The organism is Proteus sp. MB838 (genome assembly GCF_054767435.1).
Map to the genome: position 1 here is coordinate 1 of NZ_BAABMO010000021.1, position 57,671 is coordinate 57,671.

General features: G+C 40.8%; 46 protein-coding genes, 1 other RNA gene, 4 pseudogenes and 1 other annotated feature (1 of these 52 running past the window's edge). Of the genes and pseudogenes, 26 read left to right on the top strand and 25 right to left on the bottom strand.

Annotation, left to right across the window (positions count from 1 at the left end):
- Positions 1 to 654: amino acid kinase family protein (locus ACYUCW_RS10505; RefSeq protein ID WP_460408556.1), on the bottom strand; the 654-nt coding region annotated here is incomplete at its 3' end.
- A 21-nt stretch (positions 655 to 675) separates the two neighbouring features.
- Positions 676 to 794 (bottom strand) — a sequence feature (Thr leader region).
- A 678-nt stretch (positions 795 to 1,472) separates the two neighbouring features.
- Here ACYUCW_RS10505 and arcA point away from each other — a divergent pair.
- Positions 1,473 to 2,189, top strand: coding sequence for a two-component system response regulator ArcA (arcA, locus tag ACYUCW_RS10510; protein ID WP_004245226.1), 717 nt, complete (start codon positions 1,473 to 1,475; stop codon positions 2,187 to 2,189).
- Between the two features lie 183 nt (positions 2,190 to 2,372).
- Here the strand turns inward: arcA and creA are convergent, their stop codons facing one another.
- On the bottom strand, positions 2,373 to 2,849 hold the full coding sequence (gene creA, locus ACYUCW_RS10515) for a protein CreA (RefSeq protein ID WP_004248955.1): 477 nt from the start codon (positions 2,847 to 2,849) through the stop codon (positions 2,373 to 2,375).
- Positions 2,850 to 3,050: 201 nt separating this feature from the next.
- Between creA and robA the strand changes: the two genes are divergently transcribed.
- Entirely contained in the window at positions 3,051 to 3,953 is a 903-nt protein-coding gene (gene robA, locus ACYUCW_RS10520; RefSeq protein WP_017628237.1) for an MDR efflux pump AcrAB transcriptional activator RobA, read from the top strand.
- A gap of 43 nt (positions 3,954 to 3,996) precedes the next feature.
- Here robA and gpmB read toward each other — a convergent pair whose 3' ends face one another.
- On the bottom strand, positions 3,997 to 4,644 hold the full coding sequence (gene gpmB, locus ACYUCW_RS10525) for a 2,3-diphosphoglycerate-dependent phosphoglycerate mutase GpmB (protein ID WP_004245229.1): 648 nt from the start codon (positions 4,642 to 4,644) through the stop codon (positions 3,997 to 3,999).
- A gap of 51 nt (positions 4,645 to 4,695) precedes the next feature.
- On the opposite strand from gpmB, the gene yjjX reads away from it, so the two are divergent.
- Entirely contained in the window at positions 4,696 to 5,235 is a 540-nt protein-coding gene (yjjX, locus tag ACYUCW_RS10530) for an inosine/xanthosine triphosphatase (protein ID WP_004248953.1), read from the top strand.
- Positions 5,236 to 5,324: 89 nt separating this feature from the next.
- On the opposite strand, the gene trpR is transcribed toward yjjX, so the two are convergent.
- Together trpR and sltY are read right to left on the bottom strand one after the other, a co-directional pair.
- Entirely contained in the window at positions 5,325 to 5,636 is a 312-nt protein-coding gene (gene trpR / locus ACYUCW_RS10535) for a trp operon repressor (protein WP_004248952.1), read from the bottom strand.
- Between the two features lie 101 nt (positions 5,637 to 5,737).
- Positions 5,738 to 7,657 carry a murein transglycosylase gene (sltY, locus tag ACYUCW_RS10540; protein ID WP_004248951.1) on the bottom strand — a complete coding sequence of 640 codons (1,920 nt, stop codon included), beginning with the start codon at positions 7,655 to 7,657 and terminating at the stop codon, positions 5,738 to 5,740.
- 341 nt (positions 7,658 to 7,998) lie between these two features.
- Here sltY and ettA point away from each other — a divergent pair, with 341 nt between their 5' ends.
- On the top strand, positions 7,999 to 9,666 hold the full coding sequence (ettA, locus tag ACYUCW_RS10545; RefSeq protein ID WP_004248950.1) for an energy-dependent translational throttle protein EttA: 1,668 nt from the start codon (positions 7,999 to 8,001) through the stop codon (positions 9,664 to 9,666).
- Positions 9,667 to 9,762: 96 nt separating this feature from the next.
- Here the strand turns inward: ettA and ACYUCW_RS10550 are convergent, their stop codons facing one another.
- Complete coding sequence (locus ACYUCW_RS10550; protein ID WP_004248948.1) at positions 9,763 to 10,554, bottom strand: energy transducer TonB; 792 nt, start codon at positions 10,552 to 10,554, stop codon at positions 9,763 to 9,765.
- A 171-nt stretch (positions 10,555 to 10,725) separates the two neighbouring features.
- On the opposite strand from ACYUCW_RS10550, the gene ACYUCW_RS10555 reads away from it, so the two are divergent.
- From ACYUCW_RS10555 to ACYUCW_RS10575, 5 genes are all read left to right on the top strand, one after another.
- Positions 10,726 to 11,274, top strand: coding sequence for an RNA polymerase sigma factor (locus ACYUCW_RS10555; protein WP_049203181.1), 549 nt, complete (start codon positions 10,726 to 10,728; stop codon positions 11,272 to 11,274).
- Entirely contained in the window at positions 11,264 to 12,277 is a 1,014-nt protein-coding gene (locus ACYUCW_RS10560) for a FecR family protein (protein ID WP_012368855.1), read from the top strand. Before ACYUCW_RS10555 ends, ACYUCW_RS10560 begins: the two co-directional genes overlap by 11 nt.
- A 103-nt stretch (positions 12,278 to 12,380) precedes the next feature.
- The gene (locus ACYUCW_RS10565; protein ID WP_004248945.1) at positions 12,381 to 15,131 is read left to right on the top strand and encodes a TonB-dependent receptor; all 2,751 of its coding nucleotides are present in this window, start codon (positions 12,381 to 12,383) and stop codon (positions 15,129 to 15,131) included.
- A gap of 62 nt (positions 15,132 to 15,193) precedes the next feature.
- On the top strand, positions 15,194 to 16,903 hold the full coding sequence (locus tag ACYUCW_RS10570) for an ABC transporter ATP-binding protein/permease (protein ID WP_004248944.1): 1,710 nt from the start codon (positions 15,194 to 15,196) through the stop codon (positions 16,901 to 16,903).
- Complete coding sequence (locus ACYUCW_RS10575) at positions 16,893 to 19,691, top strand: M16 family metallopeptidase (RefSeq protein ID WP_004252659.1); 2,799 nt, start codon at positions 16,893 to 16,895, stop codon at positions 19,689 to 19,691. Before ACYUCW_RS10570 ends, ACYUCW_RS10575 begins: the two co-directional genes overlap by 11 nt.
- 116 nt (positions 19,692 to 19,807) lie before the next feature.
- Here the strand turns inward: ACYUCW_RS10575 and ACYUCW_RS10580 are convergent, their stop codons facing one another.
- Positions 19,808 to 20,224, bottom strand: a complete 417-nt coding sequence (locus tag ACYUCW_RS10580) for a DoxX family protein (protein WP_004245241.1) — start codon at positions 20,222 to 20,224, stop codon at positions 19,808 to 19,810.
- 269 nt (positions 20,225 to 20,493) lie between these two features.
- Between ACYUCW_RS10580 and ACYUCW_RS10585 the strand changes: the two genes are divergently transcribed.
- Positions 20,494 to 22,512 (top strand): oxidoreductase, encoded by a 2,019-nt coding sequence (locus ACYUCW_RS10585; protein WP_460408559.1) that lies wholly within the window; start codon positions 20,494 to 20,496, stop codon positions 22,510 to 22,512.
- 139 nt (positions 22,513 to 22,651) lie between these two features.
- On the opposite strand, the pseudogene sstT reads toward ACYUCW_RS10585, so the two are convergent.
- A pseudogene (gene sstT / locus ACYUCW_RS10590) lies at positions 22,652 to 23,904 on the bottom strand (serine/threonine transporter SstT).
- 723 nt (positions 23,905 to 24,627) lie between these two features.
- On the opposite strand from sstT, the gene ACYUCW_RS10595 reads away from it, so the two are divergent.
- The 5 genes from ACYUCW_RS10595 to ACYUCW_RS10615 all read left to right on the top strand — a co-directional run bounded on the left by ACYUCW_RS10595 (position 24,628) and on the right by ACYUCW_RS10615 (position 27,116).
- Positions 24,628 to 25,296 carry a DedA family protein gene (locus tag ACYUCW_RS10595; RefSeq protein ID WP_143475662.1) on the top strand — a complete coding sequence of 223 codons (669 nt, stop codon included), beginning with the start codon at positions 24,628 to 24,630 and terminating at the stop codon, positions 25,294 to 25,296.
- Between the two features lie 244 nt (positions 25,297 to 25,540).
- The gene (locus ACYUCW_RS10600) at positions 25,541 to 25,846 is read left to right on the top strand and encodes an ElaB/YgaM/YqjD family protein (protein ID WP_004245246.1); all 306 of its coding nucleotides are present in this window, start codon (positions 25,541 to 25,543) and stop codon (positions 25,844 to 25,846) included.
- Positions 25,847 to 25,852: 6 nt separating this feature from the next.
- On the top strand, positions 25,853 to 26,263 hold the full coding sequence (locus tag ACYUCW_RS10605; RefSeq protein WP_004248939.1) for a phage holin family protein: 411 nt from the start codon (positions 25,853 to 25,855) through the stop codon (positions 26,261 to 26,263).
- A complete protein-coding gene (locus ACYUCW_RS10610; protein ID WP_004245248.1) occupies positions 26,247 to 26,552 on the top strand; it encodes a YqjK-like family protein in 306 nt (101 codons plus the stop codon). The genes ACYUCW_RS10605 and ACYUCW_RS10610 overlap by 17 nt, the downstream gene beginning before the upstream one ends.
- Positions 26,553 to 26,723: 171 nt before the next feature.
- On the top strand, positions 26,724 to 27,116 hold the full coding sequence (locus tag ACYUCW_RS10615; protein ID WP_004245249.1) for a DoxX family protein: 393 nt from the start codon (positions 26,724 to 26,726) through the stop codon (positions 27,114 to 27,116).
- 72 nt (positions 27,117 to 27,188) lie between these two features.
- Here ACYUCW_RS10615 and ACYUCW_RS10620 read toward each other — a convergent pair whose 3' ends face one another.
- Positions 27,189 to 28,091: a LysR family transcriptional regulator gene (locus ACYUCW_RS10620; RefSeq protein WP_004245250.1), complete on the bottom strand. Its 903-nt coding sequence runs from the start codon at positions 28,089 to 28,091 to the stop codon at positions 27,189 to 27,191.
- A gap of 114 nt (positions 28,092 to 28,205) precedes the next feature.
- Between ACYUCW_RS10620 and ACYUCW_RS10625 the strand changes: the two genes are divergently transcribed.
- The gene (locus ACYUCW_RS10625; RefSeq protein ID WP_108717134.1) at positions 28,206 to 28,910 is read left to right on the top strand and encodes a pirin family protein; all 705 of its coding nucleotides are present in this window, start codon (positions 28,206 to 28,208) and stop codon (positions 28,908 to 28,910) included.
- A gap of 99 nt (positions 28,911 to 29,009) precedes the next feature.
- Here ACYUCW_RS10625 and rnpB read toward each other — a convergent pair.
- An RNA gene (gene rnpB / locus ACYUCW_RS10630) (RNase P RNA component class A) lies at positions 29,010 to 29,384 on the bottom strand.
- A 59-nt stretch (positions 29,385 to 29,443) separates the two neighbouring features.
- Positions 29,444 to 30,322, bottom strand: coding sequence for a 16S rRNA (cytidine(1402)-2'-O)-methyltransferase (gene rsmI, locus ACYUCW_RS10635; RefSeq protein ID WP_004245252.1), 879 nt, complete (start codon positions 30,320 to 30,322; stop codon positions 29,444 to 29,446).
- A 61-nt stretch (positions 30,323 to 30,383) separates the two neighbouring features.
- Between rsmI and ACYUCW_RS10640 the strand changes: the two genes are divergently transcribed.
- The 4 genes from ACYUCW_RS10640 (at position 30,384) to dolP (ending at position 33,843) form a co-directional block, all read left to right on the top strand.
- Complete coding sequence (locus ACYUCW_RS10640) at positions 30,384 to 32,156, top strand: penicillin-binding protein activator (RefSeq protein ID WP_004252667.1); 1,773 nt, start codon at positions 30,384 to 30,386, stop codon at positions 32,154 to 32,156.
- A 108-nt stretch (positions 32,157 to 32,264) separates the two neighbouring features.
- Positions 32,265 to 32,642 carry a YraN family protein gene (locus tag ACYUCW_RS10645; protein ID WP_004245256.1) on the top strand — a complete coding sequence of 126 codons (378 nt, stop codon included), beginning with the start codon at positions 32,265 to 32,267 and terminating at the stop codon, positions 32,640 to 32,642.
- 22 nt (positions 32,643 to 32,664) lie between these two features.
- Positions 32,665 to 33,255, top strand: a complete 591-nt coding sequence (diaA, locus tag ACYUCW_RS10650) for a DnaA initiator-associating protein DiaA (protein ID WP_004245257.1) — start codon at positions 32,665 to 32,667, stop codon at positions 33,253 to 33,255.
- Positions 33,256 to 33,264: 9 nt separating this feature from the next.
- A complete protein-coding gene (dolP, locus tag ACYUCW_RS10655) occupies positions 33,265 to 33,843 on the top strand; it encodes a division/outer membrane stress-associated lipid-binding lipoprotein (protein ID WP_004248935.1) in 579 nt (192 codons plus the stop codon).
- 94 nt (positions 33,844 to 33,937) lie between these two features.
- On the opposite strand, the pseudogene ureG reads toward dolP, so the two are convergent.
- The 7 genes and pseudogenes from ureG to ACYUCW_RS10690 all read right to left on the bottom strand — a co-directional run bounded on the left by ureG (position 33,938) and on the right by ACYUCW_RS10690 (position 38,958).
- Positions 33,938 to 34,557 (bottom strand): annotated as a pseudogene (gene ureG / locus ACYUCW_RS10660) (urease accessory protein UreG).
- 9 nt (positions 34,558 to 34,566) lie between these two features.
- Positions 34,567 to 35,235: an urease accessory protein UreF gene (locus ACYUCW_RS10665; protein WP_017628230.1), complete on the bottom strand. Its 669-nt coding sequence runs from the start codon at positions 35,233 to 35,235 to the stop codon at positions 34,567 to 34,569.
- 27 nt (positions 35,236 to 35,262) lie between these two features.
- Positions 35,263 to 35,748, bottom strand: coding sequence for an urease accessory protein UreE (gene ureE, locus ACYUCW_RS10670; protein ID WP_004245261.1), 486 nt, complete (start codon positions 35,746 to 35,748; stop codon positions 35,263 to 35,265).
- A gap of 27 nt (positions 35,749 to 35,775) precedes the next feature.
- Positions 35,776 to 37,478, bottom strand: a pseudogene (ureC, locus tag ACYUCW_RS10675) (urease subunit alpha).
- Positions 37,475 to 37,801, bottom strand: a complete 327-nt coding sequence (locus ACYUCW_RS10680) for an urease subunit beta (protein ID WP_004245263.1) — start codon at positions 37,799 to 37,801, stop codon at positions 37,475 to 37,477. The pseudogene ureC and the gene ACYUCW_RS10680 overlap by 4 nt, the downstream one beginning before the upstream one ends.
- A gap of 8 nt (positions 37,802 to 37,809) precedes the next feature.
- Positions 37,810 to 38,112, bottom strand: coding sequence for an urease subunit gamma (gene ureA, locus ACYUCW_RS10685; protein WP_004245265.1), 303 nt, complete (start codon positions 38,110 to 38,112; stop codon positions 37,810 to 37,812).
- A 21-nt stretch (positions 38,113 to 38,133) separates the two neighbouring features.
- Positions 38,134 to 38,958, bottom strand: a complete 825-nt coding sequence (locus tag ACYUCW_RS10690) for an urease accessory protein UreD (RefSeq protein WP_004248933.1) — start codon at positions 38,956 to 38,958, stop codon at positions 38,134 to 38,136.
- A gap of 493 nt (positions 38,959 to 39,451) precedes the next feature.
- Here ACYUCW_RS10690 and ACYUCW_RS10695 point away from each other — a divergent pair, with 493 nt between their 5' ends.
- The gene (locus ACYUCW_RS10695) at positions 39,452 to 40,333 is read left to right on the top strand and encodes a helix-turn-helix transcriptional regulator (protein ID WP_004245268.1); all 882 of its coding nucleotides are present in this window, start codon (positions 39,452 to 39,454) and stop codon (positions 40,331 to 40,333) included.
- A 3-nt stretch (positions 40,334 to 40,336) separates the two neighbouring features.
- Here the strand turns inward: ACYUCW_RS10695 and mtgA are convergent, their stop codons facing one another.
- From mtgA to arcB, 3 genes are all read right to left on the bottom strand, one after another.
- Positions 40,337 to 41,038, bottom strand: a complete 702-nt coding sequence (mtgA, locus tag ACYUCW_RS10700) for a monofunctional biosynthetic peptidoglycan transglycosylase (RefSeq protein WP_004252674.1) — start codon at positions 41,036 to 41,038, stop codon at positions 40,337 to 40,339.
- Between the two features lie 20 nt (positions 41,039 to 41,058).
- Complete coding sequence (gene elbB / locus ACYUCW_RS10705) at positions 41,059 to 41,709, bottom strand: isoprenoid biosynthesis glyoxalase ElbB (protein ID WP_012368845.1); 651 nt, start codon at positions 41,707 to 41,709, stop codon at positions 41,059 to 41,061.
- Positions 41,710 to 41,945: 236 nt separating this feature from the next.
- Positions 41,946 to 44,282, bottom strand: a complete 2,337-nt coding sequence (gene arcB / locus ACYUCW_RS10710; protein WP_004245272.1) for an aerobic respiration two-component sensor histidine kinase ArcB — start codon at positions 44,280 to 44,282, stop codon at positions 41,946 to 41,948.
- Positions 44,283 to 44,946: 664 nt separating this feature from the next.
- On the opposite strand from arcB, the gene gltB reads away from it, so the two are divergent.
- The 5 genes and pseudogenes from gltB to ACYUCW_RS10735 all read left to right on the top strand — a co-directional run bounded on the left by gltB (position 44,947) and on the right by ACYUCW_RS10735 (position 55,067).
- Positions 44,947 to 49,404: a glutamate synthase large subunit gene (gene gltB / locus ACYUCW_RS10715; RefSeq protein ID WP_460408565.1), complete on the top strand. Its 4,458-nt coding sequence runs from the start codon at positions 44,947 to 44,949 to the stop codon at positions 49,402 to 49,404.
- A 10-nt stretch (positions 49,405 to 49,414) separates the two neighbouring features.
- Entirely contained in the window at positions 49,415 to 50,812 is a 1,398-nt protein-coding gene (locus ACYUCW_RS10720; RefSeq protein ID WP_026090455.1) for an FAD-dependent oxidoreductase, read from the top strand.
- Positions 50,813 to 51,336: 524 nt separating this feature from the next.
- Complete coding sequence (dcuC, locus tag ACYUCW_RS10725; RefSeq protein ID WP_004245277.1) at positions 51,337 to 52,611, top strand: C4-dicarboxylate transporter DcuC; 1,275 nt, start codon at positions 51,337 to 51,339, stop codon at positions 52,609 to 52,611.
- Positions 52,612 to 52,625: 14 nt separating this feature from the next.
- Positions 52,626 to 53,892, top strand: a pseudogene (locus ACYUCW_RS10730) (amidohydrolase).
- 149 nt (positions 53,893 to 54,041) lie between these two features.
- Positions 54,042 to 55,067 (top strand): MerR family transcriptional regulator, encoded by a 1,026-nt coding sequence (locus ACYUCW_RS10735; RefSeq protein WP_004248926.1) that lies wholly within the window; start codon positions 54,042 to 54,044, stop codon positions 55,065 to 55,067.
- Positions 55,068 to 55,145: 78 nt separating this feature from the next.
- On the opposite strand, the gene sspB is transcribed toward ACYUCW_RS10735, so the two are convergent.
- The 4 genes from sspB to rplM all read right to left on the bottom strand — a co-directional run.
- Positions 55,146 to 55,655, bottom strand: a complete 510-nt coding sequence (gene sspB, locus ACYUCW_RS10740; RefSeq protein WP_004245280.1) for a ClpXP protease specificity-enhancing factor — start codon at positions 55,653 to 55,655, stop codon at positions 55,146 to 55,148.
- A 6-nt stretch (positions 55,656 to 55,661) separates the two neighbouring features.
- Positions 55,662 to 56,303, bottom strand: coding sequence for a stringent starvation protein SspA (gene sspA / locus ACYUCW_RS10745; protein ID WP_460408569.1), 642 nt, complete (start codon positions 56,301 to 56,303; stop codon positions 55,662 to 55,664).
- Between the two features lie 635 nt (positions 56,304 to 56,938).
- Entirely contained in the window at positions 56,939 to 57,331 is a 393-nt protein-coding gene (gene rpsI, locus ACYUCW_RS10750) for a 30S ribosomal protein S9 (protein WP_004245284.1), read from the bottom strand.
- Between the two features lie 15 nt (positions 57,332 to 57,346).
- Positions 57,347 to 57,671: the 3' portion of a 50S ribosomal protein L13 gene (gene rplM / locus ACYUCW_RS10755; protein WP_004245285.1), read on the bottom strand. Its footprint extends 104 nt past the window's final position; the window shows 325 of its 429 coding nt (coding positions 105-429); its start codon lies beyond the right edge, outside the window — the gene reads right to left on this strand; it ends in the stop codon at positions 57,347 to 57,349.

A 57,671-nucleotide genomic window follows, 5' to 3' on the forward strand; every position in this document is an offset into this window, starting at 1 on the left:
TAAACACGCGGCTAATACGGCGGCTGAATAATCTGAGCCATTACGACCGAGAACCACAAGCTCATTTTTTTCATTACCGGCAGTGAAACCTGCCATCAAGATCATATGATCTTTCGGAATATTAAGAGCGGAAATACGGCGAGTTGATTCAGGAATATCCACTGTCGATTCGAGATAATGACCTTGAGCAAGGAGATTTTTAACCGGATCAATGACGGTAACGTTATATCCTCTAGCTTGTAACACCGACTCCATAATGGCAATCGAAAGCTTTTCACCACGACAAATCATCGCAGCATTGATGCTATCAGGACATTGCCCTAATAGGGAGATACCATGCAGGATATGTTTAATCTCAGCAAACTCACGCTCAACTTTGTCTTTTAAGCCTTGGTAATCAAAACCAGGTTGATTTTCTCGTAAACCTTGCAATAGATTAGCGAAGATTTGCTCTGCTTCTCGTACTTGAGTGAGAGGTTCTTCTCCTTCTGCCGTTTTTTCAATCATTGCCACCAAGTAATTCGTTATCTTGGCAGGTGCTGATAATACCAGAGCGACTTGTCCCTGCTCTCGTTTTTTCTCAGCGATATCAGCAACATTCAGCACCCTTTCTGCATTGGCAACTGAAGTTCCCCCAAATTTTAACACTCGCATACAGCTCTCCTGATTTTTCGCCAAAAAAAAGCCCGCATTTCTCAATGCGGGCTTTTTCGTTTTTTGTTTTTTATATGCGACAGCCCGCCCCGCAATATAAAATTCCGGTGGTGGTGGTGGTAATAATTGTATTCATAGTCACTGGGCTGTAAGTACGCATAACAATCCTGTCTGTCTCAAAATTAGTTTGACCCTATACTGGTTAAAGCAAAGCGAGAGAGATGTCAAATTTTTTCTTTTCTATTGCCTCAATTTACCTACAATTTAAATAAAATTTATTCGAGCATTACTTATATTGTAGTATACATATTACTACTAATAAGGGGGAGTTACAGAAAATAACGCTACCATTTAAGAGTTACTTAGACATTTGTACTTTTACAAATAATAAGGTATTTTATTTCACTTCTTTTTTTGTAACAAAACTGGTAAAAAGATAAAATCTCACTATATTTAACATATATTTTTCTTTTGCATTACATAAATCAAATTATATAGTTAACTATTGAAATCAAGGTTAAGCTGTTATCTTGATTTTGATATGTGTCAACAAAAGTTAGCTTTTTAGATGGTATTTAATACAACAGGTGTTATATTGCTGTTAATAGACTATGGGCATTTTACATTCTGATTTTAACGTCCATTGTCAGTAAAATAGGTCATGTTTGTAATTAATAACGTGATGGTTATTTATCGAATTTTCATCTGGGTCTAATTTTGGCGTGCTAATAACAAAAATGAATAACCACACACCTTGCACACACAGAAGTTACACACAGATATCCTTTTTCTATTTTTGGTAATTTTAGGTAGCAAATATGCAAACCCCGCACATTCTGATTGTTGAAGATGAAGTAGTTACTCGTAATACCCTGAAAAGCATATTCGAAGCTGAAGGGTATATCGTACACGAAGCCACTGATGGCAACGAGATGCATAATATTCTGTCCGACCATGATATCAATCTGGTTATTATGGATATTAATCTTCCTGGTAAAAACGGTCTTCTATTAGCCCGTGAATTACGTGAACAGGTAAGTGTTGCATTAATGTTCCTAACAGGTCGTGATAATGAAGTTGATAAAATCTTAGGCCTTGAAATTGGTGCCGATGATTACATCACTAAACCATTTAATCCTCGTGAATTAACTATCCGTGCTCGTAACTTATTGTCACGCACTATGAATTTAGCGAATGGCACAGAAGAGCGTCGTTTAGTTGAAAGCTATAAATTTAATGGTTGGGAGCTAGATATTAATAGTCGCTCTCTTATTAGCCCTACAGGTGAACAGTATAAATTACCTCGTAGTGAGTTTCGTGCGATGTTACATTTCTGCGAAAACCCAGGAAAAATCCAAACTCGTGCAGAATTACTGAAAAAAATGACGGGTCGTGAATTAAAACCTCATGATCGTACTGTAGACGTTACCATTCGTCGTATTCGTAAACACTTTGAATCAACCCCTGATACACCTGAGATTATCGCTACTATCCATGGTGAAGGTTATCGTTTCTGTGGTGATTTAGACGAGTGATATCAGTGTTACCCTAGTAAAAAATAATGCTAAAAACCCCGGATTTCAGTTTCGGGGTTTTTCTTTATTAAAGCATAAAAGATAAAAATTGATCTTAGCGACTATTTTAAATAGAAACTAATTTATCAACTAAAAAAATTTCTTACACTTAATCTTATTAATTTTGTTAATTAATTAAAAAAATTACTCTTTCCATGGCATGATGGGTACTGCACTAATGGCATTTTTCGGTGAGCCATCGATAACCTTATCAGAGTAAGTAAGATATATCAGTGCATGGCGGTTTTTATCGTAAAAACGCACCACTTGTAGCTTTTTAAAGACTAGTGACGTTCTTTTTTGAAAAACAACATCACCACGATTTTTACCTTTTAAGACTTTTTCGCTTAATTCGATTGGCCCTACTTGTTGGCAAGAAATAGCTGCATCGGCGGTATCTTCAGCAAGCCCTAAACTACCGGAAATGCCCCCTGTTTTAGCACGGCTTAAATAGCAAGTGACATTTTTGACTTCAGGATCATCAAAAGCTTCAATGACAATTTTATGATTGGCACCAAAAAACTTAAAAACCGTATCGACATAACCAATTTCTTCAGCTTTCACCATTATTGACATAGGAAGCAAGATAGAAAGTGCGAGTATCTTTTTGAAATTAAACATATTAAATTTATTCCATAAAAAGAAGAAAGAATGATTTTGTCTAGGATAAAGCAAACTTTTGTTAACTGGTAGAATAATTTGTATACATGACTCATTGAAAAAGACTATATTTCATCTTTATCTAACAATATAACTTGTTATAGACGTTCAGGCTATTTACCATCTACAGCATAAATAAACGAATATGACTAAGGGAGATGTATGGATCAAACCAACATCATACGTGATTTACTCGCCTGGCTTGACAATAATCTGGATCAGCCACTATCCCTCGATAATGTCGCAACTAAAGCGGGTTACTCTAAGTGGCACCTACAACGCATGTTTAAAGAAGTAACAGGGCAGGCGATTGGTTCTTATATTCGTTCGAGGCGTCTATCTCGCGCGGCTGTGGCATTGCGTTTAACAAGTCGTCCTATCTTAGATATCGCTTTACAATATCGTTTTGATTCTCAACAAACATTTACTCGCGCCTTTAAAAAGCAGTTTGATAGAACTCCAGCCCTATATCGCCGTTCTGATGAGTGGTGTGCTGTAGGTATTTGTCCTCCAATAAAATTAGATCCTCAGCCTTTGCCTAAATGGGAATATGTGCAATTACCGGAGATAAAATTGATTGGTATTGAACAAACTTGTAGCCATACACTAGAACAATGGGCCAATGCTTGTTCCGATATGCGTCAGACATTTTGGCAAAATTATATTACTAAGGTAAACACTATCCCCCATGAGGTTTATGGTTTGCACCATACACAACACAGTGATGAGCATGAAGATGAACAGCGCGTTATCTACACCACCGCCGTTGAGCCTGCTTATGCGAGTTTTGTAGAAGATGATACTGCTTATGAAGTCATATTAGAGGCTGGCGATTATATTCGCTTTGACTTCGAGGGAGAGGCCAAACGAGGTGCCATGCAGGAATTTTTATTCTTAATTTATGGTGTTTGCTTGCCAACCATGGGGCTTACTCGCCGTAAAGGACATGATATTGAAAAGTATTATCTTAAAGAAGTGCACTATGACAATGTGATGACCGCCGAGCCACAAGATCATATTAAGCGTTTTGAGTATTATATTCCCATTAAACGCGAAATGGCCTAACAATAAGACTCTCTTTTACAGCAAAGAGAGTCTGTTATTGTCATTAGCGCTGTACTTCATCAAGAGCGATATCAGTAAGATGACTCACATCCCCTGCTGTTTCGATTACCCATCCATTAGCGAGCCAAGGACTGTTTTGATAGTCTACTCGTGAAATTGAACAGTTACGTAGTCTTAAACGTCGTTCAGCGTAAGCAGGTAGGCCTAACACAGTACTTAGCAGGCAACCTAATGCAATACCGTGACTCACCAGTAAAGGACGGCTATGCTCTGGTAACGCCAAGCAACTGTTTAAAGCAGCCTGCATACGATTAGCTAATTCCACCATGGATTCTCCTTGGGGAATTCGTCCATCAGGTGTACCATCAATTAAACTCTTGCGCCAAGCTTCTTCTTGTGTATTTAATGTGGCGATCTCTCGCTGTTCAAGAACGCCCATATCAAGTTCACGCAAACGGGGATCCGTGATTACGTCACAGCGACAAGCTTGTGCAATAATCTCTGCCGTCTGACAAGTCCGGCCAAGATCACTAGAAATTATGTGGGTAATACCTGCTGATTTTACTCTTTCAGCAACTTGTTGTGCCTGTCGCACACCCATTGCTGTTAGTGGGCTATCAGATTGCCCTTGTATACGTCTCGCCACGTTCCACTCAGTTTCACCGTGGCGAACAAGATAGACCTGTAACATACATTTTTTCCGTTATACTGCTCTAATTTTTCAAAGGATGATTAACTCATTATGTATCATGTCATTGCAGCCACTACGAATCCAGCAAAAATCAACGCGATCAAACTCGCCTTTGAGCAAGTGTTCGGTAAAGATACCTTTGATATTGAAGATATTAATGTCGATAGCCGCGTTCCACAGCAACCTATTGGAAATACAGAAACGAGAACTGGCGCACGCCAACGTGTGATGGCCGCAAGACAAGTACGTCCAGAAGCTGACTTTTGGGTAGGTGTTGAAGCGGGTATTGAAGACGATATGACTTTTGCTTGGATTGTTATCGAACACGAGCAAATTCGCGGTGAATCTCGCTCAGCCAGTTTAATGCTACCGGAACAGATCTTAAAAGGTGTTCGTGAAGGTCGTGAACTTGGCGATGAAATGGCATTTTTAACCAAGATTGATAATATTAAGCAAAAAGGTGGCGCTATTGGTTATTTTACTGATGGTTTATTAAGTCGCACTTCTGTTTACCAACAAGCGATTGTATTAGCTTTAGTCCCCGTCACTCATGATATTTATAAACAACTTAACAAAAAAGATGATGAATGAGTGATTAAATAGTCCTCTTGTCGCTATTTTAGAAAAATGCCATTTAACCAACTGATTAAATGGCATTTTTATTTCTAACGAATAGGCAATTATTTTTTTATCATAAGCTCTTTTTCAAGCCATAATTTCACATCATGGGGTGCTGTTTTTAAGCTATTAGAACCTCTGGTAATAGTGGCGATGCCAACCCCTAATAGCTCTTTTAGCTCTCGCTGACTTAATTCCCCACGCATTAATTCTTGAACAATACGCACTCTTGTTGCTAATGCACTGCGCTCATCCGGTGTCATTAAAAGTTGTAAAACAGGAAATTCAACTCCCTGTTCAAACGCTTGGCGTAATAACTCAACAAAACGTACCCAGTGTTCATTCTCCTCTGGTGATAATGCAGGATCTAGCATAGTGGGAACCTCTTCTAGCCACACTCATAAACTAGTACAAACTATAGCATATTTTATCCTGTAACAAAGAGGTTCCATTAATAAATCGCTTAATTATCTCATTAATAACGACTATTCCACTCAGTTTGAGTTAATACCGGTTGTTGCTCTCCGGCAAAATAGCTATAAAATACCGCAAATGAGAGTACATTTTTGACATAACCGCGCGTTTCTGCGAATGGAATACTCTCAATAAAAGCAATAGCATCTAGTTGGTTATTAGCATCAGATAACCAACGGTCAACCCGTGCAGGACCTGCATTATAGGCTGCACTAGATAAAATACGGTTTTGATTAAAACGCTGATAAACAGAATCAAGATAAGCGGTACCAATTTCAATATTTTTAACCGGATCTGTCAGTTGCGCACTACTTGCATACCCGGTAATACCTGCTTGTTTTACCGTGAACTCTGCGGTTTTCGGCATCACTTGCATAAGACCCGTTGCCCCTGCTGAAGAGCGAGCTTGTGGGTTCCATGCACTTTCTTGGCGAGCGATCGCCATCGCATAATTGCGATCTATCGCTTTATCTTTCGTATATCGTTCAAATTCATTTTGCCATGCAAGTGGGAAGCGCTCTTCTAAATGGTTCCACATTTTACCAGTAATCGTTGCTTGTACTGCTAAGTCAGCCCATTGTTGCTCAAAAGCATAACGCGCTAGTTGAGATTGTGTGGTAGCAGGCTGGGTGGCAACATAATTTGCCCACTCAGTACGCGCTAAATTATCCATTTGCCAATACATTAATTCGCGTACTCGTTGCACTTCAGGTTGCTGTGGAATTGTGGGTGAAACACTTGGCGCTTTGTCTATTACCATAACATAAGGTTTACCTAGCTTTTCAGCCGCCACCATAGGATAAAAACCGCGATGTTGTGTTAGTTCTTGTAAAAGCGCTTGTGCTTCACTGTTTTTACCTTGCGATTGCAACACCATCGCTCGCCAATAACGCCACTCCTCTTTATTTTTACTTTCAGGTGATAATCTTTCTAACCATAAAGCTAATTCTGCGGGCTGATTTTGGCTTAACGCTAAACGCACACGACGCTCACGCAGGGTATCTGAAGCGGTATCTTGTATCACACTATCACGCCATTTAGCCTGCTCTGGTGTGGCATATGGCATATATTGCCAAGCGACCGTATCACGCATTAATTGGCGTTCAGCTGTCGTCATTTTTTGAGCTCTGGCAATACTATCAAGCTGTGCTCTTGCACTATCGGCATCTTTTCGCGCCCAACGTGAAAATGCGGCTTGTACAATATTACGCGTAAAATCTGTTGGTGAAAGTTGTGTGGCATAACGAGCAACCAGATTAGGGTGATCTTGTAGTTCAACAATGGCATCGTTAATCGTTTGATAATCCATCGGCAATCGCTTAGCTAAATAAGTTGCTAACCCAGTATTACCACTTTTTATTGCTAAATTAATCCGCTCTAACACTAATTCAATGCTTAAATTTCCTGCTTTTTGCCACTCATCAAATAGCGGATCACAGCTTGAAGGCATAGAAGTACCGTTTAACCACGCTTCTTTTGCACCAACCCACGCCGTTTGTTTATCCCCTGTCGCCCATTTAGCATAATAGTAGTTACACCTTGCTGCTTTAGGCTTAGGAGGATTAGGACTAAAAGTCAGTAAGTTTTGCCACTCTTGACGTTTTGCTAATTCATTAACAAACAAAGAAGGTAGTGCTTTCGCGGGTGGCAAAGTTGGATATTTTTCGACAAATTCAGTCACCACAGCCGGAGCGACCACATCAAGATTGTCGGTAATTTGGCGATATTCAAGATAGGGATAAAGAGGATAATCTTGTAATGTCGGTAATAATTTTTCAACTTGTGCTGTATCTTTAGCATCCCAAGCTGCTTTAATTTCTTGGTAACGTGTTCGTTGTTCACTTAATGAATCTGCTTGTGCCCACGCAGAGAAACACAATGTACTAATTGCCAAGACGAAGGACCACTTTTGCTTAACCACGTTACCTCTCCCACCTCAAATTTAAACATCCAAAGAATAAATACATTAGCTAATATGATAATCATTAACAATGTTAGTTCCCTCTTTAAATGAAATTTTCCTCACTTTTCTAACAAGCACTCAAGGATGATAAAAACCTCTCTTTTACCTAAGGTTTTCTTTTATAAATCGGGTATACTGGCGACTTTCATCGTTTTCGGGTCTTTGGCAAAATACTGACATTGACTTTACTATTGTTCATTTAGGTGTCATATATTCATTGCTTATTTACATTTTTTTGTGTTTAACGCAAAAACTGACACTTCAGATAAAATCTCTTTTATAATCAAAGGGTAATTATAGTGGCTCAATACGTTTATAGTATGTTGCGTGTCGGGAAAGTTGTTCCCCCTAAGCGACATATCCTTAAAAACATCTCACTCAGCTTCTTTCCGGGCGCGAAAATTGGTGTGCTTGGTCTAAATGGTGCCGGTAAATCAACCTTACTGCGTATCATGGCCGGTATCGATACCGATATCGAAGGTGAAGCACGTCCACAACCGGGTCTAAAAATTGGCTACTTGCCACAAGAGCCAAAATTAAACCCACAACAAACAGTGCGTGAAGCCGTTGAAGAAGCGGTAAGCGAAGTCAAAAATGCACTCAATCGTCTTGATGAAGTGTATGCAGCTTATGCTGATCCTGATGCTGATTTTGACCAACTGGCAAAAGAGCAAGGTCAACTAGAAGCGATTATTCAATCTCACGATGGTCATAATCTTGATAACCAATTAGAGCGTGCAGCAGAAGCACTACGTTTACCAGATTGGGATGCCAAAATTGAACATCTTTCTGGTGGTGAACGTCGCCGTGTGGCTATCTGCCGTTTACTGTTAGAAAAGCCAGATATGCTGTTGTTAGATGAACCGACTAACCACTTGGATGCTGAGTCTGTTGCTTGGTTAGAACGCTTCTTACATGATTATGAAGGCACTGTTGTGGCGATTACCCACGACCGTTACTTCCTTGATAATGTCGCAGGATGGATCTTAGAACTTGACCGCGGTGAAGGTATTCCGTGGGAAGGTAACTACTCCTCTTGGTTAGAGCAAAAAGATGCGCGTCTTGAACAAGAAGCAGCCACTGAAGCCGCTCGCCATAAATCGATTCAAAAAGAACTTGAGTGGATCCGCCAAAATCCTAAAGGTCGTCAGGCTAAAGGTAAAGCTCGTCTTGCTCGCTTTGAAGAACTCAATAGCGTTGATTATCAAAAACGTAATGAAACCAGTGAGCTATTTATTCCACCTGGACCTCGTTTAGGGGATAAAGTGCTAGAAGTGAGTCACCTCACTAAATCTTATGGTGATCGCGTTCTGATTGATGATTTAAGTTTCTCCATTCCTAAAGGCGCTATCGTCGGTATTATCGGTCCAAATGGTGCCGGTAAATCAACGCTGTTCCGTATGATCTCAGGTCAAGAACAACCTGATTCAGGAACCGTGACTTTAGGGGAGACGGTGAAACTGGCCTCTGTTGATCAGTTCCGCGATAGTATGGATGACAGCAAAACGGTTTGGGAAGAAGTTTCTGGTGGTCAAGATATTATGCGCATTGGTAACTTTGAAATCCCAAGTCGCGCTTATGTGGGCCGCTTTAACTTTAAAGGCGTTGACCAAGGTAAACGCGTTGGCGAACTGTCCGGAGGTGAGCGTGGACGTTTACACCTTGCGAAACTTCTCCAAGTCGGCGGCAATATGTTGCTGCTCGATGAACCGACCAATGATCTGGATGTTGAAACGCTACGCGCCTTGGAAAATGCGCTATTAGAATTCCCAGGTTGTGCTATGGTCATTTCCCATGACCGTTGGTTCCTAGACCGTATCGCCACTCATATCATCGATTATCAAGATGAAGGTAAAGTCGAATTCTTTGAAGGTAACTTTACTGAATATGAAGAGTATAAAAAACGGACATTAGGTAACGAAGCTATCCAACCTCGTCGCATGAAATATAAACGCATCACTAAGTAATCATTATTTAGCTGAACGCAAAAAAGCAGAGCTCACCCTCTGCTTTTTTATTCTCTCTCTTTACGTTTTATTGGCTTACACTATTCAATGACGATATTAACTACTTTGCCGATAGTCAAAGCTCAAGGGCGCAATAAATGAAAAAGAGCCGTTAACTAAACGGTGGCTTTCAGGTGCCGGAAATGGCGATGCCCGTTTAATAGTATTAATCGCTTCTTTATCAAGGATACGATTACCAGACGAGGTTTGTATACTCACATCTAATAACTCACCTTTTGCATTGAGCGAAATTTCAACTTGTGTCACTCCTGTCGCTTTAAAACGTAATGCTGCACGAGGGTAACGTTTATACATATCAATATGGCTATGGACTAAACTTTCCCACCCCATTTGGCCACTGCGAGATGATGAAGCGGTACTGGTAAAATCAGCACTACTGGTCGCGTTCTCACCCGATAACGGGGCGGTTGTGGTATCTGCTGGCGCTTGAGAAACGGGAAGATCATCAGGCACTTTTACCACGACAGGCTTAGGCTTAACCACGGGTTTCACCTTTGGCTTTTCCGCAACTCGCTCATAAGTTCCCTGTTCGACTACAGGCATTTTAGGCACATCAAGTTGCTCTTTCATCGGCTCTGGCTCGGCAGCTTCTGGAACTGACATCACCTGTTCAGGCCCAACAGGAACCTCTTTGGGCTCTGCTTTTGCCAATTGATAAAGCCCCACTTGCATCGTCATTGCTGGAGGTAAAACCGCATATTGCTCATCTTTCGTCGTTATCCAACCTATAGCAACAACAACCAAGGTGACATGAAACACAATACTGGCAGTTAACCCACCAATAGAAAAGGACCAACGGCGTGGAAAAGTCGCCGACATACTACTCATAATTCTTGCCTCTGATTTTCTTTCTAATGAATTATAGGCATAATACAAACACAAATGATATTGCTTATTATTAATAATACAATAAAAAATTAGCTAAATATTGATTATAAAAATTCCTTATTAGAAGCAGTAAGAGCTTATTATTTCACTCTTTTTTAGACACCAGAGACTATGACTAGCGATAAATCATTAGCACAAAAAATCAGTTGTGCCTACCAATCAACCTATGGTCAGCTTGTACGTTTTTTCCAAAAACGTACGGGTAATCACCATGATGCGGATGATTTGTCTCAAGATGTGTTTACACTATGGCTAAATCGAAAAGAACAAACTCCTGTCCAAGAGCAGCGTGCTTTTTTATTTAAAATAGCGAACCACGTTTTGATCGATCATTGGAGGAAAAACCAAAAACAAAAATATATCTATCAAGAAGATTATCAATTAGAAGATGCGGTACAGACCTATACGACAGAGCTTGATCCCGGGTACGTCCTTGAGCATCAACAGCGTTTAGATTTACTGACACAAGCTATTGATACTCTTCCTCCCCGCCGTCGAGAAGCTTTTATTCTTTATCGCTTTGATGGATTATCACAAAGCGAAATTGCAGAACAAATGGAAATTTCGATAAGCATGGTAGAGAAACATATTGCCGCAGCACTATTACATTGTAAAAGATATGTCGATGCAGGACAGGAGAAATGCACCAATGACGAGTAAGTCGGGAAATCAACCTCACACAGATGAGGCGCCTGCAACGCTTTTGGCAGATACCCATGATCAATTAAGCCAGCAATCTATTGATGAACAAGCTGCGCTTTGGTTCACCCGTCAACATAGTCAGCAAATGAGTTCACAGCAACGACAAGCCTTTAAACAGTGGGTAGCAGATAAAGATAATCAACAAGCTTATCAAGCTATCGCGGAAATTTGGCATAGTTGTGAAGCCTTACCACGCCCTACTATTGTGCCTATAGAAAAAAGGAAATCTTCACTCTGGCGCCCCTTTATTCACACTACAGCCGCACTCTGTTTAGTTGCTGTGTTATATCTTCCTTATAGTCATTTACCTGCCCTGTTAATGGATAATATGACCTTAGCCACCAGCAATTTTCCTAAAGAGATGACCCTCGCTGATGGCTCTAAAGTTTTTTTAAATAGAAATACACAGGTACGCGTCTCGTATGTCCAAACCCAAAGACGCCTTTGGTTAGATAAAGGTGAGGCTTATTTTAAAGTAAAACCCAATCCTTATCGGCCATTTTATGTCCATGCTGATGAGCGATTAATTAAAGTTGTCGGTACTGAATTTGAAGTGAGTCGTTATCAAAATAATCAAATTAGTGTCGCCGTACATGAAGGCATTGTTGAAGTTAAAGCCACAGAAAAATCCCCTGCGACTTACCTATATGCTGGCTCTCAAGCAATTAGCCAATCAACCGATAATCAATTTGTCATTTCCTCAGTCAATGCTGATTCTGTAGGAAGCTGGCGTTTTGGGCAACTCCATTTCTTTGAACAACCACTTGGTGACGTGATCACTAAATTAAAACCTTATCTGGATATCAACGTTCATATCTCATCAGCCGATGTAGCCAAAATAAAGGTATCAGGTGTGGCAAATATTAATGACGCGAAAAGCTTTATTACTGCACTTCCGCTACTTTTACCGGTTAATGTTATTTTTACTGATAAAAATAATGTGTTAATTATCAATAAGTAAAAATAAACATGAAAAATATTCTTTTTTACAGGTGAGGATAATTCTCATTTCATCCTCTTACTTAGTAACAAAAATTATTAAGTCTATGAATGGGATTGGTGAAATGAGAATAAATAATAAAAAAAGGCCTCTAAAAAGGTCGCTACTCACATTATTAATAACGGCTACCGTGGCAGCCCCTTATAGTTATGCAGCAACGCTATCAGTCTCTTTACCAGAGCAATCTTTAGCTGATTCTTTAAACACTATCGCTAAACAAGGTCAGGTACAAATTCTGTTTGATGCCAACGCAATAAAAAACTTACGGGCTCCTGCACTCTCTGGTCAATATGAAACCCATACCGCATTACAAAAGGTGTTAATCGGTAGTGGTATGGAAATTATTTCACAGGGAAATGGCTTTGTTATTCGTCCATTAGCAACAAGCAGTACGATTGTGATCCCTGAAGTTAAAGTCACAGGGGTGGGAAGCAGTTATCATCCTGCTACAGATGTTGTTTCAGCACCACAATACATCACCTCTGAAGAGATAAAGCAACGTAATACTGGCGATGGCAATGTCACCGACTTACTTAAAAGTAACCCTGCGGTTCAATTTGCAAATAACGATAGCAACTCGATGAACCAAGGTGAAATTAAGCCCTCACGTATTTCTATTCATGGCTCCAGTAGCTATCAAAATGCCTATAAACTTGATGGCGTCAGTTTTAATAATGACTTTGATCCGGCCAATTCGGGCAATGGTGAAACCAATACCCGTATTACCAGTGATGAGCAAGGGATGTATCTTGATAGTCGACTTATTGATAGTGTCACCGTTTACGATAACAATATTCCCGTTGAATTTGGCGGATTTACTGGAGGCACAGTTGAAGTACAAAGTCGTCGTTGGTCTGGTGAAACCCATGCCAATGCCTATTACCGTACTACCCGTTCAAGCTGGAATAATATTTTCACCGATCCCAAATTAAAATTTGATACTGCAAATAATGATTTTAGTAATCCAGCCCGTTTCCAGAAAAAATATGATAAACAAAACTATGGCGGTTGGTTTGAAACAGGTTTAACGGAAAATACAGGATTAATTTTCTCAGCTTCTCGTCGGGAATCAACCATTCCGATGATGATAAGTGCTGAAGGGGGAATTGTTCACACCCCTGAAGGCGAATTAGAGCATGTATTACAAAGCCCACATTATCGTGATCAAACGCGTACTTCAGATAACTACTTTATCAAATATTCTTGGAATATCTCTGATAAACAATCTTTTGATCTATCAAGTAATATTGCCCGTTATAAGAGCTATCTGTTCTCCAGCTCTGTGTATAACTCCGGTTATGATAATGAACATAATGGACTCAGTTTTACCGCCCTTTATAAGCATCAACTTGCGCTAGGAACCTTAGAGTTAACCGCAGGTTATCAAAATCTGGAAGATAAACGCACCAATGATCAAGACTACTTTATCAAAGTAGAAGATTACACTGATTGGCAACACCCTAATCAAGTCTCCAGTGGTGGTCAAGGTGATCTGCGTAGTAAACAAGAAACCTATAGCGCCAAGAGTATTATGCGTTTTGATCCCATCGTGTGGGGTACCGTCACTCATCGCCCCACCACCGGATTTGAAATTAGCCGCACCAAAGGCGCTTATATTCGTGATAAAACCTATTACAACTATACCTATCGCGGCATGACGGTCAATGATGAATGGATGGGAAGCTTATCACAAACGACGCGTTTTCTAGCGGGTACCCATAATGCGTCTTATACCAATTATTCATTTTTTATTGACGATAATATTCAATATAAACGCCTCACCTTACGTCCCGGTGTACGTTTAGATCGTGATGATTTTGTACAAAAAAACAATCTCTCACCTCGTTTAAGTGCTACTTACGATATTTGGGGCACAGGTAATACTTTAATTATTGGTGGGGTAAACCGTTACTATGGACGTTCAATGCTCACTTACGCCCTTTATGGTGCGCAAAATGCCGGTTTACAACACTGCTATTTTGACTGTCAAACATCGGAGGAAAAGTGGACTAATCGTACCGACTTTGATGGTGTTGATTCACTAAAAACCCCTTATAACGATGAATTCACTTTAGGTCTACAACAAGAGATAGCCTCAACCACTTGGCGTTTACAATATGTGCATCGCAATGGTCGTGATGAGGTGCGTAGTGATACTAAATATCCAGACTCAACCATTGATGAAAAACGTGCTATTCGGCACTTCAATAATAATGGCCGTAGTACACACGATACCTTAACGCTCTCCGTGAGAAATAGCCAACCATGGGAGCTTGCTAAAGCCGACCACGTCTTTAATGCTTCGATTAGCTGGCAAAAAAGCAAAACCAATACGCCAAAAGACTCAGGTTATGCCAATTTTGATCCCAGCGTTCAAGGGATGAACTATGACAAGGTGTGGTATGGCGGAAAAATTATCAATGCCAAAGACTTACCCTCTGACAACTTTAACTCGCCGTTAAAAGTGACCGCTGAGCTAACCAGTGTTTGGGATGATGTAGGAGTGACTTGGTTTAACCGTTTGCAATGGAATGGAGCTCGTTCACAAGCAGAGAAAGCCAATAATGGTGCGCCAAAACCAAGTGAGTACGGCCCGCTATTTGAATATAAAAAACGTCATTACAGTAGCCGTTTTACTTGGGATACCAAGCTCAGTTGGCAGCCTGAATTTGCTTACGGTGTAGGTATTTCCGTTGAAGTGAATAACGTACTCAATACCAAAAATGTCAATGATTACATTACCTATCAAGATAAAGAGTACAAATCTTACGAGCCAGGTCGACAGTTCTGGCTACAAGTCAGCTATGACTATTAAAAATTGATGAAGTTAATGTGAGCAACCGAGTCAATAAACAATAAAAACATGACAAATAAGCAATGAAAACAATAAAACAATTTTTCTATTTGGTTTCACCTTTTTGGGGGCGGCGTACCGCCCTTTACTGCTGGTTCCTATTAATTCTCTCTTTAACGTTAACCCTCTCATCCGTTTGGTTTAACGTCAAAATGAATGAATGGAATGGCAGCTTCTATAACGCCCTACAACAACTCGATGGGCAAGCCTTATATAAACTGCTTCAACAGTTTGTGATTATTATTGCCGGATTAATTACCGTAGTCGTGATGGGTGATTTCTTACGCCAAAAAATGATCATTCGCTGGCGTGAAGGTATGACAGAGCAAGTGCTTGAGCGCTGGCTATCAAAAAATAGTAAACACTATATGTTGCGGTTAACCTCGCAAGAGCCAGACAACCCCGACCAACGAATTGCTGAAGATATTCGTTTACTGATTGAATCGACAATGCGCTTAACGGTGACCTTTTTACATTCACTGTTAACGCTTATCTCTTTTGCCACTATTTTATGGTCACTCTCTGGTGCGCTCTCTTTCTCTTTAGCAGGCAAAGAGTGGAATATACCGGGTTATATGTTCTGGGCCTGTATTATTTATACCCTTATCGGGATCACCATCACCCAGCTCATTGGTTCTCCATTACGTAAAATCAATATGGATAAACAGCGTAAAGAGGCAGATTACCGTACTGCGCTTATCACACGTAAACAACATGGTGATGCTATTGCTGGTCAACGGGGTGAAATGAGCGATCGTCATGAACTGATGGGACGCTTTTTAGGGGTGATCCGCAACTGGAATAACCTTATCCGTTATGAAAGAAACCTTGCTTTCTTTACTGTGGGTTATCAGCAAGCCACGGCAATGGCGCCAATTATTTTTGCTTTGCCAAAATTCCTCGCCGGCGAATTAATGCTAGGGGGATTAATGCAGTTACGACAAGCCTTCTCCAGTGTTGCTGGGGCATTAAGCTGGTTTATTTTCTCCTATAAAGAGATTGCCGCATGGCAGGCAACGGTTACCCGTCTTTATCATTTTGTGGTGTTGTTAGAGCATGATCACCAACCTGAGATCACCGAGTTAGATGATAAACAAACTAAGCTGACAGCCAATTTATCGCTATTTATGCAAGACGATAGATTATTAATTAACAATATTCACTTTTCTCTCAAAGCGGGTGAATTGGCGGTAATTGAAGGTAGCTCAGGTATCGGGAAATCAACACTGTTACGTGCGTTAAGCGGCCACTGGCCTTATTTTAAAGGAGATATTCAACGGGTAACCAATATCAGTTGGCTCCCACAACGTATGTATCTGCCTGTTGCCCGCTTAGATAACTTATTGGCTTATCCTTGCCAAGCATCTCAGTTCTCACAACAAGAGTACCAAGAAGTGCTTCATTGGGTGGGGCTAGATAAAATAAAAAATCAGCTTTCACTGGAAACAGATTGGACAACACGCTTATCCGGTGGTGAACAACAACGTCTTATCTTTGCCCGTTTATTACTCAATAAACCCGATCTTATTTTATTAGATGAAACCACATCCGCTCTTGATGAACAAAATGCCCTACATATGTTGTTATTACTTAAACAGCATCTACCAACCTCGGGCATTGTCTTAGTCAGTCATCAGCGTTTCACTCACGCTATTGCCGAGCAAGTAATTTCATTACAAGCGCCGACTGCGTCCTCCTCTCAATCAGCTGGAGTTACTGAATATGTATCGTAAGTTACTGATTATCTCAGTCAGTTTATCACTTCTGGGTTGTGCAACAGGCACCTCGTCTGAGCATACCAATAATACCCTTTCACTGCGCCCCGATATTCGCCATTTTACGCTTGATAATGGCTTAAATGTCTATTTGCTACAACGCCCACAAACGGGGGTTGAAATGCGTTTACTGGTGAAAAGTGGCTCGGTACAAGAAGATGAAAAACAACTTGGCTTTGCCCACTTTACCGAGCATATGGCCTTTAAAGGCACGACTCATTTTCCGGGAACAACTGGGTTTAAACAGCTTGAAAGCCTAGGAATGAAGTTGGGGAGTCATGTTAATGCGGCAACGAGCTTAAACTCAACAACCTATAAATTATCCCTGCCTAATGCCAATCCGACCCAAATAAAAACAGGGTTGAGGATCTTATCCGATTGGGCCTTTGGCATGACATTTGATCCCGTTGAGTTTGATAAAGAGCGTCCGGTGATCGTCGAGGAGTGGCGATTACGCCAAGGTATTGGTTTTCGTATTAATCGCCAACTTGAAGAGTTACGTTATTATGGCAGTCGTTATCTAGATCGTGATCCCATTGGGGACTTAGATATCGTTAAGCATGGTGATGTCAAAGAAGCAAAACGTTATTACGATACTTGGTATCAGCCTGAAAGAATGGCATTGGTGTTAGTGGGTAATTTTAATCAAGGTGATGCGATTGCTGATATTACCCAGATGTTCAATGCAAAAAATAGTGAAAACAAAGGCGTTGACTCTCCATCATGGCACCGCTTTATCGACAATAAAGATTTATTAGTAAAGACGATTTTTGATAAAGAGCAAGGCTCACGCATTGTGCAATTCACTCTACAGCGTACACTGCCTGCACCATTAAATAGTCGCCAAGGTCAATATGATGATTTAATGGACTCCTTGTGGCTCTCCATCTTAAACCAGCGCTTTTCAACCATTGTTGATAATGGGTTAGTGCCTTCCGTCAGTGCCAATACACAAGGTGCGATGTTAGATGCCCGTCGCTCACAACAATTGATGATTGCCCATCCTAAAGGGGATGATTATCAAGGTACATTAGATATTCTATTTACTGAGGTACAGCGTTTAGCCTCACAGCCAGTATCTCAGCAAGAGTTAGATAATGCTCGCAATGCGCTGTTAAAACGTCTTAGCCAACAAGCTGCTGGTGAAGAGCGCTATGAGCATGGTTATTTAGCTAACCAAATTACTACGGCACTTGAATTAGAAATGCCAATCCAAAGCAAAAAGCAGGCGTTAAACTTAAGTTATCAACTAATAAATAACGTTACACCTGATACCTTAAAACACTATTTTGCCCAATACCTAACACAAGCTTCACCACGAGTGGCAATTATCGGCCCAGATAGTGATAGTCAGGTATTTAGTGCCACTAAAGCCTCGCAACGCTGGCAAGAGATTAGACAATCTGATCCCGGTGCGTTTACATTGAAAACCCATGCGGTGGTATTAGATATTAAACCTGAGCAAACCGGTACTGTTGTCACCACACAAACACTTCCGATTGAAAAAACACAGCTGTGGACACTGAGCAATAACGTAAAAGTTATTATTAAAAATGACCAGTGGCTAAAAGACAATATCCAAGTATCACTGCGTATTCCCGGAGGTGTTTCTCTGGAAACAGGACAAAGTTTAGGCTTGGTACAGTGGGCATTAAACTTACCAGAAGTGAGTGGATATGGGCATTACAACGCAAGAGAGTTAGCGTTATTTAGTAAACAGCATCAAATCAGTTTGCGTCCATACAGTGAGTTGTTATTCCACGGCTTGCGTGGCGAAGCGCCTATTGATGAGTTAGACACCTTGTTGACCTTATTGCATTTAAAAGTGACGGCACCACAATTTAATGGGCAAAAATTAGAGCAACAAAAACAAGCAACGGCATTAGGGATCGCCAAAACACCAGTTGAACGTATTTTCTTAGATCATATTAATAAAGAGAGCTATCAAAACGGTGAGCGCTTAGTGATTTCGCCACAAGGCCCTTGGCAACAGTTTACCGCCCAACAATTACAACAAACGAATCAATCACTTCTAGGACAGCCTGCCGATATGGTATTGGTGATTAGTGGGCCTATTAACCTAAATCAGGCCAAACCGATGATCGAACGTTGGATAGCAACGCTGCCGACACGTTCATCGCAACGTCTATTTTGGGCTGATCCGGCGATTAATCCCAAATTAAGCTCATTTAATAAAACCTACCCTATTGCCAGTAGCGATAAGAGTATGATCAGTATTCAATACGCAGCCAAAGCCCAATGGTCACAACAGCAACTGTTAGCACTTAACTTGCTTGATACCGTTGTCAGCCAACGTTTAAGGCTTAATCTTCGTGAACGAGCGGGCGGGATCTACTCGCTAGGCTTTTCTGAGTCACTAACCAAGCTGCCAAGTAGTTTTTATACCGGACGTTTAAACTTTACCGCATCACCACAGCGGGCAGATGAATTAATTGCACTTGCGCGTAAAGTGGTCAATGACGTAAAACAAGCGGGTATTACCGATAAAGAATTACAAGAGGCAAAAAATATTTGGTTAACTGAATATGGGCAAGCCAAAGAGAGTGCTAGCTATTGGACTGATGCACTTGCCCAAGTGGCAACAGATGACCAACAATATCAACGACTATTAACTGAGACTGCGATTGTCAACGGAATAAGTGTCAGTGATGTTAATCAAGTTGCTCGTCAGTGGTTGGGTGAAAATGAAAAAATCTTCAAACTAACACCACCAACAAAGCAATAAATTTCTATTTATCACTTTAATAATAAACGCCCAGCATATCTTTATTCTGGGCGTTTATTCATCTAACCTGAATAACTTAGCAATGTTTCATTCAATATTATTGTCTATTAAATTTATTAATCTTTTTTGAGCGCCCAACGACCACTACCCAAAAACATCACCGCAATCGCAGCAAACATATAGAAGCCAGCACTTTCAGGTGCCCATCCCCCCGTTTTGGGATCTAAGGCTAAAAGATCACCGGAATGTACCATCAGCACCGCAACCCCCATGGTTGCCGCCACAACAAATGCTGAAAATCGAGTAAATAAACCGATAATCAGTAAGATAGGACATAGAACTTCACCCAGTAATGTGCCATAAGCAATAAATGCAGGTAAATTAATATTTGCCAACATTCCCTGTATACCGGCAAGTCCTCCTGGCTCCATTTTGTGTAATCCGTGTAATAACATTAAGACACCTAGCGAAACACGTAAAACAAACTTACCTAAATCGGGATGGTTTGTAAGCTGATTAAATTTATTAATCATAACGTCTCCAAAATCAACAATGTGATGGGCATTTTTAATACGTATTAATGGGTATTTATTATTATATGATTAAAAAATATGAATGAGTGCAACTTTTATTATCATTATTTGTTATGGTTGACGAGGCATTTAGATTATTATCGTTTAATTAGGAGCTATTCACCTTTTCCATGATTAAGATCACAACTTATTAACATAATCTACTCTTAATCAGCAACTTCTCGTTATGCTATAGATATCTCATCTGACCAGTATAAAAAAGGTATCTGATGGCACACTATTCTTATTTATTTTCTCCCCTTGATTTAGGGTTTACTACGCTTAAAAATCGTATTTTGATGGGCTCTATGCATACCGGACTAGAAGAAGATCCACATGATGCACCTAAGCTTGCTGAATTTTATGCTCAAAGAGCTGCAGCAGGGGTGGTACTTATTGTCACCGGTGGGATCTCCCCTAATAAGCAAGGTGTATTGTTGCCACATGCAGCAACGCTAATGTCAGAAGATCAACTCGCTTCTCATCAATTAGTCACTGATGCGGTACATAAACAGGATGGGAAAATCGCTTTACAGATTTTACATACTGGTCGTTATAGTTATCAGCCTAATTTAGTCGCCCCTTCAGCGATCCAATCACCTATCACCCCTTTTATGCCCCAAGCAATGAGTCAGGAGCAGATAGAACAGACTATTGAAGATTATATTCATTGCGCTAAGTTGGCTCAGAAAGCAGGCTATGATGATGTTGAGATCATGGGATCTGAAGGCTATTTAATTAACCAGTTTTTAGTAAGTCATACGAATCAACGCGATGATCAATGGGGTGGCTCTATTGAAAATCGTTGTCGTTTTGCATTACGTATTTTAGCTGGCATAAGAGAAGCTGTGGGTGAACACTTTATCATTATCTATCGTTTATCAATGTTAGATTTAATTACCGAGGGAGCTAATGCCTCAGAGGTATTTTATCTTGCTCAAGCAGTAGAAAAGGCCGGAGCAACCCTAATCAATAGTGGTATTGGTTGGCATGAAGCCCGTATCCCCACTATTGCCACTATGGTACCAAGAGGACAATTTGCTTATGTCACTCGCCAATTGATGGGAAAAATCAACATTCCTCTTATCACTTCTAATCGTATCAATACACCTCAAGTGGCTGAAGCTATTTTAGCGGAAGGCTGTGCAGATATGGTGTCTATGGCGCGTCCTTTTCTTGCCGATCCGCAATTCGTATTGAAAGCGCAACTTGGTCGCGAGGATGAGATAAACACCTGTATTGCCTGCAACCAAGCTTGCTTAGATGAGATATTCAGTGGTCACCCAGCATCTTGTCTTGTAAACCCTTTTGCCTGTCGAGAAACAGAGCTTATTTTAACCCCGACTCAAGCCCCTAAAAAAATTGCTGTCGTTGGCGCAGGCCCGGCAGGATTAGCATTTGCCATTACAGCAGCTAAACGTGGTCATCATATTACTTTATTTGAAAAAGAAGAGCGTATTGGTGGACAACTCAATATTGCCAGTCAAATTCCGGGTAAAGAAGAATTTAAAGAGACATTGCGCTACTTTAAGCGGCAATTGCAAATCACGGGGGTGATCGTAAAAAATAATACGGAAGCGACACTTTGCCATCTGCAACATTTTGATGAAATTATTTTAGCCAGTGGTGTTATCCCTCATATTCCAGAGATTGATGGCCATGATAATCCGATAGTAAAAACCTATCTTGATGTCCTTAAATATCATCAGCCAACCGGCGAAAAAGTGGTGATTATTGGCAGTGGTGGTATTGGTTTTGACACTGGCCTTTATCTTACCCAAACAGGCCAATGCAGTAGTTTAAGCCCTTGTGCATTTAATAAAGAGTGGGGAATTGACCCAACACTTACGCATCGCGGAGGGATCACCTCAGCCGATCCTTTTATTAAAAAAGACAAACAGATTGTTATGACGCAACGTAAGAGTGGGAAATTTGGCTTAAGTTTAGGTAAAACAACAGGCTGGATACATCGCTTAACATTGCAGAAAAAAGGGGTCAAATGGCTCACGGGCTGCCATTATCAAAAAATTACCGAGCAAGGAGTAATAATTGAACATAATGAACAACAGCAACTGCTCGCGGCTGATAGCGTGATTTTATGTACCGGACAACAATCTTATCGTCCGCTACTGCAAGCGTTACAACAAGAAAATAAAACCGTCCATCTTATTGGCGGGGCAAAAGAGGCTAAAGCATTAGATGCCAAACGAGCCATTAAGCAGGGAACAGAATTAGCACTTACTATTTAACACTCGATTTATCATATCAATAACCAGAAACCCCATATAGTTTCCTATATGGGGTTTCTGTTTTTATTATTAATTTTTGTTGTTACTTACTACCCTTCCTGTCTTACTACTCTTTATATCTATTTACTACTTATACTCTTTAGCCATTATTTTTTTCAGTTAATGGATTGGCAACTAAACGCTCATCTTCGGCTATGCAGACCGTTGCGGTAAATAGCACATCAGTTGATGAGTTTAATGCAGTCTCTGCTGAATCTTGTAAGACACCAATCATCACACCTACTGCAACCACTTGCATCGCCAGATCATTACTAATACCGAACATGCTACAAGCAAGCGGAATTAACAGTAGCGAGCCACCAGCAACCCCTGATGCACCACAAGCACAAATAGCAGCAACAAGGCTTAGCAATAAGGCTGTTGGAATATCCACAGGCATACCCAAGGTATTTACCGCAGCAAGTGTTAAAATAGTAATAGTGATTGCCGCTCCCCCATATTAATGGTCGCACCTAATGGGATCGAGACAGAATAGGTATCTTCATTTAAATTCATACGACGACACATTGCCATATTCACCGGAATATTAGCCGCTGAACTACGCGTAAAGAAGGCAGTAACACCACTTTCACGTAAGCAAGCCCATACTAATGGATAAGGATTACGGCGAATTTTCCAAAATACAATCAATGGGTTGACAACGAGCGCAACAAACAGCATACAACCAATTAAAACAAGTAAGACATGCAAGTAGCCAGCTAAAGCTTTAAAGCCAGTCGTAGCAATGGTTGATGATACCAAGCCAAAAATCCCGATTGGCGCTAAACGGATCACCACACGCACAAGGTTAGTTACCGCATCTGCAAAATCTTGTGTTAATGCTTTAGTCGTATCACTTGCATGGCGTAACGCTAAACCTAAGCCAATAGCCCAAGCTAAAATCCCCATATAATTGCCGTTAATCAGTGCATCTACAGGGTTAGCCACCACATTAATTAATACACCTTTTAAGACTTCAGCAATATTTTCAGGTGGCGATAGCTGTGAATTATTGACAACTAGCGTTAATACTGAGGGAAACACAAAGCTTGCCACTACTGCTGTTAGTGCAGCAAAGAAAGTCGCCAGCAGATAAAGCGCTAATATGGGACGTATACTGGTTTTTTGTCCTTGACGGTGGTTGGCAATCGAAGCCATAACCAATACCCAGACTAAAACAGGCGCAACGGCTTTTAAGGCACTAATAAATAAGTTACCTAATAAGCTCATCATTTTAGCCACTTCTGGTGCTAACCAAGCCAGTAAAATACCCGCAATTAAACCAGCAAGTATTTGTTTAACGAGACTTCCCTGAAAAAGCAGGTTAAGTACTCTGGATTGTTGTTTATCCATAGTTATTCCATTACTTAAAATAATATTTAAAAAAGCAATTGTGTGCTTGCTTTTGCCAGTATAAGGAAATGAATCTTGCTGAAAAGCTTATTTTGCAAAATATACATCATTAGCTATTTTTGTTAACAACAAAATAACACAATTGTGATCATAATAGGATTTTGTTCTTTTTAACGTACAGTCCACAAATGAAAGAAATTATTATTATCATAAGGTTAGATTTAATCGTTAAATAAAAAACTAACTCTTATACTATTTACCTTGATTTTTCTTAATCACTTGATGAGTTTAATTTTAACTTTTTAATAACATTTAAATCAATTTAACTAGCCAATTGGCAACTTTAAAACACTTTTTTTGATGAATAAATAACCATGACATTAGCTTCAATCAGCAAGGAAAAATAATGCTTTTTTATCTCAGTAAAACATCATCATAGTAATTCTATTATTACGTTTTCTTAAGGTTTTTTCTTTAAAACAACGTATCCTAAACTGGAAAACAAAAGTGAATGTCTTTTTTCAAATATTCTTGCTCAATGAAGCGCTTGTAGGGTATTTAAGTGAAAAAATTTTCTGTCTAGTTTTTATTGATTTTGTTAGAGTGTTGCTGTTTTAAACAATGAAAAATAAACCCTATGATATGTATTACGGGTAAATAGATAACAAGAGAGAATGTTTTTGTATTTACCCCCGAATGACTCAGTTTTAGGAAGCCTTTTATATGGAAATCGTAAGAGAGCTGTTCTTGGCGCTTTGGCATCAAGATTACGAAACCTTAGCGAATCCCTCACTGCTTTGGATTATTTACATTTTATTATTCAGCATACTATTCCTAGAAAACGGAGTACTACCCGCAGCTTTCTTACCAGGAGACAGCTTATTAATTTTAGTGGGTGTGTTAATTGCTAAAGGAACCATGGATTTTCCATTAACCTTACTTATTCTAACGGCAGGTGCTAGCTTAGGTTGTTGGCTGGGTTATCTGCAAGGGAAGTGGCTTGGTAACACCCGACTTGTACGAAGTTGGTTATCACATTTACCAGAACACTACCACCAACGAGCCCATGGACTTTTCCATCGACATGGCTTGGCGGCGTTACTTATTGGTCGTTTTCTCGCTTTTGTTAGAACATTATTGCCGACTATTGCCGGCCTTGCTGGCTTACAAAACTGTCGTTTTCAAGTTTTTAATTGGCTAAGTGGTCTGTTATGGGTTGGTATTTTAACCACCTTAGGCTATTTATTAGGAAATAGTCCGTTATTCCGCCAATATGAGCATCATTTAATGAATTTTCTGATGCTACTGCCTGTTTGTTTATTAGTGATTGGCCTAATCGGGAGTGTATGGGTCGTCATTAAGAAGAAAAGTAAACAGAGTAATCAACCGTAATCTATCGCTATTTCTATTATTTTCTATAGCGTTAATATTTAGCATCTTAAAGCCTGTTTTATGATTAAAACAGGCTTTTGTTTTTTATTTCAAGCTATTACTGATTATTTTTTTAATATCACCCTTGGCAAGAATAAGACTTTTCTCTTTTTTAGGGAATTAAGTCATTATTTAATTTTATTATATGGTAAATCTAGTCTATTGTTATAGGTATAACCTCATATCTTGATTAAAGGAGTTACTCATGTCACACCAACGTTCAAATGAAGATCTGCGTAGTGAATTAAAATCTCTGGCTGATACTCTAGAAGAAGTTCTGAACTCCTCGGCAGATAAATCAAAAGAGGAATTACAAAGTTTACGAGAAAAAGCTGAATATGCGCTACGTGGCTCTCGTGCAAAACTCAGTGATGCAGGTAGAGAAATCGTCGATAACACTAAAGAAATGGCGGGTAAAGCGGACAACTATGTGCGTGAAAACCCATGGACAGGTGTTGGTATTGGCGCGGCAGTAGGTGTCGTACTCGGTGTTCTACTTTCGAAACGTTAATCCATAATGAGTGATACTCAAAGACCACAGGGCCCCGCATCCGGGGTTCTGAATTCTCTTAGTCGTATTGGCGCTGTTATCGTTGGCATGGTTGAAACCCGCCTAAAATTAATCGCCATCGAACTAGAAGAAGAAAAAATTACACTTATTCAGCTTATTTTAATGGCGGGGATCACCTTATTACTCACCGCCTTTGGCTTAATGAGTCTACTTATTCTCCTCTTTTGGGTGATCCCACCTGAATATCGTATTCATGCTTTAGCGATTACAACGGCTATTTTGCTAGTTGGTGCCTTAATAGGTGCTATCATGACATTGAGAAAAGCCCGCAATTCAACGCTGTTAGGTGATACTCGCCAACAACTAGAATTAGATAAGCGTCTTTTGGAGCAATATCGCGATGAGCAAACAAAATAGACGCACCTTAGCATTAGCAAGACGCAAAAAGCTGTTGTTGGATGAAATTCAACAACAGCGCACTCAATTAGCGCAAGAGGGGCAAACATGGTTAGAGGTCACAGCACCTTATGATAAAGCATGGAATATCTTAACCTCGTTAAAACCTATCTTGTTAATAGGGGCAAGCGTGGTATCTCTTTATAGCATTAAGCACCCTAAAAAACTGGTTCGTTGGGGACGACGGGCGATAGGCGCTGTTGGTTTAATACGTACATTACAGAAGTCTGTCAAAAAAACCGCTGACTAAACATCAATTTTTTTGTGTAAGAATGTTAATTCTTCTTAATATCCTCCATATTATTTTTTCTTTATTGTATATCTCAAGCCAAACAGTGGTTATTTACACTAAAAACTGGCAATTAAACAAATAAAATACAGATATATTAAATAATATAAAATTTTATCAGGAATAAACATCATGAAGAATTTTGAAAACATTGCCTTATTAATCGCACGTATTCTCATGCCAATTTTATTTATCAGCGCAGGGTATGGAAAAATTGAAGCCTATGAAGGTACGCAACAGTATATGCAATCAATGGGTGTTCCGGGAGCCTTATTACCTTTAACCATTTTATTAGAGTTAGGGGGTGGATTAGCCATATTATTCGGTTTCTTAACTCGCACAACGGCTATCTTTACCAGTGTATTTACGCTGTTAACCGCACTACTGTTCCACACTAACTTTGCAGAAGGTGCAAATCAGTTAATGTTTATGAAAAATATGACTATTGCGGGTGGCTATTTATTACTGGTTATCACAGGTCCGGGTAAATGGAGCTTAGATCGCCTATTTAAGAAAAATTGGTAATAATAGATTTAATAATAAAAAGATCCTCTAGGGGATCTTTTTTAATTGCATTATCAAACTCTAGCGAACAAACTATTTTTTATCCGCGGCAAAGAGTTTAGGAATTTCGCGTAAACACCAGGATTTAGCTTCTCCCATACTGTCTCTGCGCCACGCCATAATAATATTATTTTCATGATGATATTCAGGGCCAACCACACGCAAACGCCCCTCTTTTAAATCATCTTCAATTAAATCAATAGGCATAGTAGCAACCCCTAAACCGGCAATTAATGCTCGACGTTTATCTTCAATCGAACTCACCGTTAAACGACGCTGTTTATCTAATAACAGTACAGTTAAAACAGGTCGTTCTCTTGCGGTATCGGCGATAGCAATACCGCGATATTTTAAGCGAGTTTCTTCTGCAAGTGGTTCAGGTTCATTATGGATAGGGTGATCAGGGCTGGCAACATAGACACTAGTGGTATTATATAAAGGGCGGAAATTGATTTCTGATGAAGAACGAAAATGCATATCCGGTGAAATAACAATATCACATTTACCACTTTCTAAGCTTTCCCATGCCCCAGCAAGCACTTCGGTGACTAAAGAGAGTTGTGTATTTGATTTTTCAGCTAATTTTTCAACTAACGGGAATAAGCGAGATGCGGGTGTTAATGCTTCACACACAATCGTAATATGTGGCTCCCAACCGCGAGCTAGCGCTTCAGCATCAGAAGTTAATTTATCTGCAGCTTCAAGAAGAATACGCCCTCTTTCAAGTAACATTCTTCCCACATTAGTAAATTTAGTTCGATGTCCTGAACGGTCAAATAGCACAACATCCAAATCTTCTTCTAATTTCTGCATGGTATAACTGAGTGCTGATGGGACGCGATTTAGCTCATCAGCGGCGGCAGCAAAACTTCCTCTACGATCAATGGCATCCATCACTCGTAGAGATTCCAATGTAATGGCTTTATCTTTACTCATTATACTTATCTCTATCAAATAATTTGATTATTGGCACCAGATTAACTTGCTAACAATCTACAGTCCATATCTCTATGATGAATATATTGATTAATCGACTCGAAAAGTACCGCGATGATAAAATACAGAACAGCACAACAGTGTGGCAAAGCGGACTATGGCTGGCTACAAGCTCGCTACACATTCTCCTTTGGCCACTATTTCGATCCTCATTTTTTAGACTATGGCACATTAAGAGTACTGAACCAAGAAGTGCTCGCACCAAATTCTGAGTTTAAAGCAAAAACCTATCCTCATGTGGATGTCGTCAACCTGATCTTAAGAGGTGAAGCGACTTATCTTGATAATATGGGGCGAACACTTACCGCCAAACAAAACGAGTGTTTATTAATTTCGCCTCATAATACAGAAACTTACATTGAAAGAAATAGTAGTCCAGATACCCCATTAACTCGTATTCAATTATGGCTAAACGCGTGTCCACAACAAGAGAGCATCGCTTCACAAAAATTAGCTTTAAATGAAGATTTAAAATATCAATTATTGGCTTCCCCATCAGGGGGTAATGGCAGTTTGATGCTAAGGCAAAATATCTGGCTCTATCATATTAATTTAGCGCAAGGGGATGAAATAACCTTGCCGATACAGGGTCAGAAAGGCTATTTGCAATCTATCAAAGGCGGTGTCCATTTCCAAACCTCAGAGCAAGAGCTTGGGGAAATCCGTTGTGGTGATGGTGCTTTTATTCAAGATAGCAATATGCTAGCGCTAAGATGTCAAAAGGCTTTTCGTGGTCTTTTTATTGATATCGTTTCTTAATCAGCTAGCGATATCAGCGAGCAATCATTTATCATCACACTAGCAATAGCAATAAAGCAGAAAACCCTCGAGCCACAGAGTGAATCGAGGGTTTTATATAAGGTGAGTTGACCGTTAAGCCGGGTTCTGTCGTGGACAACCATTCATCTAGGCCAGAACTTGCGCGCTGGCTCCAGCAACCTACCCGGGTTCAATGCGGGCCGCACCATAAGAACCCCTATTTGGTCTTGCTCCGGGTGGAGTTTACCATGCCACAAACTGTTACCAGTTGCGCGGTGCGCTCTTACCGCACCCTTTCACCCTTACCTGATCCTGTAAACAGGCCATCGGCGGTTTACTCTCTGCTGCACTTGTCGTAGGCTCGCGCCTCCCAGACGTTATCTGGCACCCTGCCCTGTGGAGCCCGGACTTTCCTCCCCTCTATCCGTCTCCCCGAAGGGACAACGATAAAGCAGCGGTTGTCTAGTCAACTCAGGGGGCGGATTATAAGGATTTTCCGCGTTAATGTATAGCGAAAGAAACAAAAAATCGTTTTACTGATCTTGTTCCGCTTCATTTTGCGCAATGACGTGTTTGTACAACGCATTTTTCTTCACGCCATAAATCTCAGCGGTAACTGCTGCCGCCTTTTTCAAAGGTAACTCTTTTTGTAAAATCGCCAATGTGCGTAAGACTTCTGGGGCAAAATGGTCTTCTTGTGGCTTTTGATACCCTTCCACAATTAATACCATTTCCCCTTTACGGCGATTTTCATCTTCACGAACCCAGTTAAGTAATTCCCCAACAGGCATTCCTTGAATGGTTTCCCACGTTTTGGTTAATTCTCTTGCCAATACAACATAGCGCGCTTCCCCCCAAACCGTCACCATATCCGCTAAACTATCTAATAAACGGTGGGTGGACTCATAAAAGATTAAAGTACGAGGTTCTTGTGCTAAATCACGCAAACAATCTTGACGACTTTTTGTTTTTGCTGGTAAAAAACCTTCATAACAAAAACGGTCAGAAGGTAATCCGGCGGCTGATAGCGCGGTAATCGCCGCACATGCCCCAGGTAATGGCACCACTTTTATACCGTTTTTGCGACACTGATTGACTAAATGATAGCCGGGATCATTAATTAATGGTGTACCTGCATCAGAGACTAATGCGATACTTAGCCCTTGTTGTAATTTGCTAATTAATTGATCTGCTTTTTGCTGTTCATTATGATCATGTAACGCAAACAAACGTGCGTTAATGGCAAAATGCTGTAATAGAAGCCCTGTATGACGGGTATCTTCTGCAGCTATTAAATCGACATGAGACAGCACATCAAGTGCCCGCTGGGTGATATCGCCCAGATTACCAATGGGTGTGGGTACTATGTACAGTGTGGATGTCGTTACCGCTGCTCGATTAGGTTGATTCATTGTTTATTCCGAATGACCGATTTAAAATTGAGCATAATTATAAAACATCACTGGGTACAGTATGCTTTCCTCAATTTTTGTGCGTTTTAAAACAGGTTTATCCTATACTGCAATACTTTCTGCCTTGATTATGTCAGGTTGTACCCTGACGGGGCAACAACAACAGCCACTGACACCTGCTGAAAAAGCGCAAGTGGAAATGAAACAATTTCAGAAAGTCATTGATGATGCGAACGGACAAGCCTCTTTAGATGTGATCCGTGCCTATATTGGCCTAGAACCCCTTATCACTGATCCTGTATTACATCAGCAAAATATTGATGATACTTGGTTAACACTCACGAAGCTTACACCTGAACAACGTCGTAGTGTGGTAATCAAAGCTGATGAAAATACATTACAAGGCTGGTTAGATTTACTCAACACTTATGAATATAACCAAGATGATGCGGATAAATTATCCCAAGCAATACGCGAATGGCAAACACGCTATCCACGCAATCCAGGAGCGCTAACATTACCGACGCTGTTATTGCGCCAATCACAATCTGCCGTCAGTAATAGCGGAAAAATCGCATTATTATTACCGTTAACAGGACAAGCTAAAGTGTTTGGTAATGCTATTATGCAAGGCTTTACCGATGCTAAAGAAGGTTTACCTCAAGTTCAAGCTAACGCAGCGCCAGAAGCCCCCCAACAAGATAGTTTAGCTTCCATTTTAGCAGAATTAGGTATTTCATCTCCGAATGCAGACACAGCAACAACGGAAAACGATAATTCAACGGATGATAATACAGCGGAAGGCGCTGAAAATAGTGATGCTACTTCAGCAAAAGAAACCGAAGCCTTTGCGGGTAATAGCCGCGTGCAATTAGATCCTATTGTCCAAAATAATCGCCAAGTGATTATGTATGATACCAATAGCCAACCCATTGATCTGTTACTGAAACAAGTGCAACAAGAGGGTGCTGATTTAATTGTGGGGCCACTATTAAAACCCGAAGTGATCAAAACTATTGAGTTAAAAAGTGGTTTACCTGTTTTAGCACTAAATGAAGTTGATAATATTCCTCTTGCTACTACAGTGTGTTTCTTTTCACTTTCCCCAGAAGATGAAACTCGTAATGCGGCTCAACACTTACGCCAGCAACAAAAATCTAACCCACTCATTATCGTTCCTGACAATAAATTCGGTCAAAGAATGGCACAAACTTTTGCGGATGAGTGGCAGCGTAGCGGGGGTGGAACCGTCTTACAACAAACTTTCGGCTCTCTTGATAGTCTAAAAAGTTCAATTAATCGTGGCGTGGGTATTCGAATGACAGGAACCCCTGTATTGCCAACAGATAATGCACCACTGCCATTAGATACCGCTTCAATGCCAACAACAAACGGTGCTATCGATTCTGTGTATATCATTGCCACTAGCGATGAGTTAACATTGATTAAACCAATGATTGATATGGCAATCAGTACCAAAAAACGCCCACCGATTTATGTCAGTTCACGCAGTAATCAAGGGGGAATGGGGCCAGATTTTCGTATGGAAATGGACGGTATCCAATTTAGTGATATTCCTCTTATGACGGGAGCAAATTTACCGTTAATGCAAAAAGCATCCAGTAAATTTGCGAACGATTACTCATTAATGCGCCTTTACGCTATGGGTATTGATGCATGGTCATTAGCAAACAATTACAATGAACTCACCAAAGGAACCTTACAGTTCAATGGTGTTTCTGGCTCTTTACGTGTGGAAGATAATTGCACTATTTATCGACAACTCCCATGGATGCAATTTAAACAAGGTAAAATTGAACCTGTGGGACAATAAGTAAGCAATTTCCCCCATAAACCGCCTCTTTGAAGTCTCCATCCAGATAAGGAGCTGACTTTATCTTGAGGCGGTTTATTTATAAGAGATAACATCAGGAAATCATGGATGATTATTCCTAAAAGTACTTATCTAGTCGGACAATATTATGAGAGAAAAGCGTTAAATTACTTGCGCCAACAAGGGTTAAAGTTAATTGAGCGTAATGTCCGATATCCCTGTGGAGAAATTGATCTTATTATGCAGGGTAATAGAACATGGATATTTGTTGAAGTCCGCTTTCGGCGTAGTGCACAATTTGGTGATGCAATCAGCTCAGTGACCTACAGTAAACGGCGCCGCTTATGGTACGCCGCCAATTGTTGGTTAGCTCAACGCCAACAAAGTATCGAGACGGTTAACTGTCGCTTTGATATTTGTGCATTTGATCAACGCCAGTTAATATGGCTAAAAAACATTCTCGATCATACGGAATTTATTCGTTAAATTAGATTATATAGGTCTTAACGTGCTTGATAGAATAAAAGTCTGCTTTACAGAGAGTATTCAAACTCAAATTGCAGCAGCAGAAGCGTTACCCGATGCCATTTCCAGAGCTGCCATGATGATGGTTCAATCTTTGTTAAACGGACATAAAATATTAAGCTGTGGCAACGGTAGCTCAGCAGCAACGGCTCAACGCTTTGCTGCTAGTATGATCCATCGTTTTGAAACAGAGCGCCCAAGTTTACCGGCATTATCTTTAAATACCGACAGTGTTGTGATGACCGCCATTATGGGAAATCAGCAACATGATGAAATTTATGCCAAACAAGTACGGGCATTAGGGCAAGCAGGTGATGTACTGTTAGCTATTTCCACTCATGGTAATAGCAGAAGCATTATTAAAGCTGTTGAAGCCGCTGTTACTCGAGATATGACCATTGTTGCACTGACTGGCTATGATGGCGGTGAGCTTGCTGGATTACTAGGCCCTCAAGATGTGGAGATCAGGATCCCCTCTCAACGTACAGTCAGAATACAGGAAGTGCAGATGTTAACGGTCAATTGTCTCTGCGACTTAATTGATAATACATTATTCCCACATCAGGATGACTAAGGAGTTACTATGAAATTGCTTCCGATTACCGCAGTACTTTGTTCCGCGCTATTGCTACAAGGCTGTATTGGTGCCGCTGTTGTGGGTACTGCTGCCGTTGCTGGCAAAACCGCAACCGATCCTCGTTCATTAGGACAACAAGTTGATGATGGCACATTGGAAGCCCGAGTTTCTGGTGCTCTAAATAAAAACCAACAGATCAAGAACAGTAATGCGCGCATTGTCGCCACCGCTTATCAAGGTAATGTATTGTTAACTGGGCAAAGTCCAGATATGTCGGTTGCTGAGACGGCCAAACAAGTTACCAGCAAAGTGGAAGGAGTAAACAATGTTTATAATGAAGTTCGCCAAGGTGAGCCTGTGACATTAGGCACTGCTTCTTCAGATACATGGTTAACCACTAAAGTACGTTCACAAATTTTAGCTAGCGATGCCGTCAAATCATCTTCCGTAAAAGTGATCACCGAAAATGGCGAAGTATTCTTGTTAGGGATATTGACCCGTCAAGAAGGGGCTGCAGCCGCTAAAATTGCCAGCGAAACCAAAGGTGTTGTTAAAGTAACAACGGCATTTACCTATCTAAACTAAATATATCGCTGATGGGTATCACGTGGTGATAGCGTATTATTTTACCAGTATCGGTCATTGTAACAGCGATAACCGATACTGGTACTCATAGTGATTAACGTCTCAACATACCCTTATCAATAATAAAATCGATAATCGTCTCTAAACCTACTTTCTCTTTTAAGTTAGTAAAAACATAAGGTTTCACAGGACGCATTTTTGCTGTATCCGCTTCCATCACTTCTAATGACGCTCCCACATAAGGCGCAAGATCGATCTTGTTGATCACCAGCAGATCAGAATGTGTGATCCCCGGCCCCCCCCCTTGCGAGGGATCTTCTCACCTTCTGCAACATCAATAACATAAATAGTAAGATCAGCCAATTCAGGGCTAAAGGTCGCACTTAAGTTATCTCCGCCACTTTCGACAAAAACAATATCTAAGTTTTTATGGCGCATCGCCAACTCTTCTACGGCAGCCAAATTCATTGAAGCATCTTCACGAATAGCCGTATGAGGACATCCTCCTGTTTCAACACCAATGATCCGATCAGCATCAAGAGCCTGCGCACGAGTTAAAATTTTTGCATCTTCTTGTGTATATATATCATTGGTAACAACGGCGATTTGGTAACTATCGCGCATAGCTTTACAAAGAACTTCTAATAGTGCTGTTTTTCCTGATCCAACAGGGCCACCAACACCAATACGCAGTGGTTGATTATATTCTTGCATCTCTTTATCTCATGAACGAAAAAGTCGAGTATATTGAGTTTCATGGCGACTACTGGCGATCACTTGAGCTGGCGTAAAACTGCCAATATCCTCTTGTGGCCAATGTGCCGATAACTCAACAATAGCGGGGATCTGCTCAGCTAGAGCAAACAATATTTTTTGCCCTGCGCTTTGCCCTAATGGCACCAGTTTTACCCCAGACATCACCGTATTTTCTAACCAGCCCCAAACATAGGCACAACAGAGCTTTTCACTATCGATATGCCAATGCACGGCAGCTAACGCAAACGCCATTAATTGCGTCTGTTTAACCCGCTGTTGTAACGTATCGTCTAATTCAATGCCTAATTGAGGAAGTAAACGGGCAAAAGCGATCCCCCGTTGACGCTCTTCCTGCCTTAACTCTTTGGTTTCGCGACTTGCGACCATAAAGTCACACCAATATTTCACTGTATCGCTATCACCCTTTGCCAAACTCGTTTGTAATTGCCGCAATATAGGAAGCTCGAGTGTGGCTAATGTTCCGGTCATTTGTGCGCTTAACCAATCTGACAAGGTTTCTGCTGAGCATACCCAACCTTTTTCAATGGCCCACTCTAACCCTTGAGAATAAGTAAAAGCACCTACCGGAAGAGAGGGGCTAACTAATTGATATAAGCGCAGATCAGCTAGCATCATGCACCTCCTTTGATGATCGCTGTGCCATTAATGGTGGTGATCATGGTGGTGGTGATGACCACCGGATGATCCACCATAAGCCCCCGGCTCAGGTTGGTATTTTTCTAAGCCAACCACCACCGTAGCCCCTAAGCCGCGAGCCATATCATCTAATACATGATCGTGAAAATAACGACACCAACCTGCTTCTATTTGCAATGGTACATGTCGGTTACCTAAGTGATAACAAACACGAGCAAGCAATAATGGATCGTCACTATAAACCGTTGATACTTGCTCTTTAGCCGCCTCAATGGTGACAACATCGCCCTCTTCTGACAGCAGAATATCCCCCTCTTTAAGTACGGTGCCTCGAGGCAAAAATAGCCCGGCTTCTTGCCCGTCACTTAAAGCCACTTTTAAGCGACTTTTGGTGCGCTCATCCATGGTAAGACAAAGGGTTAACTTTGGCTTTTCTGTAGAGGTTAGTTCAAGCGCTTTTTGTTGATCAATAATCTGAGTAAATTTTTTCATTCAATAAATTCTCAATAAAAACGCTGGTTAAAATAAGAAATAGCGTTGAGCCATCGGTAATTCAGTCGCTGGCTCACAAACCAGTGGTACACCATCCGCTTTAACAATGTAAGTTTGTGGATCTAATTCGATATGAGGAACATAGTTATTGTGGATCATCGAAGCTTTTGTGATATGACGACAGCCCTCCACACGACCAATTAAGCTTTTTAAGCCTAATTTTTCTGGCACTCCCGCCTCAATACCCGCTTTTGACATAAAGATCATCGACGTTTGATATTTGGCTTTTCCTAGACAGGCATACATTGGACGATAATGAACCGGTTGCGGTGTTGGAATAGCCGCATTAATATCCCCCATTGGCGCATAAGCGACCATACCACCTTTATGATAAGTGCCGGTTTGACGCCAAAGAAAGCAGGATCCCATAGCACGATATCCGCAAGTTTACCTTTTTCTATTGATCCCACCGTATGAGCAATGCCATGTGCCAGTGCCGGGTTAATCGTGTATTTAGCGATATAACGTTTAATACGATTATTATCATTATCTGCGCTATCACCCGCTAATGTGCCTCGTTGCAATTTCATTTTATGTGCACACTGCCAAGTGCGTAAGATAACTTCTCCGACTCGTCCCATGGCTTGTGAGTCTGACGACATCACCGAAATTGCCCCCATATCATGTAAGATATCTTCTGCAGCAATGGTTTCGCGACGAATACGAGATTCAGCAAATGCCACATCTTCAGGAATAGAGGGATCGAGATGATGACAGACCATCAACATATCAAGATGCTCGTCCACGGTATTAATGGTATAAGGCATCGTTGGGTTGGTTGATGCAGGTAAAATATTGGGCTCTCCTACCGACTTGATCACATCAGGGGCATGACCGCCACCTGCGCCTTCGGTATGGAATACATGGATCACTCGACCGGCAATGGCTTTTACTGTCTCTTCATAAAAACCACCTTCATTTAAGGTGTCAGAGTGAATAGCCACCTGTACATCCATTTCATCGGCGACATTAAGGCAATTGTGAATTGCCATTGGCGTTGCCCCCCAGTCTTCATGTATTTTAAGACCTATAGCACCCGCTGTTATTTGTTCGCGGATTGCTTCGGGCTGACTGACACAACCTTTGCCAAATAAACCCACATTAATAGGTAATTCATCCACCGCCTCTAACATGCGGTACATATTCCAAATACCGGGGGTAACTGTGGTTGCATTAGTACCCGCCACAGGGCCTGTTCCTCCACCAATAAAGGTGGTTACGCCAGAAACGAGACCTTCTTGGGCTTGTTGCGGACAAATAAAGTGGATATGGGTATCAATACCACCAGCAGTGACAATTTTACCTTCTCCCGCAACAACTTCTGTTCCGGGGCCAATGACAATATCCACATTGGGCTGAACATCTGGATTACCTGCCTTGCCAATACCGACAATACGGCCATCTTTAATGCCAATATCTGCTTTTACAATGCCCCAATAATCTAAAATAATGGCATTGGTGATCAGAACATCGACACACTCAGCACTAACAACTTGGCTTTGCCCCATACCATCACGAATAACTTTACCACCACCAAATTTGACCTCTTCGCCATAAGTGGTGAAATCTTTTTCAATTTCAAGAAACAGCTCGGTATCTGCTAATCGCAAACGATCGCCTGTTGTTGGGCCAAACATATCCGCATAAGCTTGACGTGAGATAGTTTTCATTTTTTCTCACTCTCCAATTTACCCATCACTTTGCCATGAAAACCATAAATTTCACGTTTTCCTGCAAAAGCCACTAACTCAACAGTGCGACTTTGACCGGGCTCGAAGCGCACAGCCATACCAGCAGGAATATTTAAACGAAAACCTAATGTCTCTTCTCGTGCAAACCTGAGTGCCTCATTCACTTCATAAAAGTGGTAATGAGAGCCGACTTGTACAGGTCTATCGCCATGATTAGCCACCTGTATGGTTTTTGTCTCGCGACCAGCATTCAGTTCAATATCGCCTAATGCTGCATTAACTCTAATTTCACCGGGGATCATGTTATTACCTACACAATAGGTGAGTGAATTGAAACCAATTTGGTGCCATCGGGGAAAGTGCACTCTACTTGAACATCTTTTATCATCTCTGGCACCCCTTCCATTACTTGCTCTGCGGTTAAAACAGTACGTCCTTCACTCATTAATTGAGCAACTGTTTTCCCCTCTCGTGCGCCTTCCATAATGGCGCAGCTAATCAAGGCGACAGCTTCAGGGTAATTAAGTTTTAATCCCTTAGCTAAACGTCTTTCTGCAACAAGGCCTGCAGTAAAAAGCAGTAATTTATCTTTTTCTCTTGGTGTTAATTCCATTTCTGCTCCTAAAATAAACGATTATGTCGCCCAGATCCGCGGTGGCTCAGGGCAATAACCTAGCCAGTGCTGTCTGACGATTTGCCATACTTGCGCAAAACACGCCATCATCGGCTCGGTTTGCGTCCCTAATACACGTAAAACTAAAATGCCATCAACATCCGTTAAACCATATTCAACTAGGGGATTTACCTTCTCTAAATGGTGTTGAATAATCTCTTTTAATGCATCGGTTGCAGGATAAATATAAAGCGAGCCAAACATAGGAAATTCACGCATTGCGGCAGCTTGTTTTTGTAAGCCTTCAACCCGCATTGACTCTGTTAAAATTAATCTCTCATCAACATAAAAATTTAAGCGCCCTTTTACCTTGCCAGTTTCAAACCACTCATTTAAAACTGGGCGTCCAAAACACTGCATTTCCCAGCCGATAAATTTCGCTGATGAGGCTAAATGAATATGTGTGGTTAAACACACTTGAGCATCAGGAAAAAAGATATTCTCTTGGGGTAACCACTCTAAAAAGCCCTCTTGTGCAACCGTCAATGTCTGCGTTTGCGATGCAGTGCCTCCTGCACTACGATAAAATTTTGTCGCCCCCGGCGTTGTTAATAGGGCATGTGCGTAAGGTTGCACATTAATATTAATGGATAACGTATCACCACCGACCACCCCACCAGGAGGATGCAACAAATAGGTATGTGCAACACCTTGCTCTGGATAAAAAGGTCGCTGAACCATTAAGGGGCCGAGATGACGTTTTTCAGTAAGACATGTCTTTCCTCGCTTTAACTCATATCGTAAAGCGATGTCAGCAAGCCAACCCTTCTCAGAAAAGTCAGGCATACCCACTCCTGCCAACTTGGCAAAATTGATCAAATAAATCAGGAAATAGACGAATATATACCGCACTACCCATCAGATTATGTCATTCAATATCACCGAGAAAATAATGAAATGAATGTTGGGTAGGGTGTGAATAAAGATAAATTGCATTTTCCTCAAACAGGATAAAGCGCTCCATCAATGCCGCGCGATTTTACACCGAGTTTCAAAAAATGCGTTTTAAATAAACAGCAATTTGTTTAGAAAAAATAACAATGGTAAAAATAAAAGTAAAAAATGAACAGATATCGATATTGTTATTGCTCAGCAACAAGATTATATTCTGAGCCACTCTTATACTATTCGGTATAACGACGCGGTTTCGCAATAGGAATATTGTGATAATAAAACCCATGCTTACTGCTTATAAGTTCACAAATTAAGTGGTTAACTTTAAGCTTTGTTTATTTTAACCCATGTTCATTTTGAACTTGCCTGTGGTATATCTAAGACAATGGAATACAAACACATACTTTCTTCTAACCAAATATCCTTAAAAACGTTTTACATCGAAAACCCGATGATCGCGATGGTATATGGTGCAAAAGGTGAGATTTGTATTAATGGGCAAACTATCACAGTCACCACTAATCTCACGTTGATTATTCCTAAATATAGTCAAGTTTCTTGTGATGTGACAAATTTTTTCCCGACCAAACCGATTGAATTACATACCTTAGTACTGTCTGAAACTGAATTACAATCTGTGTTCTCTTTACTTAAACCATTAATAAAATCAGGGGCGCCGATTACTCGTCATCTTCCTGATTATCATCTATCAACACCTGAGGTGGTTAAAACTAATTTTACGTTACTTCAGCAATGTCTACCGCTTGAACATGGCACCCCCTCTCAAGAGACCCTGTTTATGCAACAGAGCCTCTTTTTTATTTTGCTGGCGGTTTATCACGAAGGGGTCGATATTCTTAATATTTTTCGTTTTAATTATGATGAGCCAAAAAACCAGGCGATTACTCATCTAATAACACAAGATCCGCAACGTAAATGGCATTTAGAGGATGTAGCAAAAACGCTCTATACTACGCCATCAACATTACGTCGCCATTTAAGTAAAGAGGGCGTTTCGTTTTGCCAATTACTGTTGGATGTCAGAATGGGGATCGCATTAAATTACCTCACCTTTTCTAACTATTCTGTGTTTCAAATTAGTCATCGCTGTGGTTTTGGTAGTAATGCTTATTTTTGTGACGCATTTAAACGTAAATATGGTATGACACCATCGCAATTTCGCACTCAATCCCGCCAAGCAAACGATCCGAATGCAATAGCCACAATGGCGTCACAAAATGACGAATCAATAAAAAAAGTATTTTAATGGTTATAACAACGCATTTTTGCTTAAAAACGAAGTTCCTCCCATTAATCGCATTTGATTTAAGATCCACTGCTGTCGTTTTAGCAAATACGCGGAAGGCTTATTAACATGAAGAATATGTGGATTAGGTAAAACAGCGGCTAATAAAGCCGCCTCATGGGCGGTGAGTTGTTTAGCAGGCTTGCGAAAATAGTGCTGAGAAGCCTGCTCAACCCCAAAAATACCGTCGCCAAACTCTACGATATTCAGATAAACGGTTAAAATACGTTTTTTAGACCAAATCAGCTCCACCACTGGCGTCATTCCGGCTTCAAGTCCTTTTCTTATCCAACTGCGCCCATCCCACAAAAATAAGTTTTTGACCGTTTGTTGTGAAATAGTAGAGGCACCTCGTATCGTTTTTGAGCTTTGCAGGCTGTTTTGGAAAACTTTTTCAATCGCATCGAAATCAAATCCCCAATGTTTTGGAAAATTTTGATCTTCAGAGGCTATTACCGCTAAATAGATCTGTGGGGATATCTCATTTTCATTAACCCATGTAGAATGGGATACATAAGAAAAATCAAACTTACTCCACGAAGAAATTTGTCTTTGTAGCATTACAGCAGAAAAAGGCACCGGTAAAAAAGAAAACAGGACAACTATCCCTAACCATAAAGCAATTAGAATAATTAATAGTTTCTTTAACTTTCTCACTAGTACCATCTGCTGTATTCACTCTATTGTTATGCCATTTCTAGTACTTTTTTAACCAGCTTCTCAATGCCCACCTGAGCTTGTGCTATCGATTCTGCCAGCATATATGCAGGGGTGGTCACAACCCGATACTCATCATCAACCACTATTTCGTCGACAGGACAATTAATATGTATCCCTCCCATTTCGGTGATCATTTCTGCCGTTTTTGCATCATTACCAATGGTTAGTTTTACTGGGGCATTTAACATCTTTGGTAACATAACGGGGGCGATACACATTAAACCTAGTGGTTTTTTCTGTTGATGCATCTTTTGAACAAAAGTTAAGAGCTGTTGGTTAATTTCACACTGAACACCTTTCGTGGCGAAATTACATAAGTTCTTTGCTGCACCAAAACCTCCGGGGATAATTACCGCATCAAAGTTTTCAGCCTTAGCATCTGATAAAGGCGATATTTTTCCACGAGAAATACGTGAAGCCTCCTCCATCATATTCCTTTTTTCTGCTTTTTCTTCTCCAGTAATATGATTAATTACAGTAGGTTGAAAATCATTAGGTGAAAAATAATGAACCTCAGCTTTATTTTGGCTTAAAGCAAGCATTGTGAGCACTGATTCGTGAATTTCACTGCCATCAAAGACACCACAACCACTTAAAATTACCGCAATTGATTTCATATCTTTCTCCATTTGTAGTAGATTACTAGTTACCCATTTATAGGTGTAAACACCAATCGCCATCACATATTTAAATGTTTCTTGTAACAAAAAAACTTATATTTGCTATTTTGTTGCTTGTATGATGTATGGAATAGCTTCATCCTATTCGCCTATGTAATGATAATCAAAAAAGCGAGTAGAAAAGTTTCCCTGGTGTTGACGCAGTATTCGCGCACCCCAACCTTCGGTTGGGGTTATTTTTTTCTAGCGTCTGCCAACCAGTTTCTTAAACTTTCTACATCCTTTCTCCAATCTCTTTCTAACTCATCTACCCATTCCTGAACATTATCCCACCATGCAGGTAATTCTGGAGATTGGATCTGTTTTGCCAGTTGCTGTAAATGTTTTAAACCTATAGAGCCTGCCGCGCCTTTGATTTTATGTCCTTCCTCAGTGATGCCCTTTTGATCACGTGCCGTCAGATTAGATTCAAGGACAGACAGGTAACTTGGCATCATCTTTTCAAAAACATCTAAACCATCCGTGATTAATTGAGGTCCGACAAGTTCGATGTATTGATTCAGCATGTCGATATCGAGTAACTCTTCATTTTTACTCAACAATTGAGGTGACTCACTCGATGTCACGGAAACCGCTTCATCTCCCCAGAATTTATTAATAATGGCTGTCAACGCATCCACAGAAAGCGGTTTACTGAGCACATCATTCATTCCAGCGTCTAAATACTCTTTTTTGTCTTTTAAGACATTGGCGGTTAAGGCAATCAATGGCGGCAATTCACTGCTATCAAACTCTTGACGTAATTTTCTTGAAATATCAAATCCGGTCATATCAGGTAATTGAATGTCTAACAATACTAAGTCATATTCACCCGGCTTAAACATTTGCAAAGCCTCTTGCCCAGTCATCGCCACATCTACCGTGTTGCCTAATTTTTCTAATACTGAACATGCTACGATAACATTTAGCTCAATATCCTCAACCAGTAAGATATTAAGGGCAGGAAGCAATAATTCATCATCCTCTTCAAAATCACTTTGCTCTTTAATCGCAGGAGCGACAATGGAAAGCGTAAAGATAGAACCATGCCCTAACTCACTCTCCACATGAATATCGCCTCCCATATGCTGTGCTAAGCGTTTTGAGACAGCAAGACCAATACCTGTTCCCGTTGCAGAACGTCCACCTTGACTGTCGTTGACCTGATAGTACATGGCAAAGATTTTCTCAAGTTCACCTTGAGGGATACCAATACCACTATCTTTCACCTCAAAGAACAACTTATCAGGCGCTTCTTGCCAAATGCGTACTTTAATTTCCCCTTCTTGGGTAAATTTCACCGCATTACCAATTAAGTTCCATAAGATTTGACGCAAACGAGTCCCATCGGTGGTAATTTTATGCGGTAACGTTTCTTGCGCTTCTAAGGTGAATTTTAACCCTTTAGGTTGGACTAATAATCCCGATAGGTTTTCTAAATCAGAGATAAATTCAGTAAAGTCGATAGGTTGGTTATCAAGCTGGATCTTTCTGCGCTCAATTTTATCCATTTCAATCACATCGTTAAAAATATTACCTAACGTTATGGCACTGACATGGATAGTTTTTAAGTAGTTGAGCTGTTCTGGTGATAATTCGGTATCCAATAAAATACGACTTAACCCCACAATCCCATTAAGCGGCGTACGTAGCTCATGGCTGATTGTAGAAATAAAGGTGGTCTTATCACGGCTAGCATTTTCTAACGCGTCTTGATAGCGCTTACGCTCTGTAATGTCACGTCCAAAGCCCATTAAGCCGTGACGCTTACCAATTCGGTCATAAAAGGGTACTTTGCGTAACTCAAAACACGCTTTACGCCCATCCGGATACACCAACCACTGCTCATAAGTGAGTGACACATTATGGCGAAAGACTTTCTCATCGGTTTCCATCACTTTGACGGCGATATCTTCGTCATACACATCCAGTGGTGTTAAGCCAATTAATTGCTTTTCACTTTTACCGGTCAATAGCTCTGTAGCACGGTTACAACCAGAAAATTCATTATCTTCGTTGCGATAGTAGACCAGATCTGGCGAGGCATCTAAGAAGGAGCGTAACAAGGAAGATTGTTGCTCTAGTTCAATTTGCGTCAATTCACGACGCTTCATTTCACTTTTGAGTTTTTCCAATAGTTCAAGATGGGCTTTTTCTACTTTTTCACGCTCTTGGATCTCTAAATTTAATTGCTCAATATTCTCTTTTAATTGTGAATTCAGCTCTAAGTCTCGCTGTCGCATTACGCCTAATTTATCGACCATCCGCGATAAACGACGTCGTGATTCTTCAAGTTGCTCTACCACCACGGAAAGAAAATAGACAGCCCAAGGGGTAATAATCAAACCAAAGAAGATAGAGCGTACCAGATCGATACTAGTGACATCACCGGCAAGTAGGAATGTCACGGCCATCTGTACGACCATCGCTAATACAACCAATGCGGATGCTAACAGTAATGAGAAGCGAATTAACCCTAGCCTCATCATTAAATCTACATAATATTGGGCAAGCCCTTTGAGCAATTTCATTGAAAACTCCAATAGATTGAATCTAGAGAATGATACCTTAAAAATACATTGACGAAGTGGTGAACATTCAGAAAATTGTAGCCAAAACACGATTTTTCACCTTGTATCTTGCCTTTGCATTATTTTGTATCAGTGATCCTCCTTTTCCCGAGGGTATTTATAAAAGCAATTTATAGAGGTATTACATAAATAATAGTTATATTCTTTACCAAAGAGAGAAATTAAAAAATGCAATTTGTCTTTTTTTAGATAAAAGTATAAAAACAATAAAATACTAAAATAGATTAATAATTAAGATAAATTCACTGGCATTATCTAACATCAAAGAATGCAATAAAGCAGAACCCCATAAAAAAAGTGAGATAGCTCACACTCACTATCCCATAACCAATGAAATAATTTTCAAATAATATTTTTATTTATCAAATAATTAAAGAAAAAAAACACGCATCACGCTGGCTATAGTCAAATATCCTTGCTGATTGACCTGTTTTTTATTTATCGATAATTTGACTAGTAGCTTAGCAAAATAAAAAACCGAGATAGCAAAGCTAAAGACACCATCACCCGATGAGCACCCATAAATTTACCTACACCCTTGAGACAAAATCGTTCCTTTTGCGCTCGTTCTTGAGGTGCCCATAAACTGAGTAGGAAGCAAACTATGCTCTATCAAAAAACAGCGGAAAAAGAGAATTGTGGTTTTGGGTTAATAGCCCATATTGAGGGGAAAGCCAGCCATAAAATTGTCAGAAATGCGATCCATGGCCTTGCCCGTATGCAACATCGTGGCGCGATCCTTTCTGATGGAAAAACCGGCGATGGTTGTGGGTTATTATTACAAAAACCAACGCGTTTTTTTCAGTTAATTGCCGAGGAAAATGGCTGGCATTTAGCGAACAATTACGCAGTAGGCATGCTGTTTCTAAGCCAAGATAATGCTATCGCTGCACAGTGCCGTCAAATTGTTGAAGAAGAATTGCAACGAGAAACACTCTCTATCGTTGGCTGGCGTAAAGTACCAACTAACACAGATATTTTAGGCAGTATCGCCCTCTCTTCTTTACCGTCAATAGAACAAATTTTTGTCAATGCACCTGCCGGATGGCGTATTAATGATATTGAGCGCCGCTTATTTGTCGCTCGTCGCCGAATTGAAAAACGTATTACCGATAATGATTTTTATATTTGTAGCCTCTCTAATTTAGTGACTGTCTATAAAGGGCTGTGCATGGCAATTGATTTGCCTCGCTTTTTTACTGACTTAGCGGATTTACGGATGGAATCGTCCATCTGTCTTTTTCATCAACGTTTTTCCACCAATACCACCCCAAAATGGCCGCTTGCGCAACCTTTTCGCTATCTTGCCCATAATGGTGAAATCAATACCATTACCGGAAATCGTCAATGGGCAAGAGCAAGAGCCTATAAATTTCATACGCCGCTGATCCCCGATTTACAAACTGCGGCGCCTTTTGTAAATGAGAGTGGCTCAGACTCAAGCTCACTGGATAATATGCTCGAACTCTTTCTTAATGGGGGGATGGATATTGTCCGCGCTATGCGCCTATTAGTGCCGCCCGCATGGCAAAATAATCCACAAATGGATGATGATCTACGTGCTTTTTTTGATTTTAACTCTATGCATATGGAGCCTTGGGATGGACCTGCGGGGATCGTGTTATCTGACGGTCGCTATGCAGCCTGTACACTAGATAGAAATGGGCTACGTCCAGCTCGCTATGTTATCACGACCGATAATATTATTACCTGTGCTTCTGAAATTGGCATTTGGGATTATCAACCTGATGAAGTTCTAGAAAAAGGGCGTGTCGGCCCTGGCGAACTAATGGTAATAGATACTTATCAAGGTCGCATTTTACATTCTGCTGAAACTGACGAAGATTTAAAAAGGCGACACCCGTATAAACTTTGGTTAGAACGTAACGTTAAACGTCTGATCCCTTTTGAGCAATTGCCTGAGCCACAAGCGACAGGTGAGCGCGCTTTTGATGATAGCTTACTGGCGACATACCAAAAACAGTTCGCTTATAGCCAAGAAGAGCTGGAAACGATTTTGCATGTACTGGCTGAAAATGGGCAGGAAGCCACCGGCTCGATGGGAGATGACACGCCTTTTGCCGTACTTTCTCAGCGCCCACGCTTAATTTATGACTATTTTAGACAAAAATTTGCGCAAGTGACCAATCCGCCGATTGATCCATTAAGAGAAGCGCATGTGATGTCTTTAGCAACCTGTATTGGTCGCGAAATGAATGTCTTTAGTGAAGCGGAAGGACAAGCCCATCGCCTCAGTTTTAAATCACCCATTTTGCTTTATAGTGATTTTCAACAATTACTCAATCAAGAAAGCCCTTATTATTCATCCATCACGCTAGATATCACCTATCAACCGACTGAAAATAATTTAGAAACCGCACTACACATCTTATGTGAAACGGCGCAACAAGCGGTTAATCGTGGTGCAGTATTACTGGTTTTATCCGACAGAAATATCACTCAAGCGCGATTACCTATTCCTGCGCCTATGGCAGTAGGCGCGGTACAAAAAGCCTTGGTAGATAATAATTTACGCTGTGATGCCAATATTATTGTTGAAACTGCAAGCGCCCGTGATCCCCACCACTTCGCTGTACTATTAGGTTTTGGCGCAACCGCTATTTACCCTTACCTGGCTTATGAATCCTTAGCGCAACGAGTCGATAAAAAAATATTGTCGGGTACTTATGCGCAAGTCATGCTCAATTATCGTAATGGGATCAACAAAGGTCTGTATAAGATAATGTCCAAAATGGGGATCTCCACCGTTGCCTCTTACCGTTGCTCACAGCTATTTGAAGCCGTAGGGTTGCATGATAATGTCGTTAAACGTTGCTTCGATGGGGTTGATAATCGTATTAACGGTGCAGATTTTAGCGATTTTGAACAAGACTTATTTAATCTATCCAAACGTGCTTGGCTAACTCGCTATCCTCTAGACGCTGGTGGGTTATTAAAATATACCCATCAAGGAGAATATCACGCCTATAATCCTGATGTGATTCAAGCGTTGCAAAAAGCGGTAAATAGTGGTGACTATGCTGATTACCAACATTATTCCCAATTAGTGCAACAACGCCCTATTACCACCTTACGTGATCTATTAGCTCTCAATGACACAACCCCTATTGCAATTGAAGATGTCGAAGCAGAAAGTGAACTGTTTAAACGCTTTGATACTGCGGCGATGTCAATTGGTGCATTAAGTAAAGAAGCCCATGAAGCCCTTGCGCAAGCAATGAATACCTTAGGCGGATTTTCAAACTCTGGAGAAGGTGGTGAAGATCCGGCACGCTACAACACCAACAAAGTTTCGCGTATCAAACAGATAGCTTCAGGTCGTTTCGGTGTCACGCCGTCTTATCTAATGAGTGCGGATGTATTACAAATCAAAGTGGCACAAGGGGCAAAACCCGGTGAGGGTGGCCAGTTACCCGGTGATAAAGTCACGCCTTATATTGCGCAACTGCGTTATGCCGTACCGGGCGTCACACTGATTTCCCCGCCTCCCCATCATGATATCTACTCTATTGAAGATTTAGCACAACTGATTTTCGATTTAAAACAGATTAATCCCCGTGCGCTTATTTCTGTCAAACTGGTCTCTGAGCCGGGTGTTGGTACAATCGCCACCGGAGTCGCTAAAGCTTATGCAGACTTAATTACTATTGCAGGTTATGACGGCGGTACTGGTGCCAGCCCATTAACGTCAGTTAAATATGCAGGTAGCCCTTGGGAATTAGGGCTAGTAGAAGCACAACAAGCATTAGTTGCCAACAATCTGCGTCATAAAGTGCGCTTACAAGTTGATGGTGGATTAAAAACGGGGGTTGATATTATCAAAGCGGCCATTTTAGGGGCTGAAAGTTTTGGTTTCGGTACCGGGCCAATGGTGGCGTTAGGCTGTAAATATCTGCGAATTTGCCATTTAAATAATTGCGCTATGGGGGTTGCGACCCAAGATGAAACCCTACGCCGCCAACATTTTCATGGTTTACCTGAGCGCGTTATCAACTATTTCCGTTTTATTGCCCAAGAAACCCGTGAACTTATGGCACAACTTGGCGTAAGGAAAATAACCGATTTAATCGGCAGAACGGATTTGCTTTCTTGCTTAGAGGGAATAACCAGTAAGCAGCAAAAATTATCGCTCACAGGATTATTAGAAACTGCGACCTCTCCTACAGGTAAAGCGCTCTATTGTCAGGAGCACAATGATACTTATGATAAAGGAGAATTAAATCAACGTATTGTTGCGCAAACCATCACGGGCGTCGAACAAAAGATAAGCCAAACCCACTATTTCGCCATTCGTAACACAGACCGTTCAGTGGGAGCCACGTTATCCGGGATCATTGCCAAAACCTATGGTGAAAGTGGTTTATCTGCTACACCAATAAAACTTCACTTTACGGGTACTGCTGGTCAAAGTTTTGGCGTTTGGAATGCGCAAGGGGTGGAATTAACCTTAGTGGGTGATGCCAATGATTATGTCGGGAAAGGCATGGCGGGTGGACGCATTGTTATTTCACCGCCAGTCGGTTCTGCCTTTAAAGCCCATCAGACCACGATTATGGGAAATACCTGTTTATATGGCGCAACAGGTGGAAAACTCTATGCATCTGGATTAGCGGGTGAACGTTTTGCAGTCAGAAACTCTGGCGCCATTGCGGTTATTGAAGGGGTTGGGGATAATGGCTGCGAATATATGACCGGCGGTATTGTCTGTATTCTTGGTAAAACAGGGATTAACTTTGGTGCAGGGATGACGGGGGGCTTTGCCTATCTGTTAGATGAAGATACCACACTATCACAACGGATCAATAACGCCTCTATTGAGCTTCTTCCCGTGGCTAATTATGTGATTTTGGCAGAGCATCTTCGCGGTATGATCGCAGAGCATGTACGGCTAACTGGCTCCCAACAAGGAGAAAGACTACTTTCTCAATGGGAATATTGGTCACAACACTTTAAATTAGTCAAACCTAAATCGAGTGATGTTCATGCCTTATTAGGTCATCCTCGCCGTTCAGTCGCTGAATTACGCGTTCAGGCACAATAGGAGAAAAATGATGGGTCAGAATGTGTATCAATTTATCGACTTAAATCGCGTTGAACCGACTAAAAAACCGTTAGCTGTGCGTAAAATTGAGTTTGTCGAGATTTATGAGGCATTTTCTGCTGAGCAAGCCTCTGCACAAGCCGATCGCTGTTTAGACTGTGGTAATCCTTATTGTGAATGGAAATGCCCGGTGCATAACTATATCCCTAATTGGCTAAAATTAGCCAATGAAGGACGAATAATAGAAGCAGCAGAGCTTTCTCATCAAACCAATAGCTTACCGGAAATCTGTGGTCGTGTTTGTCCACAAGACCGATTATGCGAAGGCGCTTGTACGTTAAATGATGAATTTGGTGCGGTCACTATTGGTAATATAGAACGCTATATCAATGATACCGCCTTTGCGCTGGGCTGGCGCCCTTCCCTGTCTCAAGTCACCATGACAGATAAAAAAGTCGCCATTATTGGTGCAGGCCCTGCGGGATTGGCTTGTGCTGATGTGCTGATCCGCCAAGGAGTAAAACCCGTAGTCTATGATAAACACCCTGAAATCGGTGGATTACTCACTTTCGGTATTCCCTCTTTTAAACTTGAAAAATCGCTGATGGTAAGACGACGCGAGTTATTTAGCGAAATGGGAATAACCTTTTGTCTTAATACAGAAATAGGCAAAGATATCTCACTAAAAACACTGACGGAGCAATATGATGCTGTTTTCCTTGGCTTGGGTACTTATCAAAGTTTGAGTGGTCATTTTGCCCATGAGAACGCAATGGGGGTTTATAATGCCTTACCTTATTTAATTGGTAATACTCGCCATTTAATGGGTTATGCAGAAGATCCCCAATCACCTTATATCGACCTCAATAAAAAGCACGTGGTGGTGCTAGGGGGTGGGGATACGGCGATGGATTGTGTACGAACCGCGATCCGCCAAGGTGCCACTAAAGTAACTTGTGTTTATCGTCGCGATGAAAATAATATGCCCGGCTCTAAACGTGAAGTAAAAAATGCCAAAGAAGAAGGTGGCGAATTTTTATTTAATCGCCAACCCCTTGATATTGAAGTAGATGCTAATAATAACGTCATCGGTGTTCGTGTAATAAAAACACAAACCAACGGGGAATTAAAATATATAGAAGGCAGCGAACATATATTATCCGCAGATGCGGTTATTCTTGCATTTGGTTTTAAACCTGCACACTATCCGTGGTTAGATGAAAATAATATTCAATACGCATCATCGGGTAGAATTATTATTAATGATGATCCACTATTACCTTTGCAAACGACCAATCCTAAGGTGTTTGCTGGAGGTGATATTGTAAGAGGCTCCGATCTGGTGGTCACCGCGATAGCACAAGGAAGAGAAGCAGCGGAAGGGATCTTGCGTTATTTATCTTGTTAAAGTTAGCAATATTCAATATTACTTATCTTTAATACTAAAATAGTAACAATACAATTTTATTTATAAATTACCCTGTTTTATTAAAATGGGGTAATTTATTTTTAACTATTATAAATATTAATTATCCCCTCCTAAAAACAACTATTTTAATAATTATTCTCATTATTGTTTAATAATAATTTCCTCCAACACCTTTCTACAAAAAATAGCTGTTTTATTTTGTATAAAAATAACATCTATGCTCTATAGTTAATTTAATTTATTTTCCTAATTTTTACTTTATCTGTTTTTATTTAACTTTTACGCTAATTTTTGTCCATCATTATTTGACTGCAATTGTTAATAACATCACAGTCTAAAAAAATAGATTTTATTTCAGTGCGCAAACTTGATAACAATCAAATATTGTCAGCCTAGCAACTTCATAATGGAATTACCTGATAACTTTACCGAAAAATATAACTTATTGATATTGGGTTATTTTATTCATTAAGCACATTGTCATAATTAACTAGGGGATCACCATGGTGATGCAACTTATAGCCGTAGCCGTTATTATCGTAACGGTCTATTTGCTAATAAAAAAATATGAAACCCGTATGGTATTGATCGGTGCCGGCTTATTGTTATGTATTTTAAGTCTGACACCGCTCGATGCTTTCACTGCATTTAGTGATCGCATGGTTTCATCATCATTAATTCAAGCTATCTGTTCAAGTATGGGTTTTGCCTACGTGATGAAATACACCAAGTGCGATATGCACTTAGTCCATGTTTTATCAAAAGTCCTGACTCGTCTTGGTTTCTTTCTTATTCCAGCAACAGTGATCGTCACTTATTTTATTAATATTGCGATCCCATCAGCAGCCGGATGTGCAGCGGCCGTTGGTGCAACGCTTATTCCGTTATTAATCGCGGCACGTATTCACCCCGCAATCGCAGGTGGTGCGGTGTTATGTGGTACTATCGGTTCCATGTTAAGCCCTGGTATGTCACATAACGCTTTTGTGGCGAATATGGCCAATATGGAAGTCGTCGATTTAATCGCTCGCCATAGCCCATATAGTTTAATGGCAGGAGCAATAGCAGCAGTTTCACTCGCCGTTGTCGCTTTAGTGAAAAAAGAGTTTAAAGTCTCTTCTGTAGCCACAGATGTCGCCAACTCATCTTCTCAAGCAACACCAGAAGCAGTACGCCCTAATTATTTATATGCAACTGCGCCTTTTATCCCATTAATTCTATTAATACTGCCTTTCTTCGAAACATTTAGTACTTTTAAACTATCTGTGCCAGCAGCAATGTTAATTGGTGCCATTTATGCACTGATCATCACATTAACCAATCCGGCTCAAATTACTAAAGAGTTCTTTAAAGGGATGGGTAATGCTTATGGGGATGTGCTGGGGATCATTATCGCAGCAGCCGTATTTGCAGCCGGTCTAAAAGCATCAGGTCTGATTGATGCCTTTATCAACTTCTTAACTCACTCACCTGAATTTGCCCGTTGGGGTGGTACATTAGGGCCATTCTTAATGGGGATTATTACTGGCTCTGGTGATGCTGCAGCATTTGCTTTCAACGAAACCGTCACACCACACGCTGCACAATTTGGTTATGAAATTCCTGACATGGGTATGGCAGCAGCATTATCAGGCGCATTAGGTCGTACAATGTCACCATTAGCAGGGGCAGCCATTGTTTGTGCTGGTCTTGCCAATATCAACCCTATGGAAATCGCAAAACGTACTGCACCGGGTATGATTATCGGCGTCATCGCTGTTGCGTTATTCATGTTATAAGTGGAGAAATGATTATGTCAGTTTCACTAGAACAATTAATTAAATGGCGTCGCGAATTTCACCAATACCCTGAAATTGGCTGGTCTGAATTTTTAACCACTGCCAAAATCGTCAAAGTGCTACGTGGCTTAGGATTAGAAGTTAAAGTCGGCCCTGAAGTTATTAACCAAGACTTTGCTTTTGGACGCCGTCGTCAGGTGGTTGAAAAAGGATTGGCTGTAGCAAGAAAACACCATGTTGACGAAGCACTGCTTGATGAAATGCAAGAGCTTACGGGTTGTGTCGCTATTTTCGATAGTGGCAAACCAGGGCCTACTGTTGCACTGCGTTTTGATATTGACTGTGTTGGGGTAACAGAAACAACAGAGACTCAACATCGTCCACAGGTAGAAAATTTCACCTCTTGTCATCCAGGCGAAATGCATGCTTGTGGTCATGATGGTCATATTACTATTGGTTTAGGGGTTGCTCACTGGTTAGTCGACAATAAAGATAAAGTGAGCGGTAAAGTAAAAATTTTATTCCAACCCGCAGAAGAAGGCGTTCGTGGTGCAAGAGCAATGGCGGAAAGTGGCATTGCTGATGATGCAAATTACTTCTTAGGCTCACACTTAGGCTTTATCGCCAATAGTGGTGAAATCGTTCTTAACCCAACACATTTTTTATGTACCACTAAATATGATTTCCGTTTTAAAGGTACGCCTTCTCATGCGGGGGGCAGAGCCAGAGCTAGGTCGTAACGCATTAGCAGGCGCTTGCCATGCCGCAACACAAATGCTGGGGATCTCTCGCCATGGTAAGGGGATGTCTCGTATTAATATTGGGGTATTAAAAGCCGGTGAAGGTCGTAACGTCACTCCTGCCAATGCCGAAATGCAAATCGAAGTGCGTGGTGAAAATGAAGAGATCAATAGCTTTATGGCTGCCAATGCTGTACGTATGGCAGAAGGTGCCGCACATAGCTTCCAATTAGAAATGGAAAGCGAAGTGATGGGGGAAGCGGTTGATTTAACCAATGACCAAGAACTGATTGATGTGATGGCCAAAGTGGTGGGTAAACACCCAGAACTCACTGCGATCCCAACCCGTCCATTCGGCGGAAGTGAAGATGCAACGGTGTTAGCAAAACGAGTACAACGCTGTGGTGGTAAATCTCTTTACTTTATTGTTGGTGCCGATAGAACTGCCGGACATCACCAAGCAGGCTTTGATTTTGATGAACAACAACTGATGACTGCGGTAAATCTTTACACGGGGTGTTTAGAAGAATTACTGAAATAATCTCTTTTATTTAATTGACTCATTAAAACGCTCTATATCACTATAGGGCGTTTTTTATGCTGTTTTATCGTACAAAAAAATTTAAATTAACCTATTGACCCTTACGTTACGTGAGGTTTTAACCTGCATGACATACAGGAGGTGAAGATATGCTATTTCAAGTAGGAGAGATCGCTAAAAAGACGGGATTAACGGTCCGTACTCTCCATCATTATGAAGAGATAGGTTTATTGCAACCGACTGCAAGAACCGATGCAGGTTATCGACTCTATGATATGAAAAGCATAGAGCGATTAACGCAAATTCAAATGCTACGTCAAATTGGCGTCAAACTGAAAGACATCGGTCATATTCTTAATGGTCATAGTGCAGAGATAGCTTGTTTAATTGAAGAGCGCATTAGCCAATTAACCACGCAAATGCAACAAATTGCCAAATTGCGTTATCAGCTAGAGCATGTTCAACAACAAATACAAACAGGCACTCCATTTACGCAACATGACTGGTTTTCTTTATTGGAGATGATGTCTATGTACGATAAATATTTTACTTATTCTGAATTAGCGCAGTTACCCCTCTATACTGCGCACACATTAAAAAGCCAAGCATGGCAACAGCGTATTTCAACTGTCAATAATTTGATTAAACAAGGTAAATCAGCCGATTCAAATGAAGCGATGCAAGTTTCAAGAGAGTGGATGATAGCTTTAGAGCAAGATACTGGGGGAAATCCCGACTTTTTTGTCCGTTTAAATAAAATGCATATTTCTGATGATAAGTTTGCGACGGCTACCGGTATTACTAAACAGATGATAGATTTTGTTGCTAAAGGCTTTAGCGAATATCAATTATCTGTTTTTAAACCTCATCTGACTCCGGAACAATTTGCCGTAGTACATCAGCACTATTTTGATGCTGGCAGTGTCTGGCCTGAGCTTATTTCTGGATTATATAATGCACTCACTTGCGGAGAAAAAGCAGATTCAGAGCAGGTGCAAAACCTCGCTAAGATGTGGCTAAATATGTTCAATCAGTTTACACAGGGTGATAGTGATATTCAGGCCAAGATCCGTACCATTTATCAAACTGATCATGAAATCGCTAAAGGTACATGGATGACACCTGAGATTGGTCAATATTTATTTACGGCTATTAGTTTGCTAGTGCAAAAATAGCGTTAATTGAAAAATCAAATAGATATAAAAAAGCCCAGCATTTAACCGGGCTTTATGCAATGAAAATAAAAACGTTATTTATTTCACTACACGCAATGATGGGCGACCTGTTGGGCGAGGAGGCTCAGGATCATCATCTGGAGAAGATGGGTTTTCAGCCTGTGTCTCATCTTTCACTAAAGACAGTCCTTCAGTGGCCGAAGCTGAACTGCCGTCTTGCTGCTCATCATCCACCAATGATGGTGTATAACCTTCCTCATAGGCTGGCTCTGGCTCAAACATCATACCCGCACCATTTTCTCGCGCATATATTGCTATTACAGCCGCCATAGGTACGCGCACTTTACGAGGTACACCACCAAAGCTTGCACTAAATAGTACCTGATGCGGCATCAATTCAAGATGACTTACCGCAAAAGGAGAAATATTTAGTACGATTTGACCATCGTGCGCATATTCCATAGGGACTTGAACACCCACGACATTAACATCTACCACTAAGTGGGGGGTTAACTCGTTTTCAAGGATCCAATCATAATGCGCACGCAATAAATGCGGACGGCGCGGAGACATATCCTTAATCTCCATGCTCTATTATCCTCTTGAAGGTAAACGCATTTCGCGCTCTGCTTCGGTTAATGACGCAAGGAAAGAATCCCGCTCAAAAACACGTTGCATATAAATTTGTACATCTTTCGCACCTGCACCGCTTAAATCCACGCCTAATACAGGTAAACGCCATAAGAGAGGAGCTAGGTAGCAATCCACTAAGCTAAACTCTTCACTCATAAAATAAGGGTATTCTTTAAATACCGGAGATACCGCCAATAGCTCTTCGGCGAGTTGTTTACGTGCTGCATTAGCTTGTTGATCGTTACCCTTTTCAATAACATTCATTAAAGAGTACCAATCTTGTTCAATGCGATGCGTCATTAAACGGCTACTACCACGAGCAACAGGATACACTGGCATCAAAGGAGGATGAGGGAAGCGTTCATCAAGATATTCCATAATAATACGTGAATCATATAAAGTCAGTTCACGATCGACCAAAGTCGGCACACTCTGGTACGGGTTAAGATCGATAAGATCTTGTGGAAGATTACCAGCTTCAACCTGTTCAATTTCAACACTGACACCTTTCTCCGCAAGGACAATTCTGACCTGATGGCTGAAAATATCAGTCGGACCGGAAAACAAAGTCATTACCGAACGTTTGTTGGCAGCGACAGCCATGAAAACCTCCAAGTTAATCAATTAAAGGAACAAACATGCTTATGCATCTTCCATTCCCCCATTCCTACAAGACAAACGCACTCATGCCGTTAACTTAAAAAGTTATAAATAACTTAACTTCATTGAGTACGACATTGAGTACCACCTGCATAATAGTCTTATCCTAAGATAATTGTATTTTACAGGTTCAAAAAACCGTTTGTCTTTGCGGCACATATCATAATCAAGCAATACCAAAACAATCACAATATCAATTTGTCATAATAGTTTTGGTATGACTGTCAAATTCTTTATGGACATTAACCACAGTAAAATGACCATAGGCAGCATGCAGCATTAAGAAATCGTCGAAAGAAAGACACTAAAGCAGGCTATTCTATCAGATTTCATGTCACTTAGGGTGAACAATGCGAATAATTCAATTCATTCTGCTAATATACACAAAAACTAAGTTTATAATATCATAAAAAAAAGATATTAAGGATTAAACTCTAAAAAAACGTATTTTTGATCTGCTTTTAATCCATGCTTTTTTCGGCCACAACCCCACATTTTCAAAACAATTTTAAAAATAAAAAAACCCGCCTGTAAAGACGGGTTTTTCAACATCAAATTGATATCTAAAAGATAACAAATTAACGTTTTGAGAACTGTGGACGACGACGTGCTTTGCGCAGACCCACTTTTTTACGTTCAACAGAACGCGCATCACGGGTAACGAAACCAGCTTTACGCAGATCAGAACGTAGAGTCTCATCGTACTCCATCAGTGCACGAGTGATACCGTGACGAATCGCACCTGCTTGACCAGAGATACCACCACCTTTAACAGTGATATATAAATCCAGTTTACCAAGCATATCAACTAATTCCAGCGGTTGACGAACAACCATACGTGCTGTTTCGCGGCCGAAGTAAACTTCAAGGCTACGTTTGTTGATTACGATATTACCGCTACCTGGCTTAATGAAGACACGTGCGGAAGAACTTTTGCGGCGACCTGTGCCGTAGTATTGATTATCAGCCATTGCCTATTATCCCGATTAAATGTCCAGAACTTGCGGTTGTTGTGCCGCGTGGTTGTGCTCAGCGCCTGCGTAAACTTTCAGTTTACGGTACATAGCACGACCCAGAGGCCCTTTTGGCAGCATGCCTTTTACCGCGATTTCGATTACACGCTCAGGACTACGGGCGATCATCTCTTCGAAAGTCGCTTGCTTGATACCACCTACGTGACCAGTATGACGGTAGTAAACTTTGTCAGTACGTTTATGACCAGTTACCGCTACTTTCTCAGCGTTTAAAACGATGATGTAGTCACCAGTATCAACGTGCGGAGTGTATTCCGCTTTATGTTTACCGCGTAAA

Excerpts from the sequence above, each read along its gene's own strand:
- ACYUCW_RS10680 (WP_004245263.1), bottom strand. The coding sequence starts at position 37,801 with ATGATCCCCGGTGAAATTAGAGTTAATGCAGCATTAGGCGATATTGAA.
- sspB (WP_004245280.1), bottom strand. The coding sequence starts at position 55,655 with ATGGAGATTAAGGATATGTCTCCGCGCCGTCCGCATTTATTGCGTGCG.
- ACYUCW_RS10600 (WP_004245246.1), top strand. The coding sequence starts at position 25,541 with ATGTCACACCAACGTTCAAATGAAGATCTGCGTAGTGAATTAAAATCT.
- ACYUCW_RS10605 (WP_004248939.1), top strand. The coding sequence starts at position 25,853 with ATGAGTGATACTCAAAGACCACAGGGCCCCGCATCCGGGGTTCTGAAT.
- dolP (WP_004248935.1), top strand. The coding sequence starts at position 33,265 with ATGAAATTGCTTCCGATTACCGCAGTACTTTGTTCCGCGCTATTGCTA.
- ACYUCW_RS10645 (WP_004245256.1), top strand. The coding sequence starts at position 32,265 with ATGATTATTCCTAAAAGTACTTATCTAGTCGGACAATATTATGAGAGA.
- elbB (WP_012368845.1), bottom strand. The coding sequence starts at position 41,709 with ATGAAATCAATTGCGGTAATTTTAAGTGGTTGTGGTGTCTTTGATGGC.
- ACYUCW_RS10580 (WP_004245241.1), bottom strand. The coding sequence starts at position 20,224 with ATGATTAATAAATTTAATCAGCTTACAAACCATCCCGATTTAGGTAAG.
- ACYUCW_RS10575 (WP_004252659.1), top strand. The coding sequence starts at position 16,893 with ATGTATCGTAAGTTACTGATTATCTCAGTCAGTTTATCACTTCTGGGT.
- ACYUCW_RS10555 (WP_049203181.1), top strand. The coding sequence starts at position 10,726 with ATGACTAGCGATAAATCATTAGCACAAAAAATCAGTTGTGCCTACCAA.
- rsmI (WP_004245252.1), bottom strand. The coding sequence starts at position 30,322 with ATGAATCAACCTAATCGAGCAGCGGTAACGACATCCACACTGTACATA.
- ACYUCW_RS10625 (WP_108717134.1), top strand. The coding sequence starts at position 28,206 with ATGATAAAATACAGAACAGCACAACAGTGTGGCAAAGCGGACTATGGC.
- ACYUCW_RS10585 (WP_460408559.1), top strand. The coding sequence starts at position 20,494 with ATGGCACACTATTCTTATTTATTTTCTCCCCTTGATTTAGGGTTTACT.
- ureA (WP_004245265.1), bottom strand. The coding sequence starts at position 38,112 with ATGGAATTAACACCAAGAGAAAAAGATAAATTACTGCTTTTTACTGCA.
- ACYUCW_RS10610 (WP_004245248.1), top strand. The coding sequence starts at position 26,247 with ATGAGCAAACAAAATAGACGCACCTTAGCATTAGCAAGACGCAAAAAG.
- ACYUCW_RS10735 (WP_004248926.1), top strand. The coding sequence starts at position 54,042 with ATGCTATTTCAAGTAGGAGAGATCGCTAAAAAGACGGGATTAACGGTC.
- arcB (WP_004245272.1), bottom strand. The coding sequence starts at position 44,282 with ATGAAATTGCTCAAAGGGCTTGCCCAATATTATGTAGATTTAATGATG.
- dcuC (WP_004245277.1), top strand. The coding sequence starts at position 51,337 with ATGGTGATGCAACTTATAGCCGTAGCCGTTATTATCGTAACGGTCTAT.
- yjjX (WP_004248953.1), top strand. The coding sequence starts at position 4,696 with ATGTATCATGTCATTGCAGCCACTACGAATCCAGCAAAAATCAACGCG.
- ACYUCW_RS10565 (WP_004248945.1), top strand. The coding sequence starts at position 12,381 with ATGAGAATAAATAATAAAAAAAGGCCTCTAAAAAGGTCGCTACTCACA.
- ACYUCW_RS10620 (WP_004245250.1), bottom strand. The coding sequence starts at position 28,091 with ATGAGTAAAGATAAAGCCATTACATTGGAATCTCTACGAGTGATGGAT.
- sspA (WP_460408569.1), bottom strand. The coding sequence starts at position 56,303 with ATGGCTGTCGCTGCCAACAAACGTTCGGTAATGACTTTGTTTTCCGGT.
- robA (WP_017628237.1), top strand. The coding sequence starts at position 3,051 with ATGGATCAAACCAACATCATACGTGATTTACTCGCCTGGCTTGACAAT.
- ACYUCW_RS10560 (WP_012368855.1), top strand. The coding sequence starts at position 11,264 with ATGACGAGTAAGTCGGGAAATCAACCTCACACAGATGAGGCGCCTGCA.
- arcA (WP_004245226.1), top strand. The coding sequence starts at position 1,473 with ATGCAAACCCCGCACATTCTGATTGTTGAAGATGAAGTAGTTACTCGT.
- creA (WP_004248955.1), bottom strand. The coding sequence starts at position 2,849 with ATGTTTAATTTCAAAAAGATACTCGCACTTTCTATCTTGCTTCCTATG.
- ACYUCW_RS10640 (WP_004252667.1), top strand. The coding sequence starts at position 30,384 with ATGCTTTCCTCAATTTTTGTGCGTTTTAAAACAGGTTTATCCTATACT.
- ACYUCW_RS10615 (WP_004245249.1), top strand. The coding sequence starts at position 26,724 with ATGAAGAATTTTGAAAACATTGCCTTATTAATCGCACGTATTCTCATG.
- mtgA (WP_004252674.1), bottom strand. The coding sequence starts at position 41,038 with ATGGTACTAGTGAGAAAGTTAAAGAAACTATTAATTATTCTAATTGCT.
- ACYUCW_RS10550 (WP_004248948.1), bottom strand. The coding sequence starts at position 10,554 with ATGAGTAGTATGTCGGCGACTTTTCCACGCCGTTGGTCCTTTTCTATT.
- gltB (WP_460408565.1), top strand. The coding sequence starts at position 44,947 with ATGCTCTATCAAAAAACAGCGGAAAAAGAGAATTGTGGTTTTGGGTTA.
- rpsI (WP_004245284.1), bottom strand. The coding sequence starts at position 57,331 with ATGGCTGATAATCAATACTACGGCACAGGTCGCCGCAAAAGTTCTTCC.
- ACYUCW_RS10570 (WP_004248944.1), top strand. The coding sequence starts at position 15,194 with ATGAAAACAATAAAACAATTTTTCTATTTGGTTTCACCTTTTTGGGGG.
- ureE (WP_004245261.1), bottom strand. The coding sequence starts at position 35,748 with ATGAAAAAATTTACTCAGATTATTGATCAACAAAAAGCGCTTGAACTA.
- trpR (WP_004248952.1), bottom strand. The coding sequence starts at position 5,636 with ATGCTAGATCCTGCATTATCACCAGAGGAGAATGAACACTGGGTACGT.
- ACYUCW_RS10595 (WP_143475662.1), top strand. The coding sequence starts at position 24,628 with ATGGAAATCGTAAGAGAGCTGTTCTTGGCGCTTTGGCATCAAGATTAC.
- gpmB (WP_004245229.1), bottom strand. The coding sequence starts at position 4,644 with ATGTTACAGGTCTATCTTGTTCGCCACGGTGAAACTGAGTGGAACGTG.
- ACYUCW_RS10665 (WP_017628230.1), bottom strand. The coding sequence starts at position 35,235 with ATGATGCTAGCTGATCTGCGCTTATATCAATTAGTTAGCCCCTCTCTT.
- ACYUCW_RS10720 (WP_026090455.1), top strand. The coding sequence starts at position 49,415 with ATGGGTCAGAATGTGTATCAATTTATCGACTTAAATCGCGTTGAACCG.
- ACYUCW_RS10695 (WP_004245268.1), top strand. The coding sequence starts at position 39,452 with ATGGAATACAAACACATACTTTCTTCTAACCAAATATCCTTAAAAACG.
- ACYUCW_RS10690 (WP_004248933.1), bottom strand. The coding sequence starts at position 38,958 with ATGCCTGACTTTTCTGAGAAGGGTTGGCTTGCTGACATCGCTTTACGA.